The organism is Mycobacterium lehmannii (assembly GCF_001499925.1).
GTDB lineage: Bacteria > Actinomycetota > Actinomycetes > Mycobacteriales > Mycobacteriaceae > Mycobacterium > Mycobacterium lehmannii.
On the sequence record NZ_LQIR01000007.1, the window covers coordinates 1 to 54,012 of the forward strand.

Annotated in this window: 63 protein-coding genes, 4 tRNA genes and 1 pseudogene (1 of these 68 only partly in view); 31 read left to right on the plus strand and 37 right to left on the minus strand. The window is 67.1% G+C overall.

The genetic code is table 11. The features are described 5' to 3' along the window. Positions 1 to 869 (minus strand): DUF222 domain-containing protein (locus AU192_RS05680; RefSeq protein ID WP_120275451.1); only part of this gene is annotated, 869 nt, incomplete at its 3' end. Between the two features lie 106 nt (positions 870 to 975). Here AU192_RS05680 and AU192_RS05685 point away from each other — a divergent pair. Further along, positions 976 to 2,040, plus strand: coding sequence for an ATP-dependent DNA ligase (locus tag AU192_RS05685; RefSeq protein ID WP_064394821.1), 1,065 nt, complete (start codon positions 976 to 978; stop codon positions 2,038 to 2,040). A gap of 58 nt (positions 2,041 to 2,098) precedes the next feature. After that, positions 2,099 to 2,524: a hypothetical protein gene (locus AU192_RS05690; protein ID WP_064394894.1), complete on the plus strand. Its 426-nt coding sequence runs from the start codon at positions 2,099 to 2,101 to the stop codon at positions 2,522 to 2,524. An 11-nt stretch (positions 2,525 to 2,535) separates the two neighbouring features. Here the strand turns inward: AU192_RS05690 and AU192_RS05695 are convergent, their stop codons facing one another. Genes AU192_RS05695 through AU192_RS05705 form a run of 3 tightly spaced genes read right to left on the minus strand, consistent with a single transcriptional unit; the run spans position 2,536 to position 5,476 of the window. Then, positions 2,536 to 3,054 carry a DUF3830 family protein gene (locus AU192_RS05695; protein WP_064394822.1) on the minus strand — a complete coding sequence of 173 codons (519 nt, stop codon included), beginning with the start codon at positions 3,052 to 3,054 and terminating at the stop codon, positions 2,536 to 2,538. Continuing rightward, complete coding sequence (locus AU192_RS05700; protein ID WP_064394823.1) at positions 3,051 to 4,454, minus strand: amidase; 1,404 nt, start codon at positions 4,452 to 4,454, stop codon at positions 3,051 to 3,053. Before AU192_RS05700 ends, AU192_RS05695 begins: the two co-directional genes overlap by 4 nt. Further along, the gene (locus AU192_RS05705; protein ID WP_082694915.1) at positions 4,451 to 5,476 is read right to left on the minus strand and encodes a D-2-hydroxyacid dehydrogenase; all 1,026 of its coding nucleotides are present in this window, start codon (positions 5,474 to 5,476) and stop codon (positions 4,451 to 4,453) included. The genes AU192_RS05700 and AU192_RS05705 overlap by 4 nt, the downstream gene beginning before the upstream one ends. A 77-nt stretch (positions 5,477 to 5,553) precedes the next feature. Between AU192_RS05705 and AU192_RS05710 the strand changes: the two genes are divergently transcribed. Genes AU192_RS05710 through AU192_RS05720 form a run of 3 tightly spaced genes read left to right on the plus strand, consistent with a single transcriptional unit; the run spans position 5,554 to position 7,722 of the window. Further along, complete coding sequence (locus AU192_RS05710) at positions 5,554 to 6,291, plus strand: maleate cis-trans isomerase family protein (RefSeq protein WP_198957268.1); 738 nt, start codon at positions 5,554 to 5,556, stop codon at positions 6,289 to 6,291. A gap of 55 nt (positions 6,292 to 6,346) precedes the next feature. Next, positions 6,347 to 7,066 (plus strand): maleate cis-trans isomerase family protein, encoded by a 720-nt coding sequence (locus AU192_RS05715; protein WP_207544906.1) that lies wholly within the window; start codon positions 6,347 to 6,349, stop codon positions 7,064 to 7,066. Continuing rightward, on the plus strand, positions 7,063 to 7,722 hold the full coding sequence (locus AU192_RS05720) for a GntR family transcriptional regulator (protein ID WP_064394825.1): 660 nt from the start codon (positions 7,063 to 7,065) through the stop codon (positions 7,720 to 7,722). The genes AU192_RS05715 and AU192_RS05720 overlap by 4 nt, the downstream gene beginning before the upstream one ends. Before the next feature lie 3 nt (positions 7,723 to 7,725). Here the strand turns inward: AU192_RS05720 and AU192_RS05725 are convergent, their stop codons facing one another. Further along, complete coding sequence (locus AU192_RS05725) at positions 7,726 to 9,186, minus strand: NAD-dependent succinate-semialdehyde dehydrogenase (RefSeq protein WP_242656905.1); 1,461 nt, start codon at positions 9,184 to 9,186, stop codon at positions 7,726 to 7,728. A 57-nt stretch (positions 9,187 to 9,243) separates the two neighbouring features. Between AU192_RS05725 and AU192_RS05730 the strand changes: the two genes are divergently transcribed. Further along, complete coding sequence (locus AU192_RS05730) at positions 9,244 to 10,524, plus strand: aspartate aminotransferase family protein (RefSeq protein ID WP_064394827.1); 1,281 nt, start codon at positions 9,244 to 9,246, stop codon at positions 10,522 to 10,524. A 1-nt stretch (position 10,525) separates the two neighbouring features. Here AU192_RS05730 and AU192_RS05735 read toward each other — a convergent pair whose 3' ends face one another. Continuing rightward, the gene (locus AU192_RS05735; RefSeq protein ID WP_082694916.1) at positions 10,526 to 11,914 is read right to left on the minus strand and encodes an MFS transporter; all 1,389 of its coding nucleotides are present in this window, start codon (positions 11,912 to 11,914) and stop codon (positions 10,526 to 10,528) included. A 202-nt stretch (positions 11,915 to 12,116) separates the two neighbouring features. Between AU192_RS05735 and gluQRS the strand changes: the two genes are divergently transcribed. Continuing rightward, complete coding sequence (gene gluQRS, locus AU192_RS05740; protein WP_165593272.1) at positions 12,117 to 12,986, plus strand: tRNA glutamyl-Q(34) synthetase GluQRS; 870 nt, start codon at positions 12,117 to 12,119, stop codon at positions 12,984 to 12,986. A gap of 82 nt (positions 12,987 to 13,068) precedes the next feature. Here gluQRS and AU192_RS05745 read toward each other — a convergent pair whose 3' ends face one another. Next, positions 13,069 to 14,385: an acetyl-CoA hydrolase/transferase family protein gene (locus AU192_RS05745; RefSeq protein WP_064394829.1), complete on the minus strand. Its 1,317-nt coding sequence runs from the start codon at positions 14,383 to 14,385 to the stop codon at positions 13,069 to 13,071. A gap of 88 nt (positions 14,386 to 14,473) precedes the next feature. Beyond that, positions 14,474 to 15,751 (minus strand): tRNA guanosine(34) transglycosylase Tgt, encoded by a 1,278-nt coding sequence (tgt, locus tag AU192_RS05750; protein WP_242656906.1) that lies wholly within the window; start codon positions 15,749 to 15,751, stop codon positions 14,474 to 14,476. A gap of 17 nt (positions 15,752 to 15,768) precedes the next feature. On the opposite strand from tgt, the gene AU192_RS05755 reads away from it, so the two are divergent. Further along, a complete protein-coding gene (locus tag AU192_RS05755; RefSeq protein ID WP_064394831.1) occupies positions 15,769 to 16,227 on the plus strand; it encodes a lipoprotein LpqH in 459 nt (152 codons plus the stop codon). Between the two features lie 119 nt (positions 16,228 to 16,346). After that, on the plus strand, positions 16,347 to 16,811 hold the full coding sequence (locus AU192_RS05760; RefSeq protein ID WP_064394832.1) for a lipoprotein LpqH: 465 nt from the start codon (positions 16,347 to 16,349) through the stop codon (positions 16,809 to 16,811). Positions 16,812 to 16,865: 54 nt separating this feature from the next. Here the strand turns inward: AU192_RS05760 and AU192_RS05765 are convergent, their stop codons facing one another. Then, entirely contained in the window at positions 16,866 to 17,204 is a 339-nt protein-coding gene (locus AU192_RS05765; RefSeq protein WP_064394833.1) for a DUF732 domain-containing protein, read from the minus strand. A gap of 57 nt (positions 17,205 to 17,261) precedes the next feature. Between AU192_RS05765 and AU192_RS05770 the strand changes: the two genes are divergently transcribed. Next, positions 17,262 to 17,633 (plus strand): hypothetical protein, encoded by a 372-nt coding sequence (locus tag AU192_RS05770; protein WP_064394834.1) that lies wholly within the window; start codon positions 17,262 to 17,264, stop codon positions 17,631 to 17,633. A 134-nt stretch (positions 17,634 to 17,767) separates the two neighbouring features. Further along, positions 17,768 to 18,217, plus strand: a complete 450-nt coding sequence (locus tag AU192_RS05775; RefSeq protein ID WP_064394835.1) for an ATP-binding protein — start codon at positions 17,768 to 17,770, stop codon at positions 18,215 to 18,217. Here the strand turns inward: AU192_RS05775 and AU192_RS05780 are convergent. The 6 genes from AU192_RS05780 to AU192_RS05805 all read right to left on the minus strand — a co-directional run bounded on the left by AU192_RS05780 (position 18,190) and on the right by AU192_RS05805 (position 22,700). Next, positions 18,190 to 18,630, minus strand: a complete 441-nt coding sequence (locus AU192_RS05780; RefSeq protein WP_064394836.1) for a response regulator — start codon at positions 18,628 to 18,630, stop codon at positions 18,190 to 18,192. The two genes, AU192_RS05775 and AU192_RS05780, sit on opposite strands and share 28 nt — an antisense overlap. Then, a complete protein-coding gene (locus AU192_RS05785) occupies positions 18,627 to 20,198 on the minus strand; it encodes a sensor histidine kinase (RefSeq protein WP_064394837.1) in 1,572 nt (523 codons plus the stop codon). Before AU192_RS05785 ends, AU192_RS05780 begins: the two co-directional genes overlap by 4 nt. Beyond that, positions 20,195 to 21,406 (minus strand): PP2C family protein-serine/threonine phosphatase, encoded by a 1,212-nt coding sequence (locus tag AU192_RS05790; RefSeq protein ID WP_174523492.1) that lies wholly within the window; start codon positions 21,404 to 21,406, stop codon positions 20,195 to 20,197. Before AU192_RS05790 ends, AU192_RS05785 begins: the two co-directional genes overlap by 4 nt. An 84-nt stretch (positions 21,407 to 21,490) precedes the next feature. Further along, positions 21,491 to 21,581 (minus strand) — tRNA-Ser (locus AU192_RS05795). A gap of 139 nt (positions 21,582 to 21,720) precedes the next feature. Further along, positions 21,721 to 22,179, minus strand: coding sequence for a nucleoside deaminase (locus AU192_RS05800; RefSeq protein WP_120275454.1), 459 nt, complete (start codon positions 22,177 to 22,179; stop codon positions 21,721 to 21,723). After that, positions 22,179 to 22,700 carry a tRNA adenosine deaminase-associated protein gene (locus AU192_RS05805; protein WP_064394839.1) on the minus strand — a complete coding sequence of 174 codons (522 nt, stop codon included), beginning with the start codon at positions 22,698 to 22,700 and terminating at the stop codon, positions 22,179 to 22,181. Before AU192_RS05805 ends, AU192_RS05800 begins: the two co-directional genes overlap by 1 nt. Before the next feature lie 124 nt (positions 22,701 to 22,824). On the opposite strand from AU192_RS05805, the gene AU192_RS05810 reads away from it, so the two are divergent. After that, complete coding sequence (locus AU192_RS05810) at positions 22,825 to 23,784, plus strand: prephenate dehydrogenase (protein ID WP_064394840.1); 960 nt, start codon at positions 22,825 to 22,827, stop codon at positions 23,782 to 23,784. On the opposite strand, the gene AU192_RS05815 is transcribed toward AU192_RS05810, so the two are convergent. The 5 genes from AU192_RS05815 to AU192_RS05835 are packed head-to-tail and all read right to left on the minus strand — an operon-like array spanning position 23,747 to position 27,877. Then, entirely contained in the window at positions 23,747 to 24,337 is a 591-nt protein-coding gene (locus AU192_RS05815) for a putative glycolipid-binding domain-containing protein (protein WP_064394841.1), read from the minus strand. The genes AU192_RS05810 and AU192_RS05815 overlap by 38 nt on opposite strands. A gap of 2 nt (positions 24,338 to 24,339) precedes the next feature. After that, positions 24,340 to 25,140 (minus strand): ABC transporter permease, encoded by an 801-nt coding sequence (locus AU192_RS05820; protein ID WP_064394899.1) that lies wholly within the window; start codon positions 25,138 to 25,140, stop codon positions 24,340 to 24,342. Positions 25,141 to 25,148: 8 nt separating this feature from the next. Further along, positions 25,149 to 25,823: an ABC transporter permease gene (locus tag AU192_RS05825; RefSeq protein ID WP_064394842.1), complete on the minus strand. Its 675-nt coding sequence runs from the start codon at positions 25,821 to 25,823 to the stop codon at positions 25,149 to 25,151. 3 nt (positions 25,824 to 25,826) lie between these two features. Continuing rightward, positions 25,827 to 26,936, minus strand: coding sequence for an ABC transporter ATP-binding protein (locus AU192_RS05830; RefSeq protein WP_064394843.1), 1,110 nt, complete (start codon positions 26,934 to 26,936; stop codon positions 25,827 to 25,829). Then, the gene (locus AU192_RS05835) at positions 26,933 to 27,877 is read right to left on the minus strand and encodes an ABC transporter substrate-binding protein (protein WP_064394900.1); all 945 of its coding nucleotides are present in this window, start codon (positions 27,875 to 27,877) and stop codon (positions 26,933 to 26,935) included. Before AU192_RS05835 ends, AU192_RS05830 begins: the two co-directional genes overlap by 4 nt. Positions 27,878 to 27,998: 121 nt before the next feature. Between AU192_RS05835 and AU192_RS05840 the strand changes: the two genes are divergently transcribed. After that, positions 27,999 to 28,388 carry a LapA family protein gene (locus tag AU192_RS05840; RefSeq protein WP_064394844.1) on the plus strand — a complete coding sequence of 130 codons (390 nt, stop codon included), beginning with the start codon at positions 27,999 to 28,001 and terminating at the stop codon, positions 28,386 to 28,388. On the opposite strand, the gene AU192_RS05845 is transcribed toward AU192_RS05840, so the two are convergent. Continuing rightward, complete coding sequence (locus tag AU192_RS05845) at positions 28,385 to 29,419, minus strand: phosphotransferase family protein (protein ID WP_064394845.1); 1,035 nt, start codon at positions 29,417 to 29,419, stop codon at positions 28,385 to 28,387. The two genes, AU192_RS05840 and AU192_RS05845, sit on opposite strands and share 4 nt — an antisense overlap. 9 nt (positions 29,420 to 29,428) lie before the next feature. Further along, positions 29,429 to 30,031: a histidine phosphatase family protein gene (locus AU192_RS05850; RefSeq protein ID WP_064394846.1), complete on the minus strand. Its 603-nt coding sequence runs from the start codon at positions 30,029 to 30,031 to the stop codon at positions 29,429 to 29,431. Between the two features lie 17 nt (positions 30,032 to 30,048). Here AU192_RS05850 and AU192_RS05855 point away from each other — a divergent pair, with 17 nt between their 5' ends. Then, positions 30,049 to 30,822, plus strand: a complete 774-nt coding sequence (locus AU192_RS05855; protein ID WP_064394901.1) for an SDR family NAD(P)-dependent oxidoreductase — start codon at positions 30,049 to 30,051, stop codon at positions 30,820 to 30,822. A gap of 80 nt (positions 30,823 to 30,902) precedes the next feature. On the opposite strand, the gene AU192_RS05860 is transcribed toward AU192_RS05855, so the two are convergent. Continuing rightward, positions 30,903 to 32,780, minus strand: a complete 1,878-nt coding sequence (locus tag AU192_RS05860; RefSeq protein WP_064394847.1) for an alkyl/aryl-sulfatase — start codon at positions 32,778 to 32,780, stop codon at positions 30,903 to 30,905. Between the two features lie 51 nt (positions 32,781 to 32,831). Here AU192_RS05860 and AU192_RS05865 point away from each other — a divergent pair, with 51 nt between their 5' ends. Next, on the plus strand, positions 32,832 to 33,380 hold the full coding sequence (locus tag AU192_RS05865; protein ID WP_064394902.1) for a cupin domain-containing protein: 549 nt from the start codon (positions 32,832 to 32,834) through the stop codon (positions 33,378 to 33,380). 7 nt (positions 33,381 to 33,387) lie between these two features. Here AU192_RS05865 and AU192_RS05870 read toward each other — a convergent pair whose 3' ends face one another. The 6 genes and pseudogenes from AU192_RS05870 to AU192_RS05885 form a co-directional block, all read right to left on the minus strand. Beyond that, the gene (locus AU192_RS05870; RefSeq protein WP_064394848.1) at positions 33,388 to 33,801 is read right to left on the minus strand and encodes an MmcQ/YjbR family DNA-binding protein; all 414 of its coding nucleotides are present in this window, start codon (positions 33,799 to 33,801) and stop codon (positions 33,388 to 33,390) included. Beyond that, the gene (locus tag AU192_RS05875) at positions 33,794 to 34,297 is read right to left on the minus strand and encodes a metallophosphoesterase family protein (protein WP_064394849.1); all 504 of its coding nucleotides are present in this window, start codon (positions 34,295 to 34,297) and stop codon (positions 33,794 to 33,796) included. Before AU192_RS05875 ends, AU192_RS05870 begins: the two co-directional genes overlap by 8 nt. Positions 34,298 to 34,755: 458 nt before the next feature. Further along, positions 34,756 to 35,697, minus strand: coding sequence for an RNA-guided endonuclease InsQ/TnpB family protein (locus tag AU192_RS25890; protein ID WP_423202673.1), 942 nt, complete (start codon positions 35,695 to 35,697; stop codon positions 34,756 to 34,758). A gap of 343 nt (positions 35,698 to 36,040) precedes the next feature. Beyond that, positions 36,041 to 36,172 (minus strand): annotated as a pseudogene (locus AU192_RS25895) (helix-turn-helix domain-containing protein); the annotation flags it as partial. 66 nt (positions 36,173 to 36,238) lie between these two features. Beyond that, positions 36,239 to 36,311, minus strand: a tRNA-Arg gene (locus AU192_RS05880). Between the two features lie 45 nt (positions 36,312 to 36,356). Then, positions 36,357 to 36,448 (minus strand) — tRNA-Ser (locus tag AU192_RS05885). Between the two features lie 83 nt (positions 36,449 to 36,531). Here AU192_RS05885 and hisC point away from each other — a divergent pair. Both hisC and AU192_RS05895 read left to right on the plus strand, forming a co-directional pair. Next, the gene (gene hisC / locus AU192_RS05890) at positions 36,532 to 37,587 is read left to right on the plus strand and encodes a histidinol-phosphate transaminase (protein WP_064394850.1); all 1,056 of its coding nucleotides are present in this window, start codon (positions 36,532 to 36,534) and stop codon (positions 37,585 to 37,587) included. Next, positions 37,584 to 38,057 (plus strand): DUF4334 domain-containing protein, encoded by a 474-nt coding sequence (locus AU192_RS05895; RefSeq protein ID WP_064394851.1) that lies wholly within the window; start codon positions 37,584 to 37,586, stop codon positions 38,055 to 38,057. Before hisC ends, AU192_RS05895 begins: the two co-directional genes overlap by 4 nt. 72 nt (positions 38,058 to 38,129) lie before the next feature. Here AU192_RS05895 and AU192_RS05900 read toward each other — a convergent pair whose 3' ends face one another. Then, a complete protein-coding gene (locus AU192_RS05900) occupies positions 38,130 to 38,708 on the minus strand; it encodes a TIGR03086 family metal-binding protein (protein WP_064394852.1) in 579 nt (192 codons plus the stop codon). Between the two features lie 40 nt (positions 38,709 to 38,748). On the opposite strand from AU192_RS05900, the gene AU192_RS05905 reads away from it, so the two are divergent. The 4 genes from AU192_RS05905 to AU192_RS05920 all read left to right on the plus strand — a co-directional run bounded on the left by AU192_RS05905 (position 38,749) and on the right by AU192_RS05920 (position 41,796). Further along, entirely contained in the window at positions 38,749 to 39,183 is a 435-nt protein-coding gene (locus AU192_RS05905; RefSeq protein WP_064394903.1) for a hypothetical protein, read from the plus strand. A 31-nt stretch (positions 39,184 to 39,214) separates the two neighbouring features. After that, entirely contained in the window at positions 39,215 to 40,030 is an 816-nt protein-coding gene (locus AU192_RS05910) for a crotonase/enoyl-CoA hydratase family protein (protein ID WP_064394853.1), read from the plus strand. Between the two features lie 152 nt (positions 40,031 to 40,182). Continuing rightward, positions 40,183 to 41,283, plus strand: coding sequence for a type III polyketide synthase (locus tag AU192_RS05915; RefSeq protein ID WP_207544907.1), 1,101 nt, complete (start codon positions 40,183 to 40,185; stop codon positions 41,281 to 41,283). 9 nt (positions 41,284 to 41,292) lie between these two features. Continuing rightward, positions 41,293 to 41,796 carry an isoprenylcysteine carboxyl methyltransferase family protein gene (locus AU192_RS05920; protein WP_064394854.1) on the plus strand — a complete coding sequence of 168 codons (504 nt, stop codon included), beginning with the start codon at positions 41,293 to 41,295 and terminating at the stop codon, positions 41,794 to 41,796. 15 nt (positions 41,797 to 41,811) lie between these two features. Here AU192_RS05920 and AU192_RS05925 read toward each other — a convergent pair whose 3' ends face one another. Both AU192_RS05925 and AU192_RS05930 read right to left on the minus strand, forming a co-directional pair. Continuing rightward, positions 41,812 to 42,723, minus strand: a complete 912-nt coding sequence (locus tag AU192_RS05925; RefSeq protein WP_064394855.1) for an NAD-dependent epimerase/dehydratase family protein — start codon at positions 42,721 to 42,723, stop codon at positions 41,812 to 41,814. Further along, entirely contained in the window at positions 42,723 to 43,133 is a 411-nt protein-coding gene (locus tag AU192_RS05930) for a hypothetical protein (protein ID WP_064394856.1), read from the minus strand. The genes AU192_RS05925 and AU192_RS05930 overlap by 1 nt, the downstream gene beginning before the upstream one ends. A 43-nt stretch (positions 43,134 to 43,176) precedes the next feature. Between AU192_RS05930 and pdxR the strand changes: the two genes are divergently transcribed. Next, on the plus strand, positions 43,177 to 44,565 hold the full coding sequence (gene pdxR / locus AU192_RS05935; protein ID WP_278183952.1) for a MocR-like pyridoxine biosynthesis transcription factor PdxR: 1,389 nt from the start codon (positions 43,177 to 43,179) through the stop codon (positions 44,563 to 44,565). Here the strand turns inward: pdxR and AU192_RS26100 are convergent. Further along, positions 44,562 to 44,882, minus strand: coding sequence for a hypothetical protein (locus tag AU192_RS26100; protein ID WP_165593271.1), 321 nt, complete (start codon positions 44,880 to 44,882; stop codon positions 44,562 to 44,564). The genes pdxR and AU192_RS26100 overlap by 4 nt on opposite strands. 136 nt (positions 44,883 to 45,018) lie before the next feature. Here AU192_RS26100 and AU192_RS05940 point away from each other — a divergent pair, with 136 nt between their 5' ends. Further along, positions 45,019 to 45,507, plus strand: coding sequence for a glycine-rich domain-containing protein (locus AU192_RS05940; RefSeq protein WP_082694920.1), 489 nt, complete (start codon positions 45,019 to 45,021; stop codon positions 45,505 to 45,507). An 11-nt stretch (positions 45,508 to 45,518) separates the two neighbouring features. Here AU192_RS05940 and AU192_RS05945 read toward each other — a convergent pair. Both AU192_RS05945 and AU192_RS05950 read right to left on the minus strand, forming a co-directional pair. Continuing rightward, positions 45,519 to 45,605, minus strand: a tRNA-Ser gene (locus tag AU192_RS05945). Between the two features lie 48 nt (positions 45,606 to 45,653). Continuing rightward, positions 45,654 to 46,166, minus strand: a complete 513-nt coding sequence (locus AU192_RS05950; RefSeq protein ID WP_064394906.1) for a MarR family winged helix-turn-helix transcriptional regulator — start codon at positions 46,164 to 46,166, stop codon at positions 45,654 to 45,656. A gap of 78 nt (positions 46,167 to 46,244) precedes the next feature. Between AU192_RS05950 and AU192_RS05955 the strand changes: the two genes are divergently transcribed. After that, positions 46,245 to 47,219 carry an NAD(P)H-quinone oxidoreductase gene (locus tag AU192_RS05955; protein ID WP_064394858.1) on the plus strand — a complete coding sequence of 325 codons (975 nt, stop codon included), beginning with the start codon at positions 46,245 to 46,247 and terminating at the stop codon, positions 47,217 to 47,219. Between the two features lie 8 nt (positions 47,220 to 47,227). Here AU192_RS05955 and AU192_RS05960 read toward each other — a convergent pair whose 3' ends face one another. Beyond that, entirely contained in the window at positions 47,228 to 48,424 is a 1,197-nt protein-coding gene (locus AU192_RS05960) for a cysteine desulfurase-like protein (RefSeq protein ID WP_064394859.1), read from the minus strand. A 414-nt stretch (positions 48,425 to 48,838) separates the two neighbouring features. Here AU192_RS05960 and AU192_RS05965 point away from each other — a divergent pair, with 414 nt between their 5' ends. From AU192_RS05965 to AU192_RS05985, 5 genes are read left to right on the plus strand one after another with little or no spacing between them, the layout of a single operon-like run. Then, the gene (locus AU192_RS05965; RefSeq protein WP_064394860.1) at positions 48,839 to 49,345 is read left to right on the plus strand and encodes a bacterial proteasome activator family protein; all 507 of its coding nucleotides are present in this window, start codon (positions 48,839 to 48,841) and stop codon (positions 49,343 to 49,345) included. 9 nt (positions 49,346 to 49,354) lie between these two features. Further along, positions 49,355 to 50,146, plus strand: coding sequence for a galactan export ABC transporter ATP-binding subunit Wzt/RfbE (wzt, locus tag AU192_RS05970; RefSeq protein ID WP_064394861.1), 792 nt, complete (start codon positions 49,355 to 49,357; stop codon positions 50,144 to 50,146). Further along, complete coding sequence (gene glfT1, locus AU192_RS05975) at positions 50,143 to 51,102, plus strand: galactofuranosyltransferase GlfT1 (protein ID WP_064394862.1); 960 nt, start codon at positions 50,143 to 50,145, stop codon at positions 51,100 to 51,102. Before wzt ends, glfT1 begins: the two co-directional genes overlap by 4 nt. Continuing rightward, positions 51,099 to 51,929: a galactan export ABC transporter permease subunit Wzm/RfbD gene (wzm, locus tag AU192_RS05980; protein WP_064394863.1), complete on the plus strand. Its 831-nt coding sequence runs from the start codon at positions 51,099 to 51,101 to the stop codon at positions 51,927 to 51,929. Before glfT1 ends, wzm begins: the two co-directional genes overlap by 4 nt. A gap of 47 nt (positions 51,930 to 51,976) precedes the next feature. Beyond that, complete coding sequence (locus tag AU192_RS05985) at positions 51,977 to 52,294, plus strand: TFIIB-type zinc ribbon-containing protein (protein WP_064394864.1); 318 nt, start codon at positions 51,977 to 51,979, stop codon at positions 52,292 to 52,294. Here AU192_RS05985 and AU192_RS05990 read toward each other — a convergent pair. Beyond that, a complete protein-coding gene (locus tag AU192_RS05990; protein ID WP_064394865.1) occupies positions 52,291 to 53,037 on the minus strand; it encodes a phosphotransferase family protein in 747 nt (248 codons plus the stop codon). The two genes, AU192_RS05985 and AU192_RS05990, sit on opposite strands and share 4 nt — an antisense overlap. Positions 53,038 to 53,101: 64 nt before the next feature. Here AU192_RS05990 and AU192_RS05995 point away from each other — a divergent pair, with 64 nt between their 5' ends. Both AU192_RS05995 and dprE1 read left to right on the plus strand, forming a co-directional pair. Continuing rightward, positions 53,102 to 53,497, plus strand: coding sequence for a GtrA family protein (locus AU192_RS05995; protein WP_064394907.1), 396 nt, complete (start codon positions 53,102 to 53,104; stop codon positions 53,495 to 53,497). A gap of 72 nt (positions 53,498 to 53,569) precedes the next feature. Then, on the plus strand, positions 53,570 to 54,012 hold the 5' end (the start) of the coding sequence (gene dprE1 / locus AU192_RS06000) for a decaprenylphosphoryl-beta-D-ribose oxidase (protein WP_064394866.1). The gene runs 958 nt beyond the window's last position; 443 of the gene's 1,401 nt are visible here — the first part of the coding sequence; it begins with the start codon at positions 53,570 to 53,572; its stop codon lies beyond the right edge, outside the window.

The window sequence follows — 54,012 nt, forward strand, 5'->3', positions numbered from 1 at the left end:
CCGTTATTGCTGCCCAACGTGCCCGAGGCGAGCAACTTCCGGCACATGGCATTGAGCGCATCGTGGTTGCGCTGCCCCACGGTGCGTCGATCGGCACGGACCGCCTCGGCCGAGGGCTCCTGATCCGCAGACCGCTGACCGTCCTCGCCCGGGATTTCGCCGGCGGGATTGCACCGCCCAGGAGCCGCCCACACCGCCAGCACTGCTTCCAACGCCGCCCGGGTGGCCGGATCAAGCAGTCCGCGTAGCTCACTCATCCCATCAAGGCGCTGGCGACCCAGCCGCAGCCAGCGCTGCGCGGCGCGCAACTCATCGGAGAAATCCCCATCGGGGTTCAAATACGCCGCCAGCCGCTGGGCGGCCGCGCGCAACTCCTCAGGAGTGTGCTTGGTGGCCAACTGTGCCAGCTGTGCTTCGGCGGCCTCGCGCACGTCAAACGGCGTCGAGGCCGGCACCTGCTTGTCAAAGAACCGCCGGATCACCCGCACATGCTCCGCACCCACCCGGCCCTGGGCCACCGCCGCGGCGGTGTGGGCCAGCACCGGTTCGAGCTGCTCGCCGGTCATACCGCGCCGCGGCGTCAACTCCCGCGCTTCGGCCACCCGCCGATGCGCCTCAGCCTTAGAGATGCGCAACAACACCGTCAACGCCCCAGCCACGCTGGGCTCCCCCAACTCCGCCAACGGGGCCTGCTGGAGTCCGGCCACCATGCTGTGCCCGACCGCGGCTTGGCGCCGGGTGAAGCTCTCCCACTGCGCGGTGACCCTCAACTGCTCAGCGGTGCTCAACGTGTCGAACGACTCGGCGACCAACGCGGACAGCTCGCGGTCCATCGCCGCGATCCGCTGGCTGACCCGTTCCACCGACATACTCGAACACTAGTTCGATCCACCGACAACCCAGCCCCATCTGTGACCACAGAAACCAAAGTGACAGAAGTTTTTTGGCTGCCCGGTTGCCTGCGACAATGGCCTCATGCAGCTGCCCGTGATGCCGCCGGTGTCGCCGATGCTGGCGAAATCGGTGGTGTCGATCCCGCCGGACGCGTCGTACGAACCGAAGTGGGACGGCTTCCGGTCGATCTGCTTCCGCGACGGCGACGAGGTCGAACTCGGCAGCCGCAACGAGCGGCCGATGACCCGCTACTTTCCCGAACTGGTGAAGGCCGCCGAAGCTGAGCTACCCGAACGGTGCGTCATCGACGGCGAAATCATCGTCGCCTCCGACGGTGGGCTCGACTTCGAGGCGCTGCAGCAGCGCATCCACCCCGCCGACTCACGGGTCCGGATGCTGGCCGAGAAGACGCCTGCGTCCTTCATCGCGTTTGACCTGCTCGCACTCGACGACATCGATTACACGCAAAGGCCTTTCAGCGAACGCCGCGCCGCGCTCGTGGAGGCCCTCACCAATGCCGGTCCGAAATTCCACGTCACGCCGGTGACGACGGACCTCGCGACGGCGCAGCGCTGGTTCGACGAGTTCGAGGGTGCCGGCCTCGACGGCGTCATCGCCAAGCCGTTGTCGCTGACCTATCAGCCGGACAAGCGCGTGATGTTCAAGATCAAGCACCAACGGACCGCGGACTGCGTCGTCGCCGGCTACCGCCTCCACAAGTCCGGCGACGATGCCATCGGGTCGCTGCTTCTCGGGCTGTACAAGGACGACGGCACATTGGCCTCCGTCGGCGTGATCGGCGCCTTCCCGATGGCCCGGCGCCGCGAACTCGTCACCGAATTGCAGCCGCTGGTAACCACGTTCGACAACCATCCGTGGAATTGGGCGGCGCACATGGTCGGTGAACGGACCCCGCGCCGCAACGAGGGATCGCGCTGGAATGCCGGCAAGGACCTCTCGTTCGTACCGTTGCGGCCCGAGCGGGTGGTCGAGGTGCGCTACGACCACATGGAAGGTGAACGGTTCCGCCACACCGCGCAGTTCAACCGCTGGCGCCCCGACCGCGATCCCCGGTCGTGTACGTTCGACCAACTCGAGCAGCCGGTCACCTTCAAGCTGGGCGACATCGTCCCCGGCCTCGGCTGACCGAAGAACTTTCGCCAACTCGCGGATGCCCGAACGCCTGACGTGTGATGCTGCCTGGATGACGATCACACGCGCGACGGCCGCGGCGGTGATGCTCATCGGTGCCGCGATCGCATCCGCGGGACCCGCATGGGCCGACGGGCGGCTCGAAGGCGAGTACCGGCTCGTCAACGGGGCGACCTCGAACACGTGGTCGATCACCACGCAGTGCAACGCCGAAGGTTACTGCGGCGGAACGATTTCGAGCTCGACGGGACTGATCGCGCAGATCAGCAGGCAGGGCGACGGCCCGTGGACCGTCGAACGCCACGACGTGTTCAACGCACGCCCGTGCGCCGACGGCAGCACCGGGCCGGCCGATGTGACGTATGAGTTCGATCCAGCGACGTTGGCGGGCAACCTTCGCTACACCTGGAAACCCGGGACGTGCAACGACCCCAATCCCGGTCAGAGCGAACAACCGATCAGCCTTCAACCGATCTAGCAGTCGGCGCGTCAATCCTGCGTCGCGCGTTGGAAACTCAGGGTTTCACCGCGCACACCACCCATCCAGAGGTCCTGGCAGGCCTCCGCCATCTCGTCGAGCCCTTCGATGACCGCCCCGAACACGTTGCCCGGGACCCAGCCCTGGTCGCCGTTGATCAGCAGGTTGTTGCGGCCGTAGAACAGCGCCAGGTCGACTATCGCGCCGGTGGTGCCGGTGCCGGTGGTGTTCTCGTAGCCGTAGGCGGGGTTGCCCAGTTGATCGGAGTCGAAGGAGAACCAGCACAGGTCGCCGGGGATCGGCGTGACTGTGGTGTTCTCACTGCCCGGGTCCTTCGCCGCGAATTCCGGTAGCAGCGTGTAGATCTCGTTGCGGGCGTACTTGCCGTGGAACACCTGTGACGAAAGAACGCGCCCGTCGGATAAGGCGTCCCACACCGCCGCGCAGGTGCGTGGCGCCGCGTCGTCGAGCATGCGGGCAACGCAGCTGACGCCGCGCTTGTCGAGGGACACGGTGATCAGCCTGCTCATCGAACTCCTTGTGTCGTCAACGCCGGCGTGCGCCGGTGCCAGTCGGTGGCCATCTCGTGGGCGCGGCCCACCCGCAGCACCAGCGCATCCGCGTGCCGGGGGCCGACGATCTGCAACCCGATCGGCAGGCCCGCCGCGGTGAATCCGCACGGCACGCTCAACGCCGGCTGCTGGGTCATGTTGAACGGGTAGGTGTATGGCGTCCAACTCGCCCAGTAGTGTGACCGCCAGCCATCGGGCACGTCGCGACCGACGCTGAACGCAGGCAGCGGAAGCGTCGGCGTGACCAGCACGTCATAGGTTTCGTGGAACCGGCCCATCACCTGCCCCAGTTGCATCCGCACGGCCGTCGCGTCGAGGTAGTCCGACGCCGAGAACGACGCACCCACCGCAGCTATCCGGCGCAACCCCGCATCCACCCGATCGTCGACCGCTTCGCCGTACGCCTCCAACACCTTTGCCGCGCCGGCGAACCACAGGACGTGGAACGCCTCGATCGGATCGGCGAACCCGGGGTCGACCTCCTCGACGCTGGCACCCGCATCGGACAGCACCGTCACCGCGGCCCGCACGGCGGCGTCGACCTCCGGATCGTTGCGCACGTAGCCGAGCCGCGGTGAGAACGCCACCCGCAGGCCCGCGATGCCGCCGTCGAGCCCGGTCAGGAACGACTCACGCGGCGTCGGCATCGCCGACCAGTCCCGGGCATCGAATCCGGTGATCACATCCATCAGTGCGGCGGTGTCGACGACCGTCCGCGTCATCGGGCCCGGGTGCGCCAGCGTGCCGAACGGGCTCGGCGGATAGTGGGGTATCAGGCCGTAGGTCGGCTTGAGCGCGACGGTTCCGGTGAACGCCGCCGGAATCCGCACCGATCCCCCCGCGTCGGTGCCGACCGACCACACCCCCATGCCGAGGCCGACCGCCGCGGCGCTGCCGCCGCTCGAACCACCCGCCGTCTTGGTGGGATCCCACGGATTGCCGGTCGCGCCGTAACGGGGCGAGTCGGTGACGCCTTTCCACGAGTACTCCGGCGTCGTGGTCTTGCCGAGCATGACGGCTCCGGTCTCCCGAAGTCGCGCCGTGCAGGGCGCGTCCTCGTTCCACGGTCCCGGCTCGTCGATGAGCCAGCTACCCCGAAGCGTCGGCCATCCCCTGGTCCACAGCGCATCCTTGATCGACGTCGGCACGCCGTCCCCGGGCCCGAGCGGCTGCCCGGCGTGCCAGCGTGCCTCCGAGGCACGGGCCGCGGCCAACGCCCCCTCGGGGTCGACGAGAACGAAGGCGTTGACCGCACCGTCGTACGCGTCGATCGCGGCCAGCGCCTCCTGCGTGGCCTCGACCGGAGAGAGGGTTTTTGCGCGGTATCCCTGGACCAGTTCGGCGGCGGTCGGGATCATCGCGGGCCCGGTACGTAGCCGAGTTTTTTGTCCACCACGTTCACCAATGGCTCGCCGGCAAGCCAGCGCTGCGCGTTGTCCACGAATTGCTCGGCAAGGGCTTCGCGCCAACCCACCACGTCCCCGGCCATGTGTGCGGTGATCGTCACGTTAGGAGCGTCCCACAACGGATGGTCGGGCGGCAGCGGTTCGGTGTCGAACACGTCCAGCGTCGCACCGCCAATCCGGTTGTCGCGCAACGCCGAAAGCAACGCCGACTCCTCCACCACTGGACCGCGGCCGATGTTGACCAGATGCGCGTCGGGCTTCATCGCCGACAGCACCGAGGCGTCCACCATGCCGCGCGTCGCGTTTGTCAGCGGCGCGGCGAGCACCAGGTGATCGCACCAGCCGACCTCGTCGGCCAAGCTCGCACTGGCCACCACGTCACCGAAGTCGGGATCGTCCGTCGTTGCGACGCGGCCCGCCCCACGCACCTGCATGCCCACCGCGCGCAGGAGCCGCGCAATCTCGCGCCCGATGCTCCCGGTGCCGACGACGAGCGCGCGGGCCCGCGCGATGGCACGGGTCTCGCGGTGTTGCCACCGGTGCTGGCTCTGCAGGGCGAAGCTGGTGCGGCTGTCCTTGGCGTGGGCGAGCACCGCGCCGAGCACGTACTCGGCGATCGGGCGGTCGAACACGCCGCGGGCGTTGGTCACCACCGCGTCGGAGTCGCGCAGTTCGTCGAACAGCAGCGTGTCGACGCCCGCCGCGGTGACGTGGATCCACTCCAACTCGCCGGCGTCGTGCCACACGTCGCGCACCGCGGTCGAGAAGAAGTCCCAGAGCAGCAGCACGCGGGCGCCGCGGACCGCATCGGCGAGGTCGTCGGCGGTGCAGTAGCGCAAGTCGACATCGAGTTCGTCGAGGCCCGGTGGGCGGTCAGTGGGCTTCTTGCACAGGACCGCGACGACGGACCGCGTGGAACCACCTCTGACCTGCGACGACGGCGCGTCTTGCACGCTCTCGCGGGGGCCTGGCACGACCCGAGGCTAGGGACACGCCGTAGGATTGTCAACAATCTGTTGCTGGTTTGGTCATCTGGCCTCACACTGTGCAAATGAGGATCGGGGAATTGGTGCCGCCCCCACCATTGCAGCAGGTAGGCATAGGCGTTGTCACACCATATGACTTCGCGCTCGACCGGGAACTGTGGCGTTGGGTGCCCGACGACGTCAGCCTGTACGTGACCCGGCTCAGATACGCCCCCTTGCCGGTGACCGTCGACATGGCGGTGCACATCTCCGACCCCGAACACGTGATCGCGGGCGCGGCGAACGTGCTGGCGGTCTCCCCGATCGTCACCGCGTACGCGTGCACCGCGGGCAGCTTCGTCAAGGGAATGGCCGGAGAAGCCGCGCTGGTCGCGGCGATGCGGGCGGCCGGCGCCCCGGCGGCGGTGACCACCAGCGGCTCGATGCTCGAAGCGCTGCGCCACCTCGGTGTGGCGCGCGTCGCGACCGTCACTCCGTACACCTCGGACCTGACGATCGGGTTGACGAGCTATCTCATGGAGGCCGGTATCGAGGTCGTGGCCACCTCGGGACTGGGCCTGACCTCGCAGATCTGGTCGGTCCCGTATGCGCGGACCGCCGACTTGGTCCGCGCCACCGACGTCGCGGACGCCGAGGCCATCGTCATCAGTTGCACGAACCTGCCCACCTACGATCTGATCGCCGATCTCGAGGCCGAATTGCAGAAACCGGTGGTCACGGCCAACCAGGTGACGATGTGGGCCGCGCTGCGCGTGGCCGGGCGCAAAGGCGTGGGAGCGGGTCAGCGCCTGTTCGAGGCGTAGTTGCCGCTGCGCCGGTTGTTAACATTGTCGACAATCTGCCGATCGAAAGGGCGTCATGGCCACCGTAGGACTGCTCTATCCGGGGCACAGCGCCGAGGACGATTTTCCCGCGCTCGAGGGCAGGGTCGACGGTGTACTGCGCCTGCCGGTGGTCATCACCTCCGTCGGTGAGGACGCCCACCGCGTCGACGCGCTGCTGGATCTCGGAGGCGACGAGCGCCTGGCCGATGGTGTGCGCCAGCTTGCCGACGCACGCCCGGAGGCGGTGATGTGGGCGTGCACATCAGGCAGCTTCGTGTTCGGTCCCGAGGGGGCCCGCCAACAAGCCGCGAAAGTTGCTGCGGCTGCGGGTGTTCCGGCGTCGTCCACCTCAATCGCGTTCGTCGACGCGCTGCGCCACCTCGGCATCGAGCGCGTCGCGATCGCCGCGTCGTATCCGCACGATGTTGCCGAGCACTTCGTACGCTTCCTGGCCGCCGACGGCATCGAGGTGGTGGCGATGGGCAGCCACGGGATCATCACCGCCGCCGAAGTCGGCACGCTGGAGCCGCGGCGGGTGGAGCAGATGGTCACCGCTGCCGATCACCCGGACGCGCAAGCGGTGTTGGTTCCCGACACCGCTATGCACACGCTGGCGATCATCGACCGTCTCGAGGCCGCGGTCGGCAAACCGGTGCTGACCGCCAATCAGGTGACGGTGTGGAAGGGCCTGCAACTCGCCGGGGCAGTGCCTGCGATCGCGGGCCTGGGCTGGCTGTTCGAGGAGCGTCTGTGACCGAGTTCCTGGCGCCGGTGGAGCAGGAATCGACGCCGAGCATCGTCGCCGACAAGCTTCGGCAGGCCATCGCGCACGGTGAGCTGGCTCCGGGCACCCAGCTGATCGAGGCCGACCTGGCCCGCAGGCTCGGCGTCAGCCGCGGACCGCTGCGCGAGGGGATGCAGCGCCTGACGCAGGAGGGTCTGCTGATCGCGATCCGCAACCGCGGGGTGTTCGTGATCGACATGACGCCAGAGGTGGCCTCCGACATGTACCTCGCGCGCGAGGCCATCGAACGCGCCGCGACCCGCCGAATCCTGCAGCGCGACTATGCGTCTGCCGGCGACGAGCTGCTGGCAATCGTCGAGGAGATGGCCGCGGCCGCCGACGTCGAGGAGGGCAGCGAGGCCGACATCCGGTTCCACGAGCGTCTTGTCGAACTCGCGGGCAGCGAGCGGCTGTCGCGGATGCACCAGACGTATCTCGTGGAGACCCGGATGTGTGTGCACGCGCTGGCGGACACCTACGACAACCCCAACGATCGGATTGCCGAGCACCATGCGCTGGCCAGCGCTATCCGGGCCGGTGATGTGCAGCTGTCCGACAAGCTGCTGATCGCGCACATGGAGGATGCGGTCGACCGGCTGGTCGTGCGGGTCTCGCGCGGCGCCTGAGCCTCACGCCAGGGCGATGCCGACGTACTTGGTCTCCAGGAACTCGTCGATGCCCACCGAACCGCCTTCGCGGCCGAGGCCGGACTGCTTGACGCCGCCGAACGGCGCTGCGGGATTGGACACCACGCCCTGATTCAGACCGACCATGCCGGTCTCCAGCGCCTCGGCGACCCGCAACGCCCGGCGCAGATCATTGGTGAAAACGTAAGCCACCAACCCGTATTCGGTGTCGTTGGCGGCGGCGACGACGTCGTCCTCGGTCTCGAACGGCGTTAGCGGAGCGACCGGGCCGAAGATCTCCTCGCCCGACATCCTCGCGTCGCGTGGGACGCCGGTCAGCACGGTCGGCGAGTAGAAGTACCCGTCACCCGAAACCGCCGTGCCGCCGGTCAACACGCGGGCACCGCGACCCACCGCGTCGTCGACCAGGGCCTGCACCTTGTGCAGTGCGGCGTCGTCGACCAGCGGGCCGACATTGACCCCCTCCTCGGTGCCCCGGCCCACGCGCAACGCCGCCATCCGCTCGGCCAACCGGCGCCCGAAGTCGTCGATCACCGAGGCGTGCACGAAGATTCGGTTCGCCGCCGTGCATGCCTCTCCCATGTTGCGCATCTTGGCCGCCATCGCCCCGTCGACCGCCTCGTCGAGATCGGCGTCGGCGAACACGATGAACGGGGCGTTGCCGCCGAGTTCCATCGAGGTCCGCAACACCTTCTCCGCGCACTGCTCGAGCAGGATCCGGCCCACCCTGGTCGAGCCGGTGAACGACAGCTTGCGCGCCAGCCCCGAGCGGATCAGCGGTTCGGTCACCGCGTTCGCGTCCATCGCGGTGATGCAGTTGACGGCGCCGGCAGGCACACCCGCTTCGTCGAGGATGCCCATCAAAGCCAACATCGTCATCGGGGTCTGGTGTGCCGGTTTGATCACGCTGGTGCAACCGGCGGCGATCGCCGGTCCCAGCTTGCGGGTCCCCATCGCCATCGGGAAGTTCCACGGGGTGATCAGCAGACAAGGCCCGACGGGCTGACGGGCGATGAGGAAACGCGCACCACCCGCTGGTGCGGTTTGATAGCCGCCGTCGATCCGGGTGGCCTCTTCGGCGAAGTGGCGGAAAAACTCGGCGGCGTAGGCGATTTCGCCTCGGGCCTCGGCGAGGGGTTTGCCCATCTCCAGTGTCATCAACAAGGCCAGGTCGTCGACGCGGGCGTGCAGTAACTCGAACGCGGCCATCAACATGTCGGCGCGGGCCCGCGGCGGGGTCGCCGCGAACTCGCGCTGGGCCGCGACCGCCGCATCGAGTGCCGCGCGGGCGTCGGCGGGCGTGGCGTCGGCGACCGCGCACAGCGTCTGCCCTGTCGCCGGGTCCACGACGTCGAAGGTGCGCCCTCCGCTCGCATCGATCCACTTGCCGTCGACGAACAGTCGCTTGTCCACCGTCTCGATCACGTGCCGTTCGCGATCCACCACACCTCCCTGCGTCGGATTGTTGACAATCTACAGTGCACCGCTGACGATCATGGCATGAACTCGGCCTCCGAAGCCCCGCAGCTCTCCTCGATCCTTCGACAGGCGACCGGCGTCGTCGCCGCCCGCGGCGAAGGGGTGCTGCTCTACGACGAACAGGACCGCCGCTACCTCGACTTCACCGCAGGCATCGGGGTGACCAGCACCGGACATTGTCATCCGCGGGTGGTGGAGGCCGCCCAGCGCCAGGTCGCCACGCTGATCCACGGTCAGTACACGACGGTCATGCACCGCCCGCTGCTCACCTTGGTGGAACGGTTGGGAGAGGTGCTGCCGCCCGGGCTCGACCGGTTGTTCTTCGCCAACTCCGGAAGCGAGGCGGTGGAAGCCGCCCTGCGACTGTCCCGTCAGGCCACCGGCCGGCCTAACGTCATCGTCTTCCACGGTGGGTTCCACGGTCGCACCGTCGCGGCGGCCTCGATGACCACCTCCGGCACCAAGTTCCGCTCCGGCTTCGCGCCGTTGATGGCCGGAGTTCACGTCGCGCCGTTTCCAGACCCCGGCCACTTCGGCTGGCCGGTCGAGCAGGCCACCGATTTCGCTCTGGCACAACTGGATTACCTCCTGCAGACGATCAGCGCACCCGCCGATACCGCCGCGTTCTTCGTCGAACCCGTGCTCGGCGAAGGCGGCTACGTGCCCGCCAATGAGCGCTTCTTCGCCGGGTTGCGCGAGCGCGCCGACGCGCACGGGATCCTGCTGGTCGTCGACGAGGTGCAGACCGGCTTCGGGCGCACCGGCCGGTTCTGGGGCAGTCAACACTTCTTCGGCGATTCTGGTGTGCGCGCGGACATCCTGATCACCGCCAAGGGTCTCGCGTCGGGCTTCCCGCTGTCGGGCATCGCGGCGCCGGCGGCGTTGATGGAGCGGGCGTGGCCGGGTTCCCAAGGCGGTACATACGGCGCCAACGCGGTGGCGTGCGCGGCGGCCGTGGCCACGCTCGACGTGATCGCCGACGAGCGACTGGTCGACAACGCCGCCGAACGCGGGGCGCAGTTGCGCGAGGCGTTGCAAACCGTTGGCGACAAGTTCGACGCGATCACCGACGTGCGCGGTCTCGGGCTGATGCTCGGTACCGAATTCCGTGACGCCGCAGGAAGACCCGACGGTGCGACGGCACTGGCCGTGCAGCAGGAGGCCGCCAGGCGCGGCCTGCTGCTGTTGACCTGCGGCGCCTGGGGACAGGTCGTCAGGTTCATCCCTGCGCTCGTCGTGACCGCCGGCCAGATCGACGAGGCGGCGGGCGTCTGGTCGGACGCGGTGAACGCCGTGCTGTGACTCAGCGACTGGGCTCGAGCTCGTAGTCCAGCTGCGGCGGCGCTTCCGGCGTGCCGGGTATCTCGGTGCCGTTGATCGGGCATCGCGCCGTCTCGGGAAGCTTTGCCAGGGCGATTGCGCCGACAATGCAGGCACCCATCATGTAGTACGCGGGTACGAGGTTGTCGCCCGTCACACCGATCAACCAGTCGTTGACCGCCGGGGCCGTGCCGCCGAAGAGCGCCGTCGACACGTTGTAGGCGATCGCAAAACCGGCGTAGCGCACCTGTGTGGGGAACATCGCCGGGAACGTCGCCGAGATGGTCGCCAACTGCGGGACGTAGAGCAACCCCAGCACGGCAAAGCCGATGACGGCGCCGATCACCCCGGTCGACATCAGCATGAACATCGGAATGCCCGCGACGAACAGCCCGACCAAGGAGATCCACCAGACCGGTTTGCGCCCGAACCGGTCCGACGCCAGGCCCGCGAACGGCAGGAAGATCATCATCGACAGCATCCCGATGATCGGCACGACCAACGACATGTCGGTGGACAGCCCGATCGACTGCTCGAGATAGGTGGGCATGTAGGTGAGCAGCGTGTAGTTGACGACGTTGAGCGCGACCACCAGTCCGCCGAGGCGCAGGATCGGGCCCCAGTACTGGGCGAGGAGGTCCTTGAACTCGGCGCCGATGTTTTGTTCCTGCCTGCCCGACTCCTCCAGTTCCTTGAACACCGGCGTCTCGTCGAGCCGCGTACGCAGGTACAACCCGATCAGGCCGAGGGGAGCGGCGATCAGGAACGGCAGCCGCCAACCCCACACGTTCATCTGGTCGTCGGACAGGATCAGCGAAAACCCCAGCATCAGCAGCGCGCCCGTCGAGAAGCCGGCCAGGGTGCCGAACTCGAGGAAGCTGCCCATCATGCCGCGACGGCGGGCGGGAGCGTATTCGGCCATGAAGGTGGCGGCGCCGCCGTACTCTCCGCCGGTCGAGAAGCCCTGGATCATCCGCAGAATCACCATCAGCACCGGTGCCCAGATCCCGATCGTGGCGTAGGTCGGCACAAGACCCACGCACAGCGTCGCGCCGGCCATCACCAGGATCGTGATGGCCAGGATGCGACGCCGCCCGAGGCGGTCGCCCAGTGGTCCCCAGACGAAACCGCCGAGCGGGCGGACCAGGAAGGAGACGGCGAACGTCATCAGTGCCAACAGCGTCGCGGTCGCCCCGTCACCCGGGAAGATGGCCGTCGAGATGTAGGAGACCCCATAGGCGTAGAGCCCGTAGTCGAACCATTCGGTGTAGTTGCCGACGGCCGAGGCCGCGATCGCTTTCTTCACGTCACCCGAAGTGGGTGCGTCCTTGTCGGTTTCGTCCTGCGGGCTGGTGGAACCATCGGGGTCCACGTGCGGCCTCCTAGCGTCCGTCGGGCACGGCCCTGGGACGCCTGCACGGCGAGCGCCGGCGATGGGGCCGTGTTTCTCGGTGCACAGGCAAACTACCAGCGCACGCCGAGGGATACCCGCTTTGCGCGAAAGATGACCGCTGTAAAGGAGTCCGAGGGTGAGCACACCGCAGTGGCGGACGCCCGCCGGTTAGATTGCGATCATGAACGCCGGCAGGTTCGCCCCGAGCCCCTCGGCGGACCTGCACATCGGTAACCTGCGCACCGCGATCCTGGCATGGTTGTTCGCCCGCTCGACCGGCCGTCGCTTCGTCATGCGCGTGGACGACCTCGACGACCGCACGTTCGCCGACGTCGGGCGGCGCCAACTTTCCGATTTGGCGGCGATCGGGTTGACGTGGGATGTCCTGGAGTGGCAATCCGAACACCGCTCGCGCTACGACGCCGCGATCGCAGAATTGGAAGGCCGCAGTCTGCTCTACGAATGCTATTGCAGCCGAAGGGATATCGCGCAGGCTCCGCGCGCGCCGCATGCACCACAGGGGGCGTACCCGGGCACGTGTCGCGACCTCACCGACAGCGAGCGCGCCACGCGGCGTGCCGAGACGAACCGCCCGCCCGCGCTTCGGCTGCGCACCGACGCGGTCGTGCACACCGTTCACGACGTGCTGCACGGCGACTACACCGGCATCGTCGACGACTTCGTGGTGCGCCGCGGTGACGGGGTGCCGGCGTATAACCTCGCGGTCGTGGTCGACGACGCGGCCCAGCGTGTCGACCAGGTGGTGCGGGGGGATGACCTGCTGCCCTCCTCACCTCGGCAGGCATATCTGGCGCGGATGCTCGGTTACACAGAACCGGTGTACGCCCACGTTGCGCTGGTGCTCAACGAGGACGGCGCCCGGTTGGCCAAACGCGACGGGGCGGTGACGCTGGCCGAGATCGGCGTGCCACGGGCGCTCGCCCAGATCAGCGGCTCGCTGGGCTGGCGGGCTCGCGACGTCGAAGGCATGCTCGCCGAGTTCGATCCGGCCGCGCTTCCGCGGACACCGTGGATTTATCAGCCCGACTAGATCCTGTGCGAGCGACCGCTTTTGGTACGCCGCTGCGCGGCGTGTCGGGGGCAGACACGGTCGGTCGCGGGAGGAAACGCCGTCAGACGACAGGCGAGCGTCCCTTGGACGCACGTTCGGCCGCCGCGAGAAGGCCGTCGCGGAATTGCGGATGCGCGATCGCGGCGAGCGCCTCACCGCGTTCGCGGACGGTCGCGCCCTCCAGCTCCGCGGCGCCGTACTCGGTGACGATCACGTCGACATGGTGTCGCGGCGTGGTGATCACCGCGCCGGGCCCGAACCACGGCACGATCCGCGAATGCAGTTGCCCCTCCTTCTCATACGTCGAGGGCAGACAGATCAGCGAGCGGTCCGACAACTCGAGACCGGCGCCTGCGACGAAATCCTCTGCACCGCCGACGCCGCTGAACTGGTTACCGTCGATGGTGTCGGCGACGACCTGGCCGCCGATGTCGATCGCGAGCGCGCCGTTGATGGACACCATCTCGTGGTTGGCGGCGATCACCTCGGGTGCGTTGACGATCTCCACCGGCAGGAACGCGACGTCGTGGTTGCCGTCGAGCCAGGTGTACAGATCCGCCGAGCCGAACGCGAACGTCGTCACGCTCACACCGTCGTAGATGCCCTTGCCGGTGTTGGTGACCTTGCCCGCCCGATGCAGTTGCATACAGCCGTCAGTGAACATCTCGCTGTGCAAACCGTATTCGCCGCCGTCGCCCTCGGCCAGCAGCGCCGCGATCTGGCTGGGGATCGAACCGATTCCGGTCTGCAACGTCGCGCCGGGCCGGATGAAGGCGACGGCGTGCTGCGCGATCGCGACATCGGTCTCGGTGGGGGCCGCGCCCGGAAGTGCGAGCGGCGCCTCTGTCGAGTGCACGAGGATGTCGATCTCGTCGACGTGCAACGCATTACGGTGCTCGTCGCCGAACCCGAACGTGCGCGGGTAGGCCTCGGATGCCTCGACGATCAGTATGCGATCGGGATCGGCTCCGGCGCGGTGTAATTCGTTGACCGTGCCACCGGCGTGCAGGGCCAGCGAGCACCAGCCGTCGGCGTCCGGCGGTGTGGCTACGGTCGTCATCACACCCGGAGACTGGCGTTCGAGCAGCGGGCCGAAGCGGCGGAAGTCGGCCGGCGCGAACTCGACATCGGCGCCTGAGTCCCGCAGGGCGCGTTCGAGCGGACCGTAGAAACCCGACAGATAGCGCACGCCGGGGCGGGCGAACAGTTCCGTGCCGACGGCGAGCAGCGCACCGTAGACACGAAGGTTCGTCCAGTCGTCGCGTTCACCCAGCGCGCGCAGGAACGCCGGCGGTTGGCCCGGACCGAGCGGTATGCCCAAGGTGTCGTCGGTCGCGAGTCGCGCGGCGGCCTGCTCGGCGGTGAGCTCGATCGGCATGGCGAGAACCTACCGCGCCGACTGTGGGATCGACACACGCTCCGACCACCCGACAGCGTGCGGGTAACCCACGTTCGCGCCATAAGTGTCAGGGCGTTCGTGTCGCGTAGTACCGCCCCAGGACGTCGGCGCGCAACTCGTCGAAGTCACCCGTTTCGATGGCCGCGCGGATGCGGTCGACCAGCCGCACCACGAACCGCTCATTGTGGATGGTGCACAGCGTCGCCGACAGGATCTCCTTGGCCTTGAACAGGTGGTGGATATAGGCCTTGGTGTAGTGGGCGCAGGTATAGCAGTCGCAGTCTGCGTCGATCGGGGTGAAGTCCCGACGAAACCGAGCGTTGGTGATGTTGAAGCGGCCGGTTGTCGAGTACACCGCGGCGTTGCGGGCGACCCGTGACGGAGACACGCAGTCGAACGTGTCGGCGCCCGCGGCGATCGCGTCGAACAGATCGTCGGGCTCGCTGATGCCCAGCAGGTGGCGGGGCTTGTCGGCGGGCAGCTCGTCGACCACCCATCCGACGATCGTGGCGAGGTTTTGTTTCTCCAGGGCGCCGCCGATGCCGTAGCCGTCGAATTCGAGGCCCTCGGCGGGCCCGGCGTGTGCGCCGATCGTGACCAGGCCGCGGGCGGCCCGCCTGCGCAGGTCTTCGTACTGGGCGCCCTGCACGACGCCGAACAACGCCTGCTCGGGCTTGTCCGGCCGCGCCTCGTGCTGCCGCCGGTGCTCGGCCAGGCAGCGCACCGCCCAGTCGTGCGTCCGCTGCACCGACCGCTCCTGGTAACCGCGGGTGTTCACCAGCGTGGTCAGCTCGTCGAAGGCGAAGATGATGTCGGCGCCGAGCTGATGCTGGATCCGGATCGACACCTCGGGGGTGAACCGGTGGCTGGACCCGTCCAGGTGCGACCGGAACGTGACCCCGTCGTCGTCGACGTTGGCCAGTCGCTCCTTACCCTCGGCGATGATGTCGTCGGCCTGGATGCGCTCGGCGTCCATCGCCAACACTTTGCGAAAGCCCGCGCCCAGCGACAACACCTGGAAGCCGCCGCTGTCGGTGAACGTCGGCCCCGGCCAGTTCATGAACGCGGACAATCCCCCGGCCTCGTCGATGATGTCCGGGCCGGGCTGCAGGTACAAGTGGTAGGCGTTCGCCAGAAGAGCCTGCGCACCAAGTTCTTTCATGGTTTCGGGCAGCACTGCCTTGACGGTCGCCTGCGTGCCGACGGGAATGAACGCGGGGGTACGGATCTCACCGTGCGGGGTGCGGATGACGCCGGTGCGGCCGGCCCGGCCGGGCATTTGGGCCGTCACGCTGAAAAACGGGGCCGACGACTCTTTCGGAGCGGGAGATTTCGGCACGGCCACGCCGTAGATTCTGCACTGTGAGAAATCGGTGGGTGCTGACGTGCTGCGCCGCCGCGATCGTGCTGACGTCGGCCGCATGTTCGAGCAGTGCCGACGACTACACACCGCCGGAGGGCGAACTGGTCGCGGGCACGGCGCAGGTCTCGGTCAACGGGAGCGACGAGCGCGCGACCGACGCGGTGCAGTGCGACACGACGGGATACCTCACCACCATCACCACGGGCGACGAGACGTCCGGAGTCACCGCGATGGTGTCGAACCAGGAGGCCCTGACCGTCGAGTCGGTCAGGATCAACAACATCGGCGGATTCACCGGCAGCTACACGGCCGGGGTGGGCGCGTCCGAGACGGCGGACATTGCCGAGGTTTCCATGACGGGGCGGACCTACGACATCTCCGGTGAAGCCGACGGCTTCAACACCGACAACCCCAGCTTCCGGGCCAACGGCACTTTCAGCATCCAGGTGTCCTGCTGAGCAGGCGCCGGAGCGGATGATCAATTTTTGCCAGAAACGCTGTTGGCCGGTTTACCGCGAACCCATACTGCTTTCGGATGATCCGATCTTGACGGGTCACACACACAAAGGAGAACAGGGTGAAGCGTGGGTTACTGGTCGCTGTCGGCGGCGCGGCGATCGTCATCGCAGGTCTATCCGGCTGTTCCTCGGGTGAGAAGAAGTCTGAAACCTCGGGTGAGACATCGACGGCCGCTTCGGCCGAGGGCAAGACCACCGTCACGATCGACGGTCAGGATCAGGCCGTCCAGGGCACCGTCGTGTGTAGCGATATGGGCGGGAACACCAACATCGCGATCGGCGACGCCACCACCGGCATCGGCGCCGTCGTCAGCTCCGGCGACGAACCGACGGTGCAGTCGGTCGGGCTGGGCAACGTCAACGGCGTGACGCTGGGCTACCAGAGTGGAGCCGGCCAGGGCGAGGCCAAGGCCGAGAAGGACGGTAAGACGTACAAGATCAGCGGCACCGCAACGGGCGTCGACATGGCCAACCCGTTGCAGCCGGTCAACAAGCCCTTCGAGATCGAAGTAACCTGCCCGTAGGGCAGATCTCGAGCGTGAGAGAAGGCGGCGTCCCGACAGGGGCGCCGCCGTTCTTCATCCGGTGTAACCGGCGGCCGATTGGCGCAACTGCCAGATCTGCGCCGGGCACAGCTCGTTGACCGCCTGGTTGATCAGGTAGGCGCCCTGATACTTGTCGGTCGTATGGAAGTCGGCGGTCACCTGGTCGACCAGCTGTCCGTAGCTCATCTTGCCCGCCACCCGGTCGCAGATCGTCCTGCCGTAGCCGAGGGCGGCGTCGGCGTTGGGGAAGTTGTATCCCGGACGCACGTGCACGTTGACCAGATATGCGACCGCATCGGCGTTGGCCGTCGGAGCGGAGATCAACGCAGCCGCACCCGCGGCGGCGACCAGGGTAACCATCACCGGCTTCATGGCTTAAGAGCCTATTCCGTGTTCACCGTCGATGCGGGGCACTTAGGCTAGCCAGCTATGAGGCTCATGGCTGCAGCTGCGCTCGCGTGCGGATTCGTCGCCGCACCGCTGATGACCGCCGCGAATGCGCCGGCATCCCCCGGCTACTGCGACGGCGCCGACTGTGTTCCCTACGTCGACCGGAGCGCGGTGGAGGGCACGCACTGCGTGCAGAACACCCGCTACAACTTCGGGATCGACGCCTCGGGCAACACGCTGGCGTGCAACTCGCGCAGCACGTGGGTCTCGTCGCCACCGCTGGTCGGCGTCCGCACCAACCGTCTACCGTGCGGGGATGCGACCGGAGTGGCCCAGACGCCCGACGGAATTCCGCTGAGCTGCAAACAGGGTGCGTGGACGCCCGACTATCAGGTGATCTTCTACGGCTGACGGCCATCGGTACGCGCGGCGCGCTCGCTTTTTCGTCGTCCGCGGGTGTGATCTGCGCCTCGCTATTGTTTTGAGACCCAAGCGTATGCGTGACATGCGTGAGGAATCGGGGCAAGCGGGGTACAACCACGGGCGTGGTGATCGACGTGCGTCTGCGGCCGGCAGACCCTCTGAGGATCGAGGTTCCGGCCACCGCGGATCGACTGGCACAGATTCGCCGCAGTTTGGTCGGGTGGATGGAACCGATCGGCGTGCCCGACGACGTGAGTGCCGACATCGTGCTCGCGGTCAACGAGGCCGCCACCAACTGCGTCGAGCATGCTTACCAGGACTCCCCCGACGGAAAGATGGTGGTCGAGGCGACCGTTGAGGACGGGCGGATAGTGGTCTGTGTCTCAGATCACGGGCAGTGGCGGACCCCGAGCACGGAGCCCACGACCCGCGGGCGCGGCCTTCCGATCATCCGCGCGGTCGGCAACGGTGTGGAGGTCATGAAATCGACGTCGGGCACGACCGTGCGCATCGACTTCGACGTGACCGATGACGAACGCGGCGGTCAGGAGTTGGGCAGCCGGACCACCTGAACGAAGAACTCGTCGATCTGGCGGACGGCGTTCATGAACTGATCGAGATCGACGGGCTTGGTGACATACGCGTTGGCGTGCAGTTTGTAGCTGCGCAGGATGTCTTCCTCCGCCGATGACGTGGTAAGTACGACGACTGGGATGTGGCTGAGCTCGGCGTCGGACTTGATCTGCTCGAGCAACTGCCTGCCGTCGTATTTCGGCAGGTTCAGGTCGAGCAGGATCAGGTCGGGCCGCGGCGCGTCGGCGTACTTGCCTCGGCGGTAGAGGAAGTCGAGTCCCTCCTCACCGTCGTGCGCGACGTGCAAGGTGTTCTTGATCTTGTTGTGCTCGAATGCTTCTCGGGTGATCAGCTCGTCACCCGGGTCGTCCTCGACGAGCAGCACGTCGATCGCCCGGCCGTCCAGTGTCATGCAGTTGATCCTTCCATCTCGGCCGCGACGGGCTCGTCGACGACGCAGGGAATGGTGAAGCGGAACCTGGTGCCCTCGGTGTGGCCGGTGTCGATCCAGATGTTACCGCCGTGGTGCTCGACGATCTTCTTGCACAGCGCCAGGCCGATACCCGTTCCGGTGTAGACCTCCCGGCCGTGCAGGCGCTGGAAGATCACGAAGACCTTCTCGGCGAACTCCTCGGGAATGCCGATCCCGTTGTCGGTGACTGTGAAGAGCCACGCGCCCTCGCGGGTGCCCTCGCCGACCGCGCAGTCGATGACGATCCGCGGCGCGGCGTCGGGCCGGCGGAATTTCACCGCGTTGCCGATCAGGTTCTGCCACAGCATCGTCAACAGCGTCGGGTCGCCCTTGACGGTGGGCAGCGGCTCTCCGGTGCGGACCACCTCGGCGCCGGATTCCTCGATCGAGGCCGACACGTTGTCGATCGCGTCGGCCAGCACGGCATCGAGGTCGACGTCGGCTTCGGTCGAGCCGAGCCTGCCGACGCGGGAGAAGGTGAGCAGGTCGTTGATCAGCACCTGCATGCGTTTGGCGCCGTCGACGGCGAAGCGGATGTATTCAACGCCGCGCTCGTCGAGCTTGTCGCCGTAGCGCTTCTCGATCAGCTGGCAGAACGAGGCCACCTTGCGCAGCGGCTCCTGCAGGTCGTGTGAAGCCACATAGGCGAACTGTTCGAGTTCGGCGTTCGACCGTTGCAGTTCCAGGGCTTGATCGCCGAGTTGCTCTCTGGCCGACCGCGACGCAGCCAGCTCGTCGACGACGCGCTGGCGCATGTCCTCCACATCCGCAGCGATCGCCTGAATGTCACGCGGGCCGCGCACCGCGATCTTCTCGTCGAAGTTGCCCTCGGTGATCCTGCGGCACGAGGCGGCGAGCTGCTCGAGGGGGCGGGTGACGGCCTTGCGCACCAGGACCGCGAGCACGATGCCGGCGACGAAGAACGCCACGAGGATCGCGATCAACAGGGTGTCTCGCCAGGTCTGCACGGCGGCGAGCTCGTCGACCGCATCCTGGCGGGCCTGCGACAGGTCGCGGTTCTGGGTGTTGAAGAGCGCGCGCAGGGCGTCGAACCCTTGTTTGCCGCGCTCGGCGGTGGCGGCGTCCAGAACCTTCGGCATTCCTGGTGTCACCGAGGCGATCAACGGGTCCGCGTACGTCGAACGCCACTCGGCCGCGGCCTTCTCGATCGCTTCCAGGTCGCCGATGAGCTTCTCCCGGTGGCCGATTCCGTCGCGGATCTGCCGCACCGACTCGTTTTCGACCTGCTGCCCCTCGAAGTAGGGGTCGAGGAACTGGAGATCGGCGGCGATCGCGTAACCGCGCACAGCGGTCTCCTGATCGCGAAGGGCCGCCTGCAGCTGATACGCCGCCACGCGGGCGGGTTGGATGCCGAGGTTCAGCTCGCGCGAGACCTCGTCGGTCCGGTTCAACAGCAGCGCACCCACGATCGCTCCGGCGATGACCACCACGCCCATCAGGGACAGCACGAGGTTCTGCCACCCCTGGACGGTGAGGCGACTCCTCATCCGGTGATCGTCCGCTCCACCCGCACCACCGCGATGTCGTCGCTGATACCGCCCACCGACTGCGCGCGGCGCTCCACGTCGTCGATCAGTGCGGTGACGAACTCGCGACCGGGCAGGTGGGCGTAGCCCCTGGCGACTTCGAGCAGGCCCGCCTCGCCGAGGCGTTCGGTTCCGCGACCGGAGCGACCCTCGAACAATCCGTCGGTCAACAGCACCAGGCCGTATCCCGGGGGCAGTTCGAAGATGTTCAGAGGCCATTCGAGGCCGTACAGGCCGAGCGCCGGGCCGACCTCCGGTTCCAGCCATTCCACGGTGTCGTCACCGTGCAGCAGCATGCCGGGATGACCGGCGGACACGACGTTGAAGCTGAGGTTGTCGGTGGACATCGCGACGCTGAGCACCGTCGCGAAGATGCTCGAACCCGGGCGTTCGGTGCTCAGGATCCGTTCCAACTGGCGCATGCGTTCGTTGCCCCGCAACCCGGCGAACGTCAGCGCCCGCCAGCCGATCCTCAACGCCACGCCCAGCGCCGCCTCGTCGGGCCCGTGACCGGCCACGTCACCGACCATGACGTGCAGGGTGCGGTCGGGGGTCTGCACGAAGTCGTAGAAGTCGCCGCCGAGCAGTGCGTGCTGACGACTGGGCCGGTATTCGGCGACGATGTCGATTCCGGGTTGATCGAGGAGCAGCGGTGACGGCAACAGGCCACGCTCGAGGCGGGCGTTCTCCATCGCGCGCAGCTCGCTGGCGTGCAGTTCCACCGACGTCAGCTCGGCGCGCTTGCGTTCCACGGCGTAGAGCAGCGCGCGGCGCAGCGTCTCCGGTTCGACGCGACCCTTGACGAGGTAATCCTGGGCGCCGGCAGCGACGGCCGAGATGCCGAAGTGCTCATCGTTGAGGCCGGTCAACACGACGATCGGCATGGTGATGTCGCGCCTGGCGACGCGGTCGAGCGCTTTGATACCGTCCGCGTCCGGGAGGTTCAGATCCAGCAGCACGCAGTCGGGGCGGGAAACCTCCAGATGCTGTTCGGCATCCTCCATGGACGGCGCCCACACGACGTTGATATTGGAGTCGGCGTCGGCGATCAACTCCTCGACCAGGATGGCGTCGCCGCGGTCGTCCTCGACGAGCAGCACCGAGAACGGGCGCAGCCCAGCACCACCCCCGGCCGAGGCCCAGGGGTTCTGGTCATGAAGCGCGCGCATATACCAATTCTCTCGGGTTGGTCACCGCGGTCGCCTCGACCTCTGCTTCAGTGACAGATCCTGACAATAGTGCCTGAATCGTTGTGGCGGTGGCGGAGGGATTTGAACCCTCGGACGGGGGTTACCCGTCACACGCTTTCGAGGCGTGCTCCTTAGGCCGCTCGGACACGCCACCGTGTGGCAGCTTACCGGGCGCACACCGGTCTACTCCAATCGCTGTTGGGAGCAGTTGTTTCTGTTCGCGAGAGCTACACCAGGGTCGTGAACCACGGGCCGACGGCGACCCTGGTGTACGTCTCGCGAGACCACAGGCGTCAACGCTGCCGGGAGAAGAACGCCTCCAGCGGCGCCGCGCATTCGTCGGCCAGCACGCCGCCGCGCACCTGCGGTCGGTGGGTCAGCCGCCGGTCGCGCACCACATCCCACAGCGACCCGACGGCCCCCGTCTTGGGCTCCCAGGCGCCGAACACCACCCGCGCCACCCGCGCCATCACGAGCGCGCCCGCGCACATGGTGCACGGTTCGACGGTGACCGCCAGCGTGGTGCCCTCCAACCGCCAGCCGTCGCCGAGCACCGCCGCGGCGGCCCGGATGGCGAGGATCTCGGCGTGCGCGGTGGGATCGCCGAGGGCTTCGCGTTGATTGGCGGCGCGCGCCAGCTCGGTGCCGTCGGCGGAGACGACGACCGCCCCGATCGGCACGTCGCGCGGACCGGCGCTGCGGGCAGCTTCGAGGGCGGCGCGGATCAGTGCCTCGTCGTCGGGCTGCGCGATCACCGGCCCATGCGGTCGAGTACTGCCGACAACTCGTCGGCGAAGCCCATCTCGCGCGCGATCCGGCCCAGCTGTTCGTCGGCGTAGAGGTCGGACTCGTCGAGAATGACGCCGAGCACCGCCTCGGGCAGGCCGATGTCCGAAAGCAGACCCAGGTCGCCCTCCTCGAACGGTTCGGCCTCCTCGAGTTCCTCGGGCTCGATGTCGGCGTCGAGCATCTCCAAGGCTTCGGCGGCGATGTCGTAGTCCAGCGCGGCGGTGGCATCCGACAGGAACAGCCGCGCGCCAGAGGGAGCGGGCCGCACGATGACGAAGAACTCGTCGTCGATGTCCAGCAGCCCGAACACCGCTCCCGCGCTGCGGATTTCGCGTAGTTCCCGCTCGGCGTCGGTGAGGCTGGTCAGGGCCGCTCCGCGCATCGGCGCGCATCGCCACTTGCCGTCCTCACGGACGACAGCAACGCCGAAGCCGTCGGGAGTGTCCGTGGACTGCTCCCGCGCCTGTGCACGCTGTGCTCCCATGTCGGCCTACGGTAGTCGCCGACCATGCCCTTTTCCATGTCCTTACCGCGTCCGCACCCCCCTTTTCCAGTGTCGACGCCGATCCTGACGTGGTCGACGGCGCTCGGTATGCCAACCTTGACGGGTGACCAACACCCCGGTTTGCGTGCTCGGCCTCGGCCTGATCGGTGGGTCGGTCATGCGCGCAGCGGCGGCCGCCGGACGCGAGGTGTTCGGGTACAACCGGTCACTGGACGGCGTCCAAGCGGCGACCGCCGATGGGTTCGACGCCACCGAGGACCTCGACGCCGTGCTGAAGCGGGCGGCGGCCGACAACGCGCTGATCGTGCTGGCCGTGCCGGTGCCCGCCCTGGGCCAGATGCTTGGCCACATTCGCGACACAGCCCCGGACTGTCCGCTGACCGATGTGATCAGCGTGAAAACCGCTGTGCTGCAAGAGGTCCAGACATACGGCCTACGCGAGCGATTCGTCGGCGGTCACCCGATGGCGGGCACCGCGCACTCGGGTTGGGCGGCGGGCGACGCCCGGTTGTTCGTCGACGCGCCGTGGGTCGTCTGCGTCGACGATCATGTCGACCCGCAGATCTGGACGCTGGTCATGAATCTGGCGCTGGACTGCGGCGCGGTCGTCGTCCCTGCCCGCTCGGACGAACACGACGCAGCCGCCGCGACGATCTCTCATCTGCCCCACCTGCTGGCCGAGGCGCTCGCCGCCACCGCCGGGGAGGTGCCGCTGGCGTTCGCGCTGGCGGCCGGTTCGTTCCGCGACGGCACCCGCGTGGCCGCCACCGCGCCGGACCTGGTGCGGGCGATGTGCGAGGCCAACGCCGACGAACTGCTGCCGGTGTTGGACCGCGTGCTGGAACTGCTCACCGACGCCCGCGACGCGCTCGCCGCGCGCAGACCGCTGACCGAACTCATCGACTCCGGGCACGCCGCCAGAATTCGCTATGACAGCTTCGACAGGCCGGGGATCGTCACGATCGTCGTCGGCGAACAGCAGTGGCGCGAGGAACTGGCCGCGGCGGGCCGCGCAGGCGGGGTGATCAGATCCGCTCTGCCAACCCTGGATAGTCGAGGATGAACCCGTCCGAGTCGACGCTGATCGTGGTGTCGGCGACCGGCGAGAGCAGCTTGATGCCGTCTTCGGCGCTGCTGTAACTGATCACCGCCGTCTCCACCGACAGGTCCGGCAGTCGCACGTACACCACCGGGCAGCTGATCGAATCCGACCGCTGGTACAGCCCCGTGCGCCTAATCGGCAGGGCGTTGAAGAACGGGCTGAAGATGACGTCGACGTCCAGCGCGCCGTCGTACGCGGCGCGGCGCGTCTCCCCGGTGTGCTGCTGAACCAGCCACATGTTCTCTTCGTCGCGGGCGATCGACAGCTGCCGTTCGCGCTCGGCGAGTGTGACGGTCATGGACAGCCGTTTGGTACCGCCGGCCTCGTCGGTCACCAAGTCGTAGGAAGCGGAGAACGCCGGGTGAAACGGTGTAGCGGCGGCCACGATCCTGCCGTAGGCCTTGATGCGCTTGCCCGACACATGCACCCGGACCGATTCCATTCGCGGGACGTCGTGCGCCCGCCACGTCAGGATCGCCGGCCATGTCTTCTCGGAGCCGCCTGCTTCACTCACCCCTATACCGTATGCGAAGGGTCCCCTCGTTCGTAACGCGCTGGGTCGTTGCTTTTTCGGCCGCGCTGTGATGTTGCGAGGGGACGGGATTCGAGAATGACTTCGTCACCGAGAAACGGCTGGGGCATGCGCCGCCGGCTTCGCAGGCGCCCGGTTCCCGGCACCGAGGCCCACACCGCGAACGCGAGCGCGGCGTCGAGCAGCAATGCCAGCGCCGTCACCATCAGCGCGCCGACCAAGGCCAGATGGAACTCGCGCACCTTGATGCCGTCGATCAGGTAGCGGCCCAGCCCGCCGAGACTGGCGTATGCGGCGACGGTCGCGGTGGCCACGATCTGCAGCGTGGCGGTCCGCAGCCCGCCCAGGATCAACGGCATCGCGATCGGCGTCTCCACCCGCAACAGGATGCGTCGTTCGGTCATGCCCATGGAGCGGGCGGCGTCGACGACGGTGGGATCCACGTTGGCGATGCCTGCATAGGTGCCCGCCAGCAGCGGCGGAATGCCCAGCAGCATCAGCGCAACGGTCGGCGGTACCAGCCCGAGCCCCCACAGCAGCACACCGAGCAGCAGCACACCCAGCGTCGGCAGCGCCCGCAGTGCGTTGACACCGGTGACGACGATGAACGTCCCCCGGCCGGTGTGTCCGATCAGCATCCCGACCGGAATGGCGATGAGCGCCGAGAAGAACAGCGCGAGCACCGTGTACTCGAGGTGTTCGACGGTGCGGGCGAACAGCCCGGCGGGCCCACTCCAGTTGGCCGCGGTGAACAGGTAGGACAGCGCCTCCTGCAAAAACCCCATCGGACCCGTCACGACGCCGCCTTGAGCCTGCGCCACACCGGCACCCCACGGGTCGCGCGCGTCCACGGAGTGAGCGCCTTACCGATCAGCATGATCAGGGTGTCGATGACGATCGCGAGCACGAAGATCGCGATGATGCCCGCGATGATCTGATCGCTCTTGTTCGCCTGGTAACCCTCGGTGAACCAGGTGCCCAGCCCGCCGATGCCGATCACCGATCCGACCGCGACCATCGAGATGTTAGTGACGGCGACCACGCGCAAGCTGGCGATCAGCACCGGAACCGCCAGGGGCAGTTCGACTTTCATCATCCGCGTCAGGGGCCGGTATCCGACCGCCGTCGCGGCGTCGCGCACCGTCGGCGACACCGCGTCCAGCGCCTCCGGCACCGCCCGCACCAGCAGGGCCACGGTGTAGAGCGTCAGCGCCACGATCACGTTCGCCTCGTCGAGGATGCGCGTGGGGATGATCAGCGGCAGGACCACGAACAGCGCCAGCGACGGGATGGTGAAGACGATGCTGGCGGTGATCGTGGTCAGGCGCCGCGCCGTGGTGGTGCGCTGGATCGCGGCGCCCACCGGTACGGCGATGATCAGGCCGAGCACGATCGGAATCAGCGACAGGCGCAGATGGATCACCGTCAGCGCCCACAGATCGTCGAGGTGTGTGAGCAGATAGCGCATCCGCTAGCCCAACTCCGGGACCCGGCGTTGCTTGTCGAGTTCGGCCAGCACGTCGTCGGCCTTCACCCCGCCGATCACCCGGCCGTCGTCGTCGACGGCGACCCCCATCCCGCTCGGCGAGGACAGCGCGGCGTCGAGCGCGTTGCGCAACGTCCCGTCCGGCCGGAACAGTGAACCGCCGGCGATCGTGCTGTCGTAGAGCGACTTTCCGGTGCGGCGCAGGGCCACACCGGCGGCGTTGATCCAGGCGAACGGTTTCCGGTCGTCCTTGGTGACCAGCCTCCAATCGCCGGGCCTCAACTCCAGCGCTTCGACATCGCGTTCGTCGACGTGGCCGATGTCGTGCAGCGGCAGGCCCGACGCGTGGAAGAACTGCAGGCCGCGGTATCCACGATCGGCGCCGACGAACGCGGCCACCTCCTCGTTGGCCGGATTGGACAGGACGAACGACGGCTCGCCGTACTGCTGCAGCACCCCGCCGCGGCCGAACACCGCCACGCGGTCGCCGAGCTTGACCGCCTCGTCGATGTCGTGGGTGACGAAGACGATGGTCTTGTGCAGTTCGCTTTGCAGACGGGCGATCTCGGCCTGCAGCTCCTCTCGCACGACGGGGTCGACGGCGCTGAACGGTTCGTCCATCAGCATGATCGGCGGGTCGCCTGCCAGCGCGCGCGCCACCCCGACACGCTGTTGTTGACCACCGGACAGTTGCGCCGGATAGCGGTCGGCGAGCTTGACGTCCAGACCCACCCGTTCCATCACCTCGAGCGCGGATCGCCGTGCGCTGCGCCGTGATTCACCCCGCAACACCGGGACGGTGGCGACGTTGTCGACTACCCGTAGGTGTGGCATGAGGCCCGCGCTCTGGATCACATAGCCGATGCCGAGCCTCAGCTTGACCGGGTCCGCCTTGGTGACGTCGCGTCCGTCGACAGTCAGGGTGCCCGAGGTGGGCTCGATCATCCGGTTGATCATCCGCATGGACGTGGTCTTGCCGCAGCCCGACGGGCCGACGAAGACCGTCAACGTTCCCTCGGGCACCTCGAGGGTGAGGTCGTCGACCGCGACGGTGCCGTCCGGGTAACGCTTGGTGACGTTGGAGAACTCGATCACTTCTGCACCGGTTTGTCGAATCCGTTCTCCGCGATCCACTTCTGCGCCGCTTCGTCGGGGTCGATGCCGCGGTTTCCCTCGACCGAGGTGTTGAGCTCGATCAGAGCCTCGGTGGTCAGCTTCGCACTGACCGCGTCGAGCACCGTCTTGAGTTCGGTGGACATCTTCTGCGATGCAACCAACGGCACGACATTGGCCGCGAGGAACACGTTCTCGGGGTCTTCGAGCACGACGAGATTGTTCTTCTCGATCGCCGGTGACGTACTGAAGATGTTGGCGGCGGTGATCGTCCCGCTGGTGAGCGCCTGCACGGTCGCCGGCCCGCCACCGTCGCTGATGGCGACGAAGTTGGCCGGTGCGATGTCGAGCCCATACCGTTCCTTCAGCCCCACCAGACCGGTGATCCGCGTCTGAAACTCCGATGGCCCACCGACTTTCACTTCCGGCGAGTGCTCAGCGAGGTCGCCGATGGTCTTGAGGTTCCACCGCTGCGCGGTCGCCTCGGTCACCGCCAGGGTGTCCTTGTCCTCCGCCGGAGACGGATACAGGATCGACAGATCACCGGGCAGCACCTTGAGCAGTGCAAGCAGGACCGCGTCGGGGGTGGTGGCCGTGGTGTCCTCGTCGAAGTACTGCAGCAGGTTGCCCGTGTACTCACCGATCAGGTCGATCGAGTGGTCCTGCACGGCGGGGATGTAGGTCTCGCGGCTGCCGATCCCGAACTGCCGTCGCACGGTGAAGCCGTTGGCCTCCAGGGTCTGAGCGTAGATCTCGGCGATGATCTTGGACTCCGTGAAGTCCGCGGACCCCACCGCGATCGTCTTGAGGTCACCGGAGATCTCGCCGCCGCCGAGGGGGTTCGAGCTGCCGCAAGCCGTGCTCATCAGGAGCGCGAGAACCATCACCGCCGCGACGAACCGCCGGCGCCGGCGTCGCGGCATCGAGGTCATGAATTCGACAGTATCGGCATCGCCGCAGCTACGCGCGGTTTGTCCGGCCCGCGATTCGACCGTCCACGTCAAATGCCGTTTGTCGGGGCCGGGAAGGGGCAAACTTGGACCCATGAGCACCGATCCGTACGGTCCGTCAGCGCAGAACGAACCGGAACCTTACGGTCCACCCAATCCCGGGCCGCCGGTTCCGCCGACGGACGGCGAGATCGCCGATCGCACCGCACCCTCGGTCAAGAAGGTCCATTTCACCCGTGCGGCCGCGCTCTGGTCGGCAGTGATCGCAGGCTTCCTCATCCTCATCCTGCTGCTGATATTCATCGCGCAGAACACCGAATCGACCGAGTTCGCCTTCCTCGGTTGGAACTGGTTCATGCCGAGGGGTGTGGCGATTCTGTTCGCCGCGGTGTGCGGCGGCCTGATCACGGCGTTGGCGGGGGCAGCACGCATGGTCCAGCTGCGTCGCGCCGCCAAGAAGAACTACAAAGCCGCGCTCCGCTAGCGCAACGACTCGAGTCCGGCGTCGATCAACGGAGCGACCGCGTCGTCGACCATCGTGACGAAGTCCGGCGGCGCACCGCCCACCCGGCCGCGGTAGGCGATGCCGGCCGCGATGATCGCGAGCTTGAAATACGCAAGGCCCATGTAGAACTCCCAATGGTCCAGCGGCTGACCCGATGCCACCGAATACCGTTGCGCGAGTTGATCTGCCGGTGGAATCAGCGGTGACGCCCACGCCGCGTCGGCGTGCACCAGGTTGAACATGGGGTGGCGGTACACGCACATCAGGGCCGCGTCGCTGATCGGGTCGCCCAGGGTCGACATCTCCCAGTCCAGCACCGCGAGCACCTTGCTGCCGTCGGTGGCGTCGAGCATCGTGTTGTCGATGCGGTAGTCGCCGTGCACGATCGCGCTGCGGCTCTGCGCCGGGATCGTCTCCCCGAGCGCGGTGTGCAGCCGCTTGACGTCGTCGTCGCGTTCGTCGTCCTCTCGGCGCACCAGCTCCCACTGCCCACCCCAGCGCTTCACCTGGCGCTCGAGGTATCCGGTGGACTTGCCGAAGTCGCCGAGGCCCACCTCCTCGGGGTCCAGGGCGTGCAGGTCGGCGAGCACCTTGATCAACGCGTCGACACAGGCCTCGATGTCGGACTTGTCGCCGAGGGCCTCGAGTTCGGATGTGTGCCGGACGACCCGCCCTTCGACGTAGTCGACCATCTGGAACGGTGCGCCGAGCACCGAGTCGTCGTTGCGCATGGTCACCGCGCGAGGGACGGGCACGGCGGTGTTCTGCAACGCCGAGATCACCTTGTACTCGCGGGCCATATCGTGTGCCGACGGCGTCAAACCGTGCAGCGGCGGCCTGCGCAGCACCCACTTCGACTGGTCGTCGAACACCAGGAAAGTCAGGTTGGAGCGGCCGCCGGAGATCAACTCGGCGCGCAGGTCACCGGAGCGGGCGATGCCCTCCGAACGCAGATGACGGTCGAGGGCGTCGAGGTCGAGCCCTTCCGGTGAGGTCGGCGGTGGAGTCACGGGACTTGTCTACCACTGCTGATTTCTGGGCAGCAGGTCCCATACGTGCTCGGTGGAGTTGACTCCCGCGACGAAGAACGCCTCGCGCGACGACGACCACAACACCCGGGTGATACCGGCGTAGTCGACCTGCACGCACAGCAGGCGCTCGGTGCGCATCACGTCGTGGACCACGGCGTTGATGACGCCGCCGTGGCTGAACAGCGCGACGGTGTCCTCCCGGTCGGCGGCCTTGACGATGTCGTCGACCCCGGCCTTGACCCGGGCGATGAACGCCGACTGATCGACGCCGCTGGGCAGCTCACCGTTGGCCAGGCGTCGCATGTCCTCCTCGGAGATCTCCTCGACCGGCGTGTAGTGCGAGAGGTCTCGGTCGTACTCGGCGAGCCGGTCGTCGATGTCGATCGAGAGGCCGAGAGCCTCAGCGACCGGCTCGGCGGTCTGGATCGCCCGCTTCTGCGGACTGCTGACCAACCGTGAGATGGGAAAGCGCGCCAACGCGTCGGGCAGGCGTTTTGCCTGTTCGATGCCTTCCTCGGACAGGTCGGGGTCGGAGCCCTGCCCCGGTTCGCTGCGAAGCGGCAACGCATGTCGAATGATGAGCAACTGCACCGTGCCACCATATGGCCATGAGTGCCGACAAGGATTTCGCGACCGAGCTCTTCGACCTCTCCGACCGCGTCGTGCTGGTCACCGGCGGAAGCCGGGGGCTTGGCAAGGAGATGGCTTTCGCCGCTGCGCGGTGCGGCGCGGACGTGGTGATCGCCAGCCGCAAGTACGACTCGTGTGTGGCGACGGCCGAAGAGATCGCCTCGGCGACCGGCCGCGCCGCGCTGCCCTACCAGGTGCACGTCGGGCGCTGGGATGAGCTCAACGGATTGGTCGACGCGGCCTACGAGCGGTTCGGCAAGGTGGATGTGCTTGTGAACAACGCCGGGATGTCGCCGCTGTACGAGTCGCTCCCCTCGGTCACGGAGAAGCTGTTCGACTCGGTGGTCAACCTGAACCTCAAGGGCCCGTTCCGGTTGTCGACGCTGGTCGGTGAGCGCATGGTCGCCGATGGCGGCGGCTCGATCATCAACGTGAGCTCGAGCGGTTCGCGCCGACCCCGCCCCGAGCAGCTCCCCTACTCGGCCGCCAAGGCGGGGCTCAATGCGCTGACCGAGGGACTGGCGCTGGCGTACGGCCCGACGGTGCGGGTCAACACGCTGATGCCGGGCCCGTTCCTCACCGACATCAGCAAGGCCTGGGACATCCCCGCGACGCAGAAGGGTGCGCAGCATTTCGCGTTGCAGCGGCTGGGTGAGCCACCCGAGATCGTCGGCGCCGCACTGTATCTGATGTCGGACGCGTCGAGCTACACGTCGGGTTCGATCATCCGCGTCGACGGCGGCATGCCCTAACCGTCTTCCGCCGAACGTGGGTTACCCGCACGCCCTGACGCTGGCAAGCGTGCATCGACCCCACACTCGGCGCAATGGAGTTACGGCGTGACGATATTGAACGCCGGGTCTGGGCGATCCAGCACACCGATCAGCGACTGCAGGGCGCCGGTGTCGCCGGAGATGTCGAGGCCGAGTGAGCTGTCGTCGCCCGCCGCGAGCGCGAGCAGACGGAGCTTGGTGGCCACTTTGACGGTCGCCTGAGCCGAGGTCGCATCGGCGGCAACCTTGCGGTGCACCATCACACCGTTGCGCAGCGTCAACCGGTAATTGGTGTCGGTGTCGAGGAAGGTGACGTCGATGGCGATATCGAGATCCCATGCCCGCGGGCCGTTCACGGTGATCGCGAGTGCGTCAAAGATCTGTTCGGGCGCCAGTTGCATCACCATCGACGTCGACGCGGTCTGGGTCGGGGTGCCGAAGTTGCCATCGCGAAGCTCGGTCGCTCCCGAGAGAAAGAAGTTGCGCCACACCGCGTTCTCCGCGCCGTAGGCCAACTGTTCGAGTGTGTCGGCGTAGAGTTCCCGAGCAGCGCCGTGGTGCTCGTCGGTGAACATTGCATGGTCTAAGAGCGTTGCTGCCCAACGGTAGTCACCTTGCTCGAAGGCCCCTCGCGCAATCTCGACCACTCGATCCAGACCACCCATCGCCTCGACATAGCGAGGGCCTGCGGCTTGTGGCGGATGCGCCCACAACCGCCCCGGGTTGCCGTCGAACCAGCCCATGTAGCGCTGATAGACCGCCTTGACGTTGTGGCTGACCGAGCCGTAGTAGCCGTGTGCGTGCCACGCGTTCTGCAACGCAGGCGGCAGCGCGAAGTCCTCGGCGATCTCGATGCCGGTGAACCCCTGGTTGAGTTGGCGCAGCGTCTGGTCGTGTAAGTAGGCGTACAGATCCCGTTGCAACGAAAGGTATTCGACGATGCGGTCGCGTCCCCACGTCGGCCAGTGGTGGGATGCGAACACGACGTCGGTGCGGTCGGCGAACGCGTCGATCGCCTCGGTGAGGTAACCGGCCCATCCGTGCGGGTCACGCACCAGCGCGCCGCGCAGCGTCAGCAGGTTGTGCAGGTTGTGGGTGGCGTTCTCGGCCATGCACAGCGCGCGGAACTTCGGGAAGTAGAAGTGCATCTCGGCGGGCGCCTCGGTGCCCGGCGCCATTTGGAACTCGATCTCGACGCCGTCGACGGTGTGCGTCTCGCCGGTCTGCCGGATGTCGACCGTCGGAACGATCAGCGCCACTTCACCCGTCGACGTCACCTGTCCCAGCCCGCATCCCACCTGCCCCTGCGGTCCACGCGCCAGCAATGCGCCGTACATGTAGCTCGCTCGACGGCCCATCGCGGTGCCCGCGTACACGTTCTCCTGCACGGCATGTTCGGTGAAGTGCTCGGGCGCGATGATCGCGACGCGGCCCGCGTCCACGTCGGCCTGAGAGGTGACACCCAGAACGCCGCCGAAATGGTCGACGTGGCTGTGGGTATATATGACGGCGCTGACCGCACGATTTCCGCGGTGTTCGCGGTAGAGCGCCAGCGCCGCAGCGGCGGTCTCCGTGGAGATCAACGGGTCGATGACGATCACGCCAGTGTCGCCCTCGACGAAGGTGATGTTGGACAGGTCGAATCCGCGCACCTGATAGATGCCCTCGACTACTTCGTAAAGACCCTGTTTGGCGCACAGCCGGCTCTGCCGCCACAAGCTGGGATGCACCGACGGCGGGGCGTCCGCATCGAGGAACGAGTACGTGTCGTTGTCCCAGACCACCCGACCGTCAGCCGCCTTGATCACACAGGGATCCGAGGCGGCGATGAACCCGCGGTCGGCGTTGTCGAAGTCCGCGGTGTCGTCGAACGGCAGGGCCGTGAGGTGCTCGCGGTGTGCGGACTCGATGACCTCGGTGGGGGGTTTCTGCTGCATGGCGACACGATATTCATCCCCACGTCGGCGCGGGGCTGGTTCACTGACCCCATGCAGATACGCCGAGTGGTGACCGGTCACGATTCGTCCGGAAAGTCCGTCTTCGTCAGCGACGACAGCCTCGCTCCGATTCAGACGAAGTTGATGCCTGGCTTCGAGAACCATCTGCTGTGGGGCAGCGACCAGACGTGCCGATTTCCCGACGACGGTTCGATGCCCCAGTGGCACAACTACTTTCCGCCGATCGGTGGTTTCCGGTTTGCGATGCTGACGCTGCCGCAGTCGCACGGCACCCAAGCCCCGGAGGCCCTCGACATCAACGAGGCGATGGCCGAGATGGAGGAGAAGCTGCCGGGAATGCTCGGCTACATGGACTACACGGACCCGGGCATGCACACCACGGACACCGTCGACTTCGAGGTGGTGCTCGAGGGCACCGTCGTGCTCGAACTTGACGATGGAGCCGAAGTGACCCTGCAACCGGGCGACACCGTCGTGCAAAACGGGACGCGGCACCGCTGGAAGAACCCCGGCGACACACCGGCCCGGATGGCCGTGTTCATCTGCGGCGCCGAGCACGCGAACGTCCCGCCGAAGTAGCTTCTCGTCAGTCCTGGTGCTCGGCCAACCACCGATCGGCCCGGCGTTTCGAAGCGCGCGAGAGCCACGCGTCCTGGACGAGTTCGGTCAGTTCGACCTTCCCGATCTCCCGTAACCTGCTGGCGCGCACCAGAACCGAGGGATGGCCCTCGAAACGGTCGGTGGTGAAGAACGGCGAGTCGGGATCTTGGACGAGCGCCAGCTTGTCCATCTCCGATTCCACCCAGATCATGATCACGTCGGTGTAGCGTTCGCCGGTCTCCGGATCCTCGGCGTCGGGCTGAGGAGTGCGGAAGAACACGAACGACTTGCCGCCAACCTGGTAGATCGGGTTGCCCTTGGGGCCCTCGATGCGCTTGACGTACGGCATCGAAGCAGCGAGCTCGTGGACGTCGGCGACCCGCGCCGGCCGGTCACGCACGGCGTTCCAAGGCGTGCAGGATGACGTTGGTGAGCGAGCCGTTGCGCACGGTGGCCGTCATGTACGTGCAGTGGGGCTGGCGCCGCCGGTCGGTCGGCGAACCCGGGTTCAGCAGTCGCAGACCGGTTTTCGTCGTCGTATCCCAAGGGATGTGACTGTGGCCGAATATCAGCACGTCGGTGTCCGGATAGGCCTTGGCCATGCGGGCCTCGCGCCCGGTCGCGGCGCCGGTCTCGTGGACGACGGTGAAGCGCAGGCCGCCGAGTGTGACATCGGCGCGTTCGGGCAGTCTGCGGCGCAGTTCGGCGCCGTCGTTGTTGCCCCAACACGCGACCAGGCGCTTGGCGCGAGCCTCGAGCGCGTCGAGCAACGACGGCTCCACCCAGTCGCCTGCGTGCACGACGACGTCTGCCCTCGTCACTTCGTCCCACACCCGCGCGGGCAGGTCCTTGGCGCGCTTGGGAACGTGAGTATCGGCGATCAACAACAGCCGCATGGCTGCCAATCTAGTGGCGGCCCCCGGGATCAACCCTCTGGGTCGGGTGACAGTTCCGCCTCCGATTGCTCGCGTTTTCGCTGCGCCATGTCGCGGTCCTCCTCGGCGGCCGGGGCGGTGGCGAGCCGATGACTGCTCGTTGGCTTCGGGGGCGGGTATGCCGCGTCTAATTGGCGTCCTGCTGCGCGGAGGCGAGCACCGTGTCGCTCAGCGGATCGCTCGAAGCTCTGGGCTGAGAGAGTTCTTCGTGCGCCGCGCGCTCTCGGGCCTCGGCGGCCCGCCACTATTGCATCCGGATCGACGCTCTGCGGCGGTTCACGATGGGTGGCCATGGGCAGTGATACCCGTCCAGCCACTGTTAACCGGTGTCGCCAAACACGAGAGCGCGCCCGAAGGGATTCGAACCGTTGCTGCGATTGCGGATAAAGGCCGCAAGCCGCTGGCAGTCGGGTGATTTCTCACGCGACGTTGCCCTCAAGGGGCTTCCCGTGGCAGTACCCACGGCCACGACGGCCGTCTTCCCGTGGGTTTCCAGCGGGCTCGTTTTTCGTCGCCCCGCAACTCGGGGAGGACGCTCCACCAGCGACCCGGTGCGCCAGTGCGGCCAGGTTGCGGGCAGCGTTTCGATCGCGATCCATCGACATCCCACATGCATCGCAGGAGAACGTCCGCTGGGACAGACGCAGGTTGGCTCTCACCGCGCCGCACCCCGAACAGGTCTTGGAACTGGGGTAGAACCGGTCAGCGACCAGCAAGGTTCCTCCCCTCCAGCAAGTCTTGTATTCCAACTGTCGTCGCAGTTCACCCCAACCCGCAGCAGAAATCCGGCGCGCCAGCTGCCGGTTGCGCAGCATGCCCGCGACGTTGAGGTCTTCGATCACGACAGCCTCGAAGCGTTCCGCAAGAGCGGTCGTCAACCGATGCAAAGTGGCGGCCCGATGATTTGCGATCCGAGCATGCTGGCGCTCAACATCTGACATGGCCCGTGCCCACCGGCGAGACGGAGCTCTTCCAGTACGACGCTCCGGCCCGATGCGCCTAGCGGCCTTGCGCTGCAACCGACGCAGTTTCTTCAGCGAGCCCTCGTATAGAACCGGGTTCGGGATCACTCCGTGGGTATCGGAGATGCCCGGAACAGGGGTTGACAGCACCGCGAGATTGCAGAGACCGAAATCCACGCCGACGACGGGACGCGAACGTGTTCCAGGCGCGGGAGAGTCGTATACCTCGACGGAAAAGGCGACGAACCATCGGCCGCGGGCATAGGTAGACAGTAGCCGACCTGATCCGCGCCGATCCTCTGTCGACGCGTCGGGCGAGTTTTCGAGTCGATTCGTGCGTGCGAACCCGCCCGATACGGGGCAGCTTGACGTGCCTCCGATCTGTATCGACGAGACCAAAAGCGCCAGTAGTGAATCGGCACGACAGTTGACTCTTCTTGGTCTTGAACCGAGGGAATCGCATCGGTCTTCCCTGGCGATCGCCTGATTGAGAGACAGCCCAGTTATTCAACGCTGTCGCCAGGTTGGCCAGACCGGAGGAGTACGCCTCCTTCGAGTTCTCCCGCCACCATGGCGCGACGTCGTCCTTGATGGTGTTCCACGTTCTACGCAGGCTATATGCCGACCAGTTCAGCGCTGGGGTCAGTTCACTGTCAGCGATTCCGTACGTGCGCTCCGCTGACCGCTGCTCCAGATTTGCTTTGACTAGGCGCAAAGCCCAGTTGTACGCGAACCGCTGTGCACCACAGTGTGATCGCAGCTGCTCTTCTTGCAGCGGTCCGGGATCGAGCGCGAATCGGTACGCCCGGATTACTGACCCGCTTGCATAAGGGTCGGTGCCGCAGTGCTCGCTTGCTGTTTCCCCACGAACCATGAGCGGAGCGTTTCACGAGGGTCCGACATGCCCCCAGTTACCGGCGGATGGAACCGATTCAATGGGCGCGCCCGGAGAGACTCGAACTCCCAACCTTCTGATCCGTAGTCAGATGCTCTATCCGTTGAGCTACGGGCGCATGATCTTTCTTCAGTGTTCAGTTGTGCGGCTGACGGGTCAGCCGTGGCGGAGGCGAGAGGATTTGAACCTCCGGTCGCCTTTGAGGGCGACAACTCATTAGCAGTGAGCCCCATTCGGCCGCTCTGGCACGCCTCCCGACGATTACCGCCGATCCGACAGCGTACACATGGGCTACCGCGCGAGGCAAAGCGCATTCGGCCGACCCATAAACTGGTGCAGTGACCGTCCGGCTGCGCCCCGAACTGGCTGATCTGCCCGCCTACACCCCCGGCCGGACCGTTCCCGGCGCAATCAAGATCGCCAGCAACGAGACCGTTGGTCCCCCGCTTCCGAGCGTGCGGGCCGCGATCTCCGGCGCCGTCGACAACATCAACCGCTACCCGGACAACGGCTACGTCGAGCTTCGCGAGCGGCTCGCCAAACACGTCAACTTCGCCCCCGAGCACATCTCAGTGGGCTGCGGGTCGGTCAGCCTGTGTCAGCAGTTGATCCAGATCACCTCGACCGTCGGCGACGAGGTGCTGTTCGGTTGGCGCAGCTTCGAGATTTACCCGCTGCAGGTGCGAACAGCGGGGGCCACACCGGTGCCGGTGCCGCTGACCGACCACACGCACGACCTCGACGCCATGCTGGCCGCGATCACCGACCGCACGCGGCTGATCTTCGTGTGCAATCCGAACAACCCGACGGGCACCGTCGTGACGCCCGACGCGCTCGCCCGCTTCGTCGCCGCGGTGCCGCCGCATATCGCGATCGCGCTGGACGAGGCCTACGTCGAATACATCCGCGAGCCGATGGTGCCCGACAGCCTGGGTCTGGTTCGTGCCCATCCCAACCTCGTTGTGTTACGAACGTTTTCGAAGGCCTACGGCCTGGCCGGTCTGCGGGTCGGTTACGCCGTAGGCGACCCGGACCTCATCACCGCGATCGGGAAGGTGTACGTGCCGTTCACCGCGACCAGCGTCTCGCAGGCCGCCGCGATCGCATCCCTCGACGCCGCCGACGAACTGCTCGAGCGCACCGACACCGTCGTCGCCGAACGCGCCCGAGTCACCGCGGAACTGCGCGCAGCCGGCTACACCGTGCCCGACTCGCAGGCCAACTTCGTCTGGCTCCCCTTGCCCGGGCAGGCCCAGCAGTTCGCCGAGGCGTCGGCGGACAACCGCATCATCGTGCGGCCCTACGGCGACGACGGAGTGCGCGTCACCGTCGCCGCGACCCACGAGAACGATGCGTTCCTCGATTTCGCCCGCCGATGGATTGGACAGTCATGAGCGACGCCCGCGAGACCTTCGCCGAGCTCAAGGAGCGCACCGGCACCATCTCCGATGCCGAACTCGACGAGTTCTGGGCGACGCTGCAGCCCGCCACCATCGACTTCATGATCGGCGAGTGGAAGGGCGGCGAATTCCACACCGGCCACAAGGCCAACGGGTTCATGGGGCGGCTCAACTGGTTCGGCAAGACCTTCCACTCCGCCACCGACGCCAAACCTCTGGTGTGCCTGGACGCCGACGGCAACAAGTTCTCCAACACCGAGGCGATGAAGGGTGAGGCCAGTTTGTGGATGGAGGAGTTTCGCGGCGAGGTGACGGCCTCGATGGTCTACGACGGCGCACCCGTGCACGACCACTTCAAGGTCGTCGACGAGAACGCCGTCGTCGGCATCATGAACGGCAAGGGCGCGCTCGACACCAGCTCCGGTACACCCAGGCACCTGTACTTCTACCTCGAGCGGGTATAGCGCTCGCGAGACGAACATCAGGGTCGTGAGGGGCGGCCGATCTACAGCCCTGGTGTACGTCTCGCGAAACGGCTAGGGCTGCCGACCGGTGTAGGCAAGCAACCGGGTCAGCGCCCCGGCGTCGGCGGGCACGTCGATCGGATCGTCGAAACCGGCGTTGACCCGACCCTCCGGCGTGATGATCTTGCGGGCCAGCCCCAGCACGTAATCGGACAACGACTCGGGCGCGTTGACGTCGCGCCCGACCGCCGCCGAGTAATCCCACGCGTGCACCAGAAACTCGATCGACAGCACGCCGACCATCATCCGGGCCGGCACGTCGTTCCCGCCGAAGTCCACGGTGCCGTCCAGCCCCCGCCGCCGCCAGGCGTCCAGCGCTGAGCGCGCCGCGAACACCACCTGCTGCTCGATCGGCGCGTCGCGGTCGCGCTCAGTGAACTGCGCGCCCGCCATCGCGCCGAGCATGGTGATCGAATTCAGCAGGTGGTCAGTCAACGCTGCGACGTCGAACTCTCGGCACGGCGTCTGCTTGTGCAGATCGTCGGCGGCGATGCCGTGCAGCACGTGCTGCAACACGGCGAACGACTTCTCCGCGCTGCGCAGTTCGTCGGTCGGCGGCGAATCGGGTCCGGCACGCAAGTCGTCGGGCATGACGCCACGCTACGTCGCCGATGGGCATATCGTTGCCGTGATGAAAACGCACGTGCGAGTGGCGGCAGTGGCGCTGGTTCTCGTCGGGGTCGCGACGGGATGCCAGCGCACCACGGAGGGCTCCGTCGCGATGACCACCGAGCCGGGGCCGCCGTTGACCTCCCCGGCGCGGCCGACGTCGCCGTCGATTCCTGGGCTGCCCGATATCGGGCTTCCCGACATTCCCCTGCCCACACGCAACACCGACGTCCCGGTCGTCCCCGCGCCGCCGAACGCCTTGTCCATGCAGTGCTCGGAGTACAACGGGCTCGACGAGGCGACCCAGGTCGCGGTGATCCGTGAGATCCTCAACCAGGAGGGCAACCCGCTCGGTCCCGACGGGGAGGGCATCGGCCAGATGCTGGTCGACGCCGCCTGCCAGTTCCTGCCCAGCGCCACCGTGAACGAGGTGCTCCTGGGCAAGCCGCCGCCGTGACCTGCGCCGTGACGAACTAGCGTGTTGCCCCATGGGCGAGACCTACGAATCCGTCACCGTTGACATCTCCGATCACGTCGCGCGGGTGACGCTGATCGGGCCAGGCAAGGGCAACGCCATGGGCCCGGCGTTCTGGGCCGAGTTGCCCGAGGTGTTCGGGACGCTCGACGCCGATCCGGAGGTGCGCGCGATCGTGCTGACCGGCTCGGGCCGCAACTTCAGCTACGGGCTCGACCTGGCCGCGATGGGCGCCACCATGCCCGGTCGCGATGCCGGCGCCAAGGGCCGCCTCGGATTCCACACCACGCTGACGAAGATGCAGGGCGCGATCAACGCGGTCGCCGACTGCCGCACCCCCACCATCGCCTCGGTGCACGGCTGGTGCATTGGCGGCGGCGTAGACCTGATCAGCGCCGTGGACATCCGCTACGCCAGTGCCGACGCGAAGTTCTCCGTCCGCGAGGTGAAGCTGGCGATCGTCGCCGACGTGGGTTCGCTGGCGCGGCTCCCGCTCATCCTGTCCGACGGGCATCTCCGCGAACTGACGCTGACGGGCAAGGACATCGACGCTGCCCGCGCCGAAAAGATCGGTCTAATCAACGACGTCTACGACGACGCCGACGCCTCGCTTGCGGGGGCGCACGCCACGGCCGCCGAGATCGCCGCCAACCCGCCGCTGACGGTGTACGGCATCAAGGATGTGCTCGATCAGCAGCGCATCGCCCGGGTGTCGGAGAGCTTGCGCTATGTGGCCGCGTGGAATTCGGCGTTCCTGCCATCGAAGGATCTGGGCGAGGCGGTGACCGCGATGTTCGAGAAGCGCCCGCCGAAGTTCACCGGCGAATAGCGTTGATTCCCAGCACATTCCCACCGCGTTCCCTGCTCGCTTTCAGAAATCGGTAGTACCGAATCCCTTCTAGCGCAATCGATTTCAGCGGTATCGCTGTGCGATGCGTCACCTTGGGCACCATTCCTGGCTGCAGCGGCGTTCTGCACGACATGACAGATACAACAGATTTCGCGTCGCTCAATCGCAGCGCGATCCAACGAATCAGTGCACCCCGAATCGAGGGCACCGCGGTGGCGTTCACCTCAAATCGCTACGAACAAAGTGACGTCGCTTCGATGCTCACCGGCATCGGCGGCCCGGAGTTCCTCCGGTTCGCGCAGAGCAGTGGTGTGCAGAGCCGCAGTCTCTCGCTTCCGCTATCTCGCTACCCGAAGTTGTCGGGCTTCACCGAGGCGAACAACGCCTACATCGAGGTGGCCGTCGACCTCGGGGAGCGGGCCGTGCGGTCCGCGCTCGAGGCGGCACACGTCGCGCCGGATGAAGTCGACGCCATCGTGTTCGTATCGAGCACCGGCGTCGCCGTGCCCACCGTCGACGCTCGGGTGGCATCCCGGATCGGGTTGCGACCAGACGTCAAGCGGATACCGTTGTTCGGATTGGGTTGTGTCGCAGGCGCAGCCGGCATGTCACGCGTGCACGACTACCTGCGGGGCTTTCCCTCCGACGTCGCGGTCCTGCTGTCCGTCGAACTGTGCTCACTGACGTTGCAACGCGACGACACGTCGATCCCCGCCCTGATCGGTGCCTGCCTCTTCGGCGACGGCGCGGCGGCGGTCGTGGTCTCGGGCGCCGACCGCATTCCACCGACGATCGCGCACGCGCCCGCGCTGCTCGCGACCAGGAGCCGGCTGTTTCCGGACACGGTCGACGTCATGGGGTGGAACGTCACCTCAAATGGCTTCGGGCTGGTGATGTCTCGCGAAGTCCCGCACATGGCCGCGAACTACCTCGACGAGGAGGTCACCCGGTTCCTCGGTGACCACGGCCTCACGGTGGGCGACATCGCCGCGTGGATCTGCCATCCCGGCGGTCCCAAGGTGCTGGATGCGATCGACAACGCGATCGGCCTGCCGCCGGAAGCCAACACCCACAGCCGAAACTCGATGCGGGAGAACGGTAACTTCTCGTCGGCGTCGGTGCTTGATGTGCTGCACCGCACGCTCGCCTCGCCACCTGCCCCAGGATCGTTCGGCGTGTTGCTGGCGATGGGTCCCGGCTTCAGCTTCGAGCTGCTCCTGCTGAAGTGGTGAGAAATCGACATGGCGTACTACCTGTTCATCCTCGCGATCGGACTGGAACGACTGGCCGAGTTGGTGGTGTCATGGCGCAACACGCGGTGGTCTCTTGCCAACGGCGGCAGGGAATTCGGCCAAGGCCACTATCCGGTGATGGTCGGCATGCACACGCTGCTGCTCGCGTCGTGTATCGCCGAGGTGGCGGTCCTGCACAGACCGTTCATCCCCCTGCTCGGATGGCCGATGGTGGCCATCGTCTGCGCGAGCACAGCGCTGCGGTGGTGGTGCGTCGCAGTGTTGGGCAGACGGTGGAACCCCCGGCTCATCGTGATCCCGGGAGCGCCGCTCGTGCACCGCGGCCCGTATCGGTGGCTGCACCACCCGAACTACACCGCGGTGGTGGTCGAGGTCGCGGCCCTGCCGCTGGTCCACTCGGCGTGGCTGACCGCGGTCGTCTTCACCGCCGCCAACGCCCTGGTGCTCAACGTCCGCATCCGGGCCGAGAACGCCGCGCTCGGGTACGGGTGAGCCGGGGCCGAGGAGTCAGACCCGAGGAACGGGCGTCCACCCGAGTTCGGCTTTGGCCTTGGCGTTCGACAGCGGAAGCCAGGTGTCGCCGAACGCGGTGACGCCGTAGGGCGCGGCGAGTTTGACCGCCGCACGCGGGATTCGCAGCTGTCGAGGCCGCCCGAGCTTCTCGCCGAGCTCCCGGATATAGCCGTTGAAGGACTGCGGTCGGTCGTCGACGATGTTGTAGATCTCGCCGCCCCGTCCACGGTCGAGCGCGGCCGCGGTAGCACTCACGACGTCGTCGATGTGGATCCAGGACACGATGCCGCTACCACCCATGTCCAGCGCCACGCGGAATCGCGCCATCCGCGCGAACAACTCGTCGTGCGGCACGCCCGGGCCGTAGAAAGCGCCGTAGCGCAACACGATTCCCTCGGTGTCACTGTGTCCACCGGACGCCAGGACCTTCTGCTCCATCCCGCGCAGCGCGGCCAGCATCGCCTCTCCGCCACGCGGGGCCGGTCCGGGGTAGGGATCGCTCTCGTCCAGCAACGCCGGACCGGTGGTCGGATAGCCGTAGGCGAACATCACGGATTCGGCGACGACGCGTCGGACGCCGGCACGTTGCGCCGCGGCCAGCAGGTTCGGTGCACCGGTACCCCACAGTCTTCTCGCGGGCTCAAAGTCGCTGACCCGCATCGGTCCCCGCTTCGGCAGCGTGGTCAGCAGCGAAACCACCACCTCCGGACCGAAGTCGGCGACCGCCTTGTCGATATCGTCGCCGTCGAACACGTCGGCGACGACCGGCCTGGCGCCCGCAGCCGTGATCGCGCCCGCCTTGTTCGGTGACCGCGTCAGCCCGACGACCTCGTGGCCGCAGGTGACGAGTTCACGCAGCAGCGGGACACCGGGCACACTCGTCGCGCCGGCAACCAGAACTCGCATCACGGCCTCCTATCGGCGATGACGCTGGCGCGCAATGCGATCGCCAGGATCACGGTGGTGAACACCAGACCGCCGGCCTCCAGCCACCCGATCCAGTCACCCGCTCCGTGGTGCGGGTCGATGATGTGGCTGAGCGAGTGCAGCGCCCAGTGCAGCGTCGCGAATGCCAGTGCGGGAGTGCGCCACCGCGGCCACCGGACCGCGGCGAGCAGCATGAGCCCCTGCGGGATCTCGAAGGTGGCGTTGTCGAAGATGTAGTGGTCATTGCGCGTGCCGAAGTTGCCGAGCGTGTCGAAGAACGCGCCAGGGGCGAACATCATGAACAGCCCCACGGACAAGGCGTAAAGCCCGAACACGATGAGCGTCACCTCGACGAACCCCGCCCTTGTGCGCGTCGGTGTCGATGTCATACGGTCACGCTAGTTCGCCACTGGCCTCAAGATAGGCACCACTTTGACAGCGAAATCGGGTACCACTTCGGGTCCGGAGCTGCTGCTGGAACTCGACCGCGACGCCACCGATCCGTTGCACCGCCAACTGGCTGACGGACTGCGGACGGCCATCCGAACGGGCCGCCTCACGCCGGGCACCCGCCTGCCGTCCAGTCGCCTGCTCGCCACCGACCTGGGAGTGTCCCGTCGGCTCGTGGTCGATGCCTACAGTCAACTCGTCGCCGAAGGGTTCCTGCACAGCAGGCACGGGTCGGGCACCGTGGTCGCCACGGTTGACACCGTCGACCGGCCCTCCCGCGGTGAGGCCGGGCCGACGGCCCGCTACGACGTCGACTTCCTGCCGGGGTCGCCGGATCTGCACAGCTTTCCTCGCGATGCCTGGCTGCGGGCGCTGAAGCAGGGGCTGGCCGAGATCGGCCCGGATGCGTTCGGTTACGCGGCGCCTCAGGGGCTGTTCACCACGCGCGTCGCGGTGGCCGACTATCTGCGACGCGTCCGCGGTGTGCTCGCCGAACCACAACACATCGTGTTGTGCTCCGGAGCGACACAGGCCATCGCGTTGCTCGCCCGGTCATTGCCCACATCCTCATTGGCCATGGAGGACCCGGGATTCTGGCTGCACCGAATGGTGCTGCGCAACAACGGTATCGAACCGTTGCCTGTTCCGGTCGACGATGACGGGCTCGATGTCGGCGCGCTGGCGGCCAGCGGTGCCGACGCAGTGCTGGCCACCCCCGCGCACCAGTCTCCGACCGGGGTCGTGCTGTCGGCCGCGCGGCGCACCGAGCTGATGGACTGGGTCCGAGCCGGCCATCTGGTGATCGAGGACGACTACGACGCCGAATACCGCTACGACCGGGCACCCGTCGGCGCGTTGCAGGGAATCGCGCCCGACCGCGTCATCTACGTCGGCTCGACCAGCAAGACCCTGGCGCCCGGCCTCCGCATCGGCTGGATGGTGCTGCCCGCACATCTCGTCGGCGCGGTCAAAGTGGCCAAAGGTCTTGCGGACACCGGGAGTTCGGTGATGGACCAGTTGGCGTTCGCGCAGCTGCTGAGATCAGGCGGATACGACAGGCATCTGCGCCAGATGCGGCGCCGGTACCTGATCCGCCGCAATGCCCTGCTGGGGGCACTCGGCCGGCACCTGCCGCAAGCGACCGTCCTCGGCGCCGCGGCCGGTGTCCACCTGACGGTGCGCTTCCCCGACGGGTTCCCGATCGACGGCCTCGTACGGCTGGCCGCCGAACAACGTGTGCGGGTCGAACCGCTCGCACCGTGCTACGCCGACCCCGCCTCGGCGCCGCCTGGCCTGCTTCTCGGCTACGCCAATCTCACTGAGTCCCAGATCGATTTGGGCGTGCGAGTGTTGGCGGGCGCTATGCCCTAAGCTCCGCCGCCGCCACAACCTCCACCGCCACAGCCGCCGCCACCGCAACCTCCGCCGTCCCAGCCGCCACCGGAGTCGGTGTAGCCGAGACCGGCTGCCGCCGCAGTTCCCGCCGCCCAACGCTTTCGACGCCGTTGCGCCTTTGTCATCCGCCTGTTGCGCAGACTGTGGAGATTTCCCATCTCCCTGCGGTATCGGTCCCCCGCCGACTCACCGCGGCGCTGGCCGACGCGACTAGCTACGAGCAAGATCACCGCCGCGCCAACGAGGATCACCGCCACCAACGAGACGGTGATCACTACCACCGCTGTACTCATAGAGGGATGCTACGCCGCGCCCGGTCCCCGAGATGCTCTCGATTTGGTGTGGATTCGGTGAGGAACACCATCCGCCAGAGTGGCGGCCCGGCCACCGCTTATGTTCAACGGCCCACGCCGCGCCTACAGTGATTCTGTGCTGCGGTCACGCAGGAGTGACTCCGATCGGCTATATGCCGCCGTCGCCCGGCTCGAGTTGCCCGAGGCGGTGTTCAAGACGTGCCCGTGGCAACCGCGTGAGCTCATAGCGGTCGGTCTGCGGCAGTGGCTGCGATGTTGCGCGCCTGCGCTACGTGACGACCAGGTGATCGGGATGCCCTCCCGCGCCGTCGACGAGGCATGGCACGGTCTGATCCTCTGCACCGCAAGGTATTCGACGTTCTGCACGGATGCATACGGCCGATTTCTACACCACCACCCCGACGGTGGTGCGCCCCCGAATGCTCTTGTCGACCCGCCGGGCGAACAGCTCCGCAGAACCGTCGTCGCGTGGTCGATGGTGGCGATGCCGGGCGAGAAGTGCGTCCTGTGGGATCTCGACGAGCGTGTCGGGGTGGACGAGCCATGGGGCGTCGATGCCGCCCTGGTCACCACGGTCGAGTCGGCAGTGACCAATCGAAGCTGAGGTGAGACCAGCGGTGGCGGAGGGATTTGAACCCCCGGACGGTGTTAGCCGTCTCTCGCTTTCAAGGCGAGTGCATTAGGCCGCTCTGCCACGCCACCGCCGACAAGAGTACGGGGCGGCTCACACCGTCGCGACGGCGAATCCCCTCAGACGCGGCCGAGCTTGGCGTTCATTGACCCGTTCTTGAGCCCGACGCTGATCCGCCTGCAGTTCTCACCGATCGCCGCGACCTGGGGCCGCGACAGCCGGTCGAGAAAGTGCGCCCGCACGCTCTCGCCGTAGGTGACCATCGCGTCGCGTACCGCGGTCCGCCCCTCGTCGGTGATGCTGGCGAGCACGCCACGGCCGTCGTCGGGACTGGCCCCCCGGCGAACCAGGCCCTGCATCTCCAGGCGGCGGATCTGCCGGGTGACCCGGCTCGGCAACGACATCAAGCCCTCGGCGAGATCGCCCATGCGGGCCGATCCCGTCGGTGACTTGTCCAGGATGTCGAGCAGTCTGACGTCGTTGAGCGTCAGATGATGCTTATCCACCAGCGACCGATTCAAGGTCGCATACAGCCGGAGCGCGGCATCCAAAAAATTTTGCCAGGACCGCTGCTCCGCGATGTCCAGCCCCGGCATATCCCCCGCGGTACGACCCGCAATAATCCCCTCCATGCGGCCATAGTAAACGGCCATCACATTGCTGGCGACTAATTCGTGAGACTGTCGACGCAGGCTAGTAGCGTTATCGGGATGCATGCAATCGTCGCCGGCCCGGAGGGCCGATTGACCTGGCAAGAGGTTCCCGACATCACGCCGGACGAGGGCGAAATTCTGATCAAGGTCGCCTCTGCCGGCATCAATCGGGCCGACCTTTTGCAGGCCGTGGGCAAATACCCGCCGCCGCCGGGCGCCAGCGAAATCCTCGGCCTCGAAGTCTCGGGAACGGTCGCGGCGGTCGGCGAGAAGGCCTCCGATTGGACGGTCGGACAACAGGTCTGCGCGTTGCTGGCGGGCGGGGGCTACGCCGACTATGTGGCTGTGCCGGCCGGGCAGGTGATGGCGGTTCCGGAGTCTGTGCCGCTGCACGAAGCTGCCGGTTTACCCGAGGTGGCCTGCACCGTGTGGTCGAACCTGGTGATGACCGCGGGCTTGACGGCGGGCCAGCTCGTCCTCATACACGGGGGTGCCAGCGGCATCGGCACCCACGCGATCCAGGTGGCCCGCGCGCTCGGCTGCCGCGTGGCGGTAACCGCCGGGTCCGCCCACAAGCTGGACCTGTGCGCCGAGCTCGGGGCCGAGGTGACGATCAACTACCGCGACGAGGACTTCGTCGAACGCGTCAGGGCCGAGGGCGGCGCCGACGTGATCCTCGACATCATGGGCGCGGCCTACCTCGACCGCAACATCGATGCGCTCGCCAACGACGGTCGGGTGGTGATCATCGGGATGCAGGGCGGTGTGAAGGCCGAACTCAACATCGGCAAGCTGCTCGGCAAGCGCGCGGGCGTCATCGCCACCGCTCTTCGCGCGCGCCCGGTGAGCGGCAAGGGGAGCAAGAGCGACGTCGTCGCCGCGGTGGTGGCCAACGTGTGGCCGATGATCGAACGCGGTGAGGTGGGCCCGATCATCGGTGCGGAGTACCCGGTGCAGGAAGCCGGGGCGGCGCACGAGCTTCTGCAGTCGGGCGAGGTATCAGGGAAAGTGCTTCTGCGCGTAGCGGATTAGCGCGGCCGTCAGCCCAGCGAAGCGAGCGCGCGCACCAGCTGATCGACCTCGGCGGTGGTCGTGTAGTGCGCCAGTCCGACCGTCACCGCGCCGCCGATGTCGTTGACGCCGATCACGTCCAGCACGCGCGAACTCACATTCGATATCGCCAGGATGCCGTTGTCGGCCAGGCGCTGAACCACCCGCTCGGCGGGCACGCCGTTGACCGCGAAACTGAGCACGGGGATTCGCGATTCGGGCGCACCGATGACCATCACCGTCGACAGCGAGCGCAGCGAGATCAGCAGATAGTCGAAAAGCCGGCTCATATAGGCGTTCGCAGAGTGCATCGAGATCGCGAGGCGTTCGCGGCGTGTACCGCGCGCGTTCTCGTCGAGGGAGGCCAGGTACTCGATGCTGGCCACCACTCCGGCCAGCAGACCGAACTGGTGCGCGCCGACTTCGAGCCGCGCCGCTCCCGTCGCATGCGGATCCAGCGATACCGAACCGAAGGAGTCGATGAGCGTCGGATCGCGAAACACCAGGGCTCCGATGGGCGGACCACCCCACGCCAACGCGTTGACCGCCACCACGTCCGCGTCGATCTCGTCGATGTCGATCAACTGGTAGGGCGCGGCCGCGGAGTGGTCGACGACCACCAGCGCTCCCTGATCGTGGGCCAGCTTCGTCACCGCGCGCAGGTCGGTCACGGTGCCCAAAGTCGAAGAGGCAGAAGTGATGGCGACCAAGCGGGTCGGCTTGGTGATCAGACTTTCCCACTGCCAGCTGGGCAGTTCGCCGGTCTCGATGTCGACCTCGGCCCACTTCACCTTGGCCCCATAGCGATTCGCGGCACGCAGCCACGGCGCGATGTTCGCCTCGTCATCGAGACGGGTGACCACCACTTCGTAACCGAGCCCGACACGCGAGGATGACGCGTCCGCCAGCGAGGTCAACAGGATCGCGCGGTCGGCTCCCAAGACCACCCCGCGGGGGTCGGCGTTGACCAGATCAGCCACGGCCAGCCGGGCGGCCTCCAGCACCGCTGCGCTGCGCTGGGCCGACGGATGTGGACCGACCGGGGTGGGCATCGACCCGCGGAACGCCGTGGACACCGCTCGGCCGACGGTGTCGGGCAACAACATGCCGTGCTGGGCGTCGAAACGCACCCATCCGTCGCCCAGAGAGGGGTGCAAACCGCGCACCCGGGCGACGTCGTATGCCATGCCAGCCCACCTTCGAGCGTCCGTGAGTTCGCGAACTCACACGATTCTGGCCGATACTCGGCCCGACCCGCCATGTCGGACTGGGTCTGCTGGGCAGCCATACTAGTCCAGTGACCTTGGCGTTCGGAGTGCTAAACCCGTTGTCGTTGCTGGTCACCCCCGCGGCACGTCCACGAAGCGCGACGGGGTTAACGATTACGCATATTAAACATGGTGGCACCCAGTGAAGCCGTTTGCTCGGTCGCCGAAGGCCATCGACGGACCGGTTTGCGGTCACCGGACGAAGTCGGCTCGCGCGCAGCGTGAGGACCGCCCCGCGCAGGACCGGACTAGTGTCGCTAGTTGGTTCGCGGTCGAGGGCAACGCGAGGCTTGCGCGACGAATGCCGTGGAGATTAGAGGGAACGCAGGGAGTATGACCGACGACGACAACATCGAGATCATCAGCGGAGCCGACACCGGAGCCGAGACCGACGAGGAAAAGGACGGCAGGTCGCTGACCGACCTCGTCGAGCAACCGGCGAAGGTGATGCGGATCGGCACCATGATCAAGCAGCTCCTCGAGGAGGTGCGCGCAGCTCCGCTCGACGAGGCCAGCCGCAATCGGCTCCGGGAGATCCACCGCACGAGCATCACCGAACTCGAGGACGGCCTGGCCCCCGAGTTGCGCGACGAACTCGAGCGGCTCACGCTGCCGTTCACCGAAGAGGCCGTACCCTCGGACGCCGAGCTGCGCATCGCGCAGGCCCAGCTGGTGGGCTGGCTGGAGGGTCTGTTCCACGGCATCCAGACCGCGCTGTTCGCCCAGCAGATGGCGGCGCGACAGCAGCTGGAGCAGATGCGGGGCCAAGGCGCGCTGCCACCGGGAGTGGCGATACGCGGCGGCGGTCCGTCGCATCCGGGGACCGGGCAGTACCTGTAGGGGCATGCGTTGGTCCCACATATCGAGACCCGCAACGCGTGGGTGGAGTTCCCGATCTTCGATGCGAAGTCACGCTCGCTGAAGAAGGCGTTCCTCGGTAAGGCCGGCGGCGCGATCGGGCGCAACGACTCCAACGTCGTGGTCATCGAGGCGCTGCGGGACATCACCATGTCGCTGGAACTCGGCGACCGGGTGGGTCTGGTGGGGCACAACGGTGCGGGCAAGTCGACGCTGCTGCGCCTGCTGTCGGGTATCTACGAGCCCACCCGGGGGGTGGCGACCGTGAGCGGCCGGGTGGCGCCGGTGTTCGACCTCGGCGTCGGGATGGACCCGGAGATCTCCGGCTTCGAGAACATCATCATCCGCGGCCTGTTTCTGGGACAGACGCGCAAGCAGATGATGGCCAAGATCGACGAGATCGCCGAGTTCACCGAGCTCGGGGACTACCTGTCGATGCCGTTGCGCACCTACTCCACCGGTATGCGCGTGCGTCTGGCGATGGGCGTGGTGACCAGCATCGACCCCGAGATCCTGCTGCTCGACGAGGGTATCGGCGCGGTGGACGCCGAGTTCCTGAAGAAGGCGCAGACCCGGTTGGCCGAACTCGTCGCGCGCTCCGGGATCCTGGTGTTCGCCAGCCACTCCAATGAGTTTCTGGCCCGGCTGTGCAACACCGCGATGTGGATCGACCACGGCACGATCAAGATGACCGGCGGCATCGAGGACGTCGTGCGGGCCTATGAGGGCGAGGACGCCGCCCGGCATGTCCGGGAAGTGCTCGAAGAGACGCGCCAGGGATGACGGCCGACGAGGGCTTGCCCGAGGAGCCGACCAGCCCCGTCATCTGCGCGGTGGTGGTCACCCATCGTCGTCCCGACGACCTAGCGAAGTCACTGGAGTCGGTGTCGGCCCAGACCCGCGCGCCCGACCACCTGATCGTCGTCGACAACGACGACGATTACCGCGTCGCCGAACTGGTTGCCGGACAACCCATCCCCACCACCTATCTCGGATCACGCCGGAACCTGGGCGGTGCGGGCGGTTTCGCGTTGGGCATGCTGCATGCTCTGGCGCTCGGCGCGGACTGGGTGTGGTTGGCCGACGACGACGGCCGCCCGGCCGACTCGGAGGTACTGGGCACGCTGATCGCATGCGCCGCCCGCCACGGACTTGCGGAGGTGTCGCCGATGGTCTGCGACATGAACGATCCCGGGCGGCTGGCCTTCCCCCTGCGTCGCGGACTGGTGTGGCGTCGCCGTGTCGACGAGTTACGCACCGAGTCCCGTTCAGTGGGGGCACCTCCCGCTTGCGGGGGACTGTTGCCGGGCATCGCATCACTGTTCAACGGTGCGCTGTTCGCCGCGTCGACGCTGGAGGCGACCGGCGTGCCCGATCTGCGCCTGTTCGTGCGCGGCGACGAGACCGAAATACACCGCAGGCTGGTGCGCTCCGGGTTACCGTTCGGCACCTGCCTCGACGCGGTGTACCTGCATCCGCAGGGCGGTGACGAGTTCAAACCGATCCTCGGCGGCCGAATGCACACGCAGTTTCCGGAAAACGCTGCCAAGCGCTTCTATACCTACCGCAACCGCGGATATCTGCTGTCCCAGCCCGGGCTGCGTCGTCTGCAGTTGCAGGAGTGGGCGCGCTTCGGTTGGTTCTTCCTGGTGTCGCGCCGCGACCCCGCCGGGTTGATGGAGTGGATTCGGTTGCGGCGCATGGGCCGCAAGGAGAGGTTCGGGAGGCTTCAGCCGTGACGTTCACCGACGCCGCTGCGCAGTCGAAGACCATGCGCCGGGCCTGGGGCGACCTGGTTGCCGGCTTCGGCAAGCACGAACTGTGGTTGCACCTCGGCTGGCAGGACATCAAACAGCGCTACCGCCGCTCGGTTCTCGGCCCGTTCTGGATCACGATCGCCACCGGTGCCACCGCTGTCGCCATGGGTCTGCTCTACTCGAAACTGTTCAAACTCGAGCTGTCCGAACATCTTCCGTACGTCACCCTCGGTCTGATCGTGTGGAACCTGATCAACGCGGCGATCCTGGAGGGCGCCGACGTGTTCGTCGCCAACGAGGGTCTGATCAAACAGTTGCCGACTCCGCTGTCGGTGCACGTCTACCGGTTGGTGTGGCGACAGATGATCCTGTTCGCCCACAACATGATCATCTTCGTGATCATCGCGATGATCTATCCCAAGCCGTGGAAGTGGACGGACCTGGCGGTCATCCCGGCGCTGGGTCTGATCGTGCTCAACTGCATCTGGGTGGCGTTGTGCTTCGGCATCCTTGCCACCCGCTACCGCGACATCAGCCCGCTGCTGGTCAGCCTGGTGCAGCTGCTGTTCTTCATGACCCCGATCATCTGGAACGAGTCCACCCTGCGACAGCAGGGCGCCGAGCAGTACACCAAGATCGTCGAGCTCAATCCGCTGCTGCACTATCTCGACATCGTGCGGGCCCCGCTGCTCGGCGCCGACCAGGAACTGCGTCACTGGGTGGTGGTGATCGTGCTGACCGTGGTCGGCTGGACCTTCGCGGCGTTCGCCATGCGGCAGTACCGCGGCCGTGTCGCCTACTGGGTGTAGCTTCCTCGCCGCGGAACTCAGGCGTCGCTCGCGACCGTTATGCGGATATGAGCATCCCGCCATATCAGCCGCCGTCGTCCACGCCGTCCGCACCGACGGGCACGCTGACCTGCCCGAAGTGCGCGGGCTCGATGCGGACCTACGAACGCAACGGCATCCACTTGGAGCAGTGCGACACCTGTCGCGGCATCTTCCTCGACTTCGGCGAGCTCGAGTCGCTGACTCAGATGGAGAACCGGTTCGTGCAGGCCGCACCCCCTCCGCCACCTGCCCAGCCGGGATACGGATATGGCCCGGGCTGGGGCCATCGCGGCAACAAGTACTACCGCAAACAGGGGTTCGGCCGGCTGTTCTTCTCGAGCTAGCCCATCCGCGCGCAGGCCGCCACCAACAGTTCGTCGTCAGGATGGTGGGCCGCCGCCTGCACCACGGCCGCGCGCGCGAACGCGTCGAGCACCGGCCACGGGTCTCCATCGGGCAGCGCGGGGCCGCCTGCGGCGCGATAGGCATCGACGAAGCTCTGCCAGTCGGCGTCCGGGATCAGTCCTGCCGCCCAGAATCCGGCCGGTCGAGCCAGGTCCCACGCCGGATCGCCGGCACCCAGGTCGTCGACGTCGAGAAGAATCCAGGGCCCGTCCGCGTGCGGGCGCGCGAGTTGACCCAGATGCCAGTCGCCGTGCACCAACGTGTGCGGACGGTCCGGTGAGCCCGGTCGCCACACCGCGTCGGGCAGGGCGGCCGCGGCCCGTCGCACCGTCGGATCGCCGTCGGAGCGCAGCACGTCGACCGCGCACCGCAGCCGTTGCGACCAGCCGTGCGGGGGCACTCGCGACGACCATGGCTCCCGGTGCAGCCGGGCCAGCAGCTGTCCGGCTTCCGACCACGGCACCGACTCTGGTTGCGGGGCAAGGGGTTGCACGCGCGGCCACCGACTGCGCCAGCGCGCTGCGACCGGCTCGGGAACCGTCGACAGCGGCGAGAGAAGGCAATCCGAGCCCGCAGCGATGCCGAGTCGGACCGTCAGTGCCCGCGGATTGGTACCCGGCCGGTGCAGCTTGTAGACGACGTCGCCGTCGACGACGATCTCTGCACCGGACCGGGTCTGCACACCTGAAACCTAGCGACGTGACGGCTGCACATGCCGCTAAGCTGCCCGGGTGGCCGAGCCCCCGATGCAGCCGACCCTGAGCCTGGGCACCCAGATCTGGCGGTTCATCGTCACCGGTGGTTTCTCCGCGATCGTCGACTTCGGCCTGTACGTCGCCCTGCTCGCCGCCGGTCTGCACGTCAACGTAGCCAAGACGCTCAGCTTCATCGCGGGCACCACCACGGCATATCTGATCAACCGCCGGTGGACCTTTCAGGCGCCGCCGAGCACCGCGCGGTTCATCGCGGTGTGTGCGCTCTATGCGGTGACCTACGCCGCGCAGGTCGGCATCAACTACGGGCTGTACGTGGCGTGGGACGACAAACCGTGGCGGGTGCCGGTCGCGTTCGTCATCGCCCAGGGCACGGCGACGGTGATCAATTTCGTCGTCCAGCGTGCGGTCATCTTCCGCCTGCACTGACGCGACACCGCTGCCGGCCGCGTGATATCCAGCGGTCATGGCGCCGGCTGTCCGCACGGTACCCTCGTCACGATGTCCGAGAACTTACCGACGACCTCGCGTGCCCTGACCGGCTTCGGTCGCACGGCACCGTCGGTCGCTCAGGTGCTGAGCACGCCGGACGTCGACGTGATCGCCGCTGCGGTCCGTGAGGCCGCCGACCGCAGCGCAGCCAGCCCGTCGTTCCTGCACCGGGGCGTCCTCGCCCGCGGCCTGGGTCGCTCCTACGGCGATCAGGCATGCAACGGCGGTGGCCTGGTCGTGGACATGACCGCGCTGCACAAGATCCACTCGATCAGCGCCGAGACGGCCGTGGCCGACGTCGATGCGGGCGTCAGCCTCGACCACCTGATGAAGGCCGCGCTGCCGTTCGGGCTGTGGGTACCGGTGCTGCCGGGCACGCGGCAGGTCACCGTCGGCGGCGCGATCGCCTCCGACATCCACGGCAAGAACCACCACAGTGCAGGCAGCTTCGG

Coding starts and splice junctions, on each gene's coding strand:
- AU192_RS05985 (WP_064394864.1), top strand. CDS start 51,977: ATGAGCATCCCGCCATATCAGCCGCCGTCGTCCACGCCGTCCGCACCG.
- AU192_RS05910 (WP_064394853.1), top strand. CDS start 39,215: ATGGGCGAGACCTACGAATCCGTCACCGTTGACATCTCCGATCACGTC.
- AU192_RS05685 (WP_064394821.1), top strand. CDS start 976: ATGCAGCTGCCCGTGATGCCGCCGGTGTCGCCGATGCTGGCGAAATCG.
- AU192_RS05960 (WP_064394859.1), bottom strand. CDS start 48,424: ATGGCATACGACGTCGCCCGGGTGCGCGGTTTGCACCCCTCTCTGGGC.
- AU192_RS05915 (WP_207544907.1), top strand. CDS start 40,183: ATGACAGATACAACAGATTTCGCGTCGCTCAATCGCAGCGCGATCCAA.
- AU192_RS05840 (WP_064394844.1), top strand. CDS start 27,999: ATGAGCACCGATCCGTACGGTCCGTCAGCGCAGAACGAACCGGAACCT.
- AU192_RS05790 (WP_174523492.1), bottom strand. CDS start 21,406: ATGCGCGCGCTTCATGACCAGAACCCCTGGGCCTCGGCCGGGGGTGGT.
- AU192_RS05710 (WP_198957268.1), top strand. CDS start 5,554: ATGAGGATCGGGGAATTGGTGCCGCCCCCACCATTGCAGCAGGTAGGC.
- AU192_RS05690 (WP_064394894.1), top strand. CDS start 2,099: ATGACGATCACACGCGCGACGGCCGCGGCGGTGATGCTCATCGGTGCC.
- AU192_RS05955 (WP_064394858.1), top strand. CDS start 46,245: ATGCATGCAATCGTCGCCGGCCCGGAGGGCCGATTGACCTGGCAAGAG.
- AU192_RS05780 (WP_064394836.1), bottom strand. CDS start 18,630: ATGACACTGGACGGCCGGGCGATCGACGTGCTGCTCGTCGAGGACGAC.
- AU192_RS05700 (WP_064394823.1), bottom strand. CDS start 4,454: ATGATCCCGACCGCCGCCGAACTGGTCCAGGGATACCGCGCAAAAACC.
- AU192_RS05950 (WP_064394906.1), bottom strand. CDS start 46,166: ATGGAGGGGATTATTGCGGGTCGTACCGCGGGGGATATGCCGGGGCTG.
- AU192_RS05965 (WP_064394860.1), top strand. CDS start 48,839: ATGACCGACGACGACAACATCGAGATCATCAGCGGAGCCGACACCGGA.
- AU192_RS05715 (WP_207544906.1), top strand. CDS start 6,347: ATGGCCACCGTAGGACTGCTCTATCCGGGGCACAGCGCCGAGGACGAT.
- glfT1 (WP_064394862.1), top strand. CDS start 50,143: ATGACGGCCGACGAGGGCTTGCCCGAGGAGCCGACCAGCCCCGTCATC.
- AU192_RS05730 (WP_064394827.1), top strand. CDS start 9,244: ATGAACTCGGCCTCCGAAGCCCCGCAGCTCTCCTCGATCCTTCGACAG.
- gluQRS (WP_165593272.1), top strand. CDS start 12,117: ATGAACGCCGGCAGGTTCGCCCCGAGCCCCTCGGCGGACCTGCACATC.
- AU192_RS05770 (WP_064394834.1), top strand. CDS start 17,262: ATGAGGCTCATGGCTGCAGCTGCGCTCGCGTGCGGATTCGTCGCCGCA.
- AU192_RS05900 (WP_064394852.1), bottom strand. CDS start 38,708: ATGCCCGACGACTTGCGTGCCGGACCCGATTCGCCGCCGACCGACGAA.
- AU192_RS05785 (WP_064394837.1), bottom strand. CDS start 20,198: ATGAGGAGTCGCCTCACCGTCCAGGGGTGGCAGAACCTCGTGCTGTCC.
- AU192_RS05835 (WP_064394900.1), bottom strand. CDS start 27,877: ATGCCGCGACGCCGGCGCCGGCGGTTCGTCGCGGCGGTGATGGTTCTC.
- AU192_RS05895 (WP_064394851.1), top strand. CDS start 37,584: ATGAGCGACGCCCGCGAGACCTTCGCCGAGCTCAAGGAGCGCACCGGC.
- AU192_RS05905 (WP_064394903.1), top strand. CDS start 38,749: ATGAAAACGCACGTGCGAGTGGCGGCAGTGGCGCTGGTTCTCGTCGGG.
- AU192_RS05920 (WP_064394854.1), top strand. CDS start 41,293: ATGGCGTACTACCTGTTCATCCTCGCGATCGGACTGGAACGACTGGCC.
- AU192_RS05860 (WP_064394847.1), bottom strand. CDS start 32,780: ATGCAGCAGAAACCCCCCACCGAGGTCATCGAGTCCGCACACCGCGAG.
- AU192_RS05765 (WP_064394833.1), bottom strand. CDS start 17,204: ATGAAGCCGGTGATGGTTACCCTGGTCGCCGCCGCGGGTGCGGCTGCG.
- AU192_RS05855 (WP_064394901.1), top strand. CDS start 30,049: ATGAGTGCCGACAAGGATTTCGCGACCGAGCTCTTCGACCTCTCCGAC.
- AU192_RS26100 (WP_165593271.1), bottom strand. CDS start 44,882: ATGAGTACAGCGGTGGTAGTGATCACCGTCTCGTTGGTGGCGGTGATC.
- AU192_RS05745 (WP_064394829.1), bottom strand. CDS start 14,385: ATGCCGATCGAGCTCACCGCCGAGCAGGCCGCCGCGCGACTCGCGACC.
- AU192_RS05875 (WP_064394849.1), bottom strand. CDS start 34,297: ATGCGGCTGTTGTTGATCGCCGATACTCACGTTCCCAAGCGCGCCAAG.
- AU192_RS05930 (WP_064394856.1), bottom strand. CDS start 43,133: ATGACATCGACACCGACGCGCACAAGGGCGGGGTTCGTCGAGGTGACG.
- AU192_RS05825 (WP_064394842.1), bottom strand. CDS start 25,823: ATGCGCTATCTGCTCACACACCTCGACGATCTGTGGGCGCTGACGGTG.
- AU192_RS05695 (WP_064394822.1), bottom strand. CDS start 3,054: ATGAGCAGGCTGATCACCGTGTCCCTCGACAAGCGCGGCGTCAGCTGC.
- AU192_RS05925 (WP_064394855.1), bottom strand. CDS start 42,723: ATGCGAGTTCTGGTTGCCGGCGCGACGAGTGTGCCCGGTGTCCCGCTG.
- AU192_RS05805 (WP_064394839.1), bottom strand. CDS start 22,700: ATGGGAGCACAGCGTGCACAGGCGCGGGAGCAGTCCACGGACACTCCC.
- AU192_RS05865 (WP_064394902.1), top strand. CDS start 32,832: ATGCAGATACGCCGAGTGGTGACCGGTCACGATTCGTCCGGAAAGTCC.
- AU192_RS05995 (WP_064394907.1), top strand. CDS start 53,102: ATGCAGCCGACCCTGAGCCTGGGCACCCAGATCTGGCGGTTCATCGTC.
- AU192_RS05820 (WP_064394899.1), bottom strand. CDS start 25,140: ATGGGGTTTTTGCAGGAGGCGCTGTCCTACCTGTTCACCGCGGCCAAC.